Origin of the sequence: Cellulomonas sp. KRMCY2 (assembly GCF_000526515.1) — a bacterium.
Taxonomy (GTDB): Bacteria; Actinomycetota; Actinomycetes; order Actinomycetales; family Cellulomonadaceae; genus Actinotalea.
The window spans coordinates 4415514-4471742 of record NZ_JAGF01000001.1 but is presented as its reverse complement, the minus strand read 5'-3'; the positions used below and the strand labels follow the sequence as shown (position 1 = coordinate 4471742).

The 56229-nt window shown below is 71.5% G+C and carries 59 protein-coding genes, 2 tRNA genes, 1 other RNA gene, 1 pseudogene and 1 riboswitch (2 of these 64 running past the window's edge); of the genes and pseudogenes, 33 read left to right on the top strand and 30 right to left on the bottom strand.

Translation table 11 applies throughout. The annotated features are described in order from the left end of the window. Positions 1 to 392, top strand: the 3' end of a protein-coding gene (locus K415_RS0121070; protein ID WP_024288998.1) for a hypothetical protein. The gene continues 1018 nt to the left of window position 1, outside the view; only the last 392 of its 1410 coding nucleotides appear in the window; its start codon lies beyond the left edge, outside the window; the stop codon is at positions 390 to 392. 11 nt (positions 393 to 403) lie between these two features. Beyond that, entirely contained in the window at positions 404 to 1321 is a 918-nt protein-coding gene (locus tag K415_RS0121065) for a nuclease-related domain-containing protein (RefSeq protein WP_231494950.1), read from the top strand. Between the two features lie 23 nt (positions 1322 to 1344). Here the strand turns inward: K415_RS0121065 and K415_RS0121060 are convergent, their stop codons facing one another. From K415_RS0121060 to prfB, 12 genes are all read right to left on the bottom strand, one after another. Continuing rightward, positions 1345 to 1779: a hypothetical protein gene (locus K415_RS0121060; RefSeq protein ID WP_024288996.1), complete on the bottom strand. Its 435-nt coding sequence runs from the start codon at positions 1777 to 1779 to the stop codon at positions 1345 to 1347. Positions 1780 to 1839: 60 nt separating this feature from the next. Then, the gene (locus K415_RS0121055; RefSeq protein ID WP_024288995.1) at positions 1840 to 2571 is read right to left on the bottom strand and encodes a nucleotidyl transferase AbiEii/AbiGii toxin family protein; all 732 of its coding nucleotides are present in this window, start codon (positions 2569 to 2571) and stop codon (positions 1840 to 1842) included. Beyond that, positions 2568 to 3239 carry a helix-turn-helix domain-containing protein gene (locus K415_RS0121050; RefSeq protein WP_024288994.1) on the bottom strand — a complete coding sequence of 224 codons (672 nt, stop codon included), beginning with the start codon at positions 3237 to 3239 and terminating at the stop codon, positions 2568 to 2570. The genes K415_RS0121055 and K415_RS0121050 overlap by 4 nt, the downstream gene beginning before the upstream one ends. Before the next feature lie 39 nt (positions 3240 to 3278). Next, the gene (locus K415_RS0121045; protein ID WP_024288993.1) at positions 3279 to 3980 is read right to left on the bottom strand and encodes a hypothetical protein; all 702 of its coding nucleotides are present in this window, start codon (positions 3978 to 3980) and stop codon (positions 3279 to 3281) included. Between the two features lie 32 nt (positions 3981 to 4012). After that, positions 4013 to 5206 (bottom strand): site-specific integrase, encoded by a 1194-nt coding sequence (locus K415_RS0121040; protein ID WP_024288992.1) that lies wholly within the window; start codon positions 5204 to 5206, stop codon positions 4013 to 4015. A gap of 77 nt (positions 5207 to 5283) precedes the next feature. Further along, positions 5284 to 5651, bottom strand: a transfer-messenger RNA (tmRNA) gene (ssrA, locus tag K415_RS23685). Between the two features lie 192 nt (positions 5652 to 5843). Further along, a complete protein-coding gene (locus K415_RS0121035; protein ID WP_081785135.1) occupies positions 5844 to 7733 on the bottom strand; it encodes a DUF2207 domain-containing protein in 1890 nt (629 codons plus the stop codon). Positions 7734 to 7742: 9 nt separating this feature from the next. Continuing rightward, entirely contained in the window at positions 7743 to 8222 is a 480-nt protein-coding gene (smpB, locus tag K415_RS0121030; protein ID WP_024288990.1) for an SsrA-binding protein SmpB, read from the bottom strand. A 52-nt stretch (positions 8223 to 8274) separates the two neighbouring features. Next, on the bottom strand, positions 8275 to 9597 hold the full coding sequence (locus K415_RS0121025; protein ID WP_024288989.1) for a M23 family metallopeptidase: 1323 nt from the start codon (positions 9595 to 9597) through the stop codon (positions 8275 to 8277). A 5-nt stretch (positions 9598 to 9602) separates the two neighbouring features. Then, the gene (ftsX, locus tag K415_RS0121020; RefSeq protein ID WP_024288988.1) at positions 9603 to 10517 is read right to left on the bottom strand and encodes a permease-like cell division protein FtsX; all 915 of its coding nucleotides are present in this window, start codon (positions 10515 to 10517) and stop codon (positions 9603 to 9605) included. Positions 10518 to 10529: 12 nt separating this feature from the next. After that, positions 10530 to 11219 carry a cell division ATP-binding protein FtsE gene (gene ftsE, locus K415_RS0121015; protein WP_024288987.1) on the bottom strand — a complete coding sequence of 230 codons (690 nt, stop codon included), beginning with the start codon at positions 11217 to 11219 and terminating at the stop codon, positions 10530 to 10532. Between the two features lie 254 nt (positions 11220 to 11473). Then, positions 11474 to 12583: a peptide chain release factor 2 gene (gene prfB / locus K415_RS0121010; RefSeq protein ID WP_024288986.1), complete on the bottom strand. Its 1110-nt coding sequence runs from the start codon at positions 12581 to 12583 to the stop codon at positions 11474 to 11476. Between the two features lie 108 nt (positions 12584 to 12691). Between prfB and K415_RS0121005 the strand changes: the two genes are divergently transcribed. The 4 genes from K415_RS0121005 to K415_RS0120990 all read left to right on the top strand — a co-directional run bounded on the left by K415_RS0121005 (position 12692) and on the right by K415_RS0120990 (position 19093). Then, positions 12692 to 15265, top strand: coding sequence for a glycoside hydrolase family 2 protein (locus K415_RS0121005; RefSeq protein WP_024288985.1), 2574 nt, complete (start codon positions 12692 to 12694; stop codon positions 15263 to 15265). Between the two features lie 374 nt (positions 15266 to 15639). After that, the gene (locus K415_RS0121000) at positions 15640 to 16965 is read left to right on the top strand and encodes an ABC transporter substrate-binding protein (RefSeq protein WP_024288984.1); all 1326 of its coding nucleotides are present in this window, start codon (positions 15640 to 15642) and stop codon (positions 16963 to 16965) included. Between the two features lie 152 nt (positions 16966 to 17117). Then, positions 17118 to 18155: a carbohydrate ABC transporter permease gene (locus K415_RS0120995; protein WP_024288983.1), complete on the top strand. Its 1038-nt coding sequence runs from the start codon at positions 17118 to 17120 to the stop codon at positions 18153 to 18155. After that, on the top strand, positions 18152 to 19093 hold the full coding sequence (locus tag K415_RS0120990) for a carbohydrate ABC transporter permease (RefSeq protein WP_024288982.1): 942 nt from the start codon (positions 18152 to 18154) through the stop codon (positions 19091 to 19093). Before K415_RS0120995 ends, K415_RS0120990 begins: the two co-directional genes overlap by 4 nt. Positions 19094 to 19211: 118 nt before the next feature. Here K415_RS0120990 and K415_RS0120985 read toward each other — a convergent pair whose 3' ends face one another. The 8 genes from K415_RS0120985 to K415_RS0120950 form a co-directional block, all read right to left on the bottom strand. After that, a complete protein-coding gene (locus tag K415_RS0120985) occupies positions 19212 to 19673 on the bottom strand; it encodes a pilus assembly protein TadG-related protein (protein WP_024288981.1) in 462 nt (153 codons plus the stop codon). After that, on the bottom strand, positions 19673 to 20179 hold the full coding sequence (locus K415_RS0120980; protein WP_024288980.1) for a TadE/TadG family type IV pilus assembly protein: 507 nt from the start codon (positions 20177 to 20179) through the stop codon (positions 19673 to 19675). The genes K415_RS0120985 and K415_RS0120980 overlap by 1 nt, the downstream gene beginning before the upstream one ends. Next, complete coding sequence (locus K415_RS0120975; RefSeq protein WP_024288979.1) at positions 20176 to 20568, bottom strand: TadE family protein; 393 nt, start codon at positions 20566 to 20568, stop codon at positions 20176 to 20178. The genes K415_RS0120980 and K415_RS0120975 overlap by 4 nt, the downstream gene beginning before the upstream one ends. Next, entirely contained in the window at positions 20546 to 20737 is a 192-nt protein-coding gene (locus K415_RS0120970; protein ID WP_024288978.1) for a hypothetical protein, read from the bottom strand. Before K415_RS0120970 ends, K415_RS0120975 begins: the two co-directional genes overlap by 23 nt. 122 nt (positions 20738 to 20859) lie before the next feature. Continuing rightward, on the bottom strand, positions 20860 to 21804 hold the full coding sequence (locus K415_RS0120965; protein ID WP_231494949.1) for a type II secretion system F family protein: 945 nt from the start codon (positions 21802 to 21804) through the stop codon (positions 20860 to 20862). After that, positions 21801 to 22658, bottom strand: coding sequence for a type II secretion system F family protein (locus K415_RS0120960; RefSeq protein WP_024288976.1), 858 nt, complete (start codon positions 22656 to 22658; stop codon positions 21801 to 21803). Before K415_RS0120960 ends, K415_RS0120965 begins: the two co-directional genes overlap by 4 nt. 3 nt (positions 22659 to 22661) lie before the next feature. Further along, positions 22662 to 23900 (bottom strand): CpaF family protein, encoded by a 1239-nt coding sequence (locus tag K415_RS0120955; RefSeq protein WP_024288975.1) that lies wholly within the window; start codon positions 23898 to 23900, stop codon positions 22662 to 22664. A 168-nt stretch (positions 23901 to 24068) separates the two neighbouring features. Beyond that, on the bottom strand, positions 24069 to 25208 hold the full coding sequence (locus K415_RS0120950; RefSeq protein WP_024288974.1) for a DUF4349 domain-containing protein: 1140 nt from the start codon (positions 25206 to 25208) through the stop codon (positions 24069 to 24071). Between the two features lie 123 nt (positions 25209 to 25331). On the opposite strand from K415_RS0120950, the gene K415_RS23145 reads away from it, so the two are divergent. From K415_RS23145 to K415_RS24390, 6 genes are all read left to right on the top strand, one after another. Next, positions 25332 to 26300: a CAP domain-containing protein gene (locus K415_RS23145; protein WP_155859544.1), complete on the top strand. Its 969-nt coding sequence runs from the start codon at positions 25332 to 25334 to the stop codon at positions 26298 to 26300. A gap of 9 nt (positions 26301 to 26309) precedes the next feature. Further along, positions 26310 to 27098: an ABC transporter ATP-binding protein gene (locus K415_RS0120940; RefSeq protein ID WP_024288972.1), complete on the top strand. Its 789-nt coding sequence runs from the start codon at positions 26310 to 26312 to the stop codon at positions 27096 to 27098. Next, the gene (locus K415_RS22295) at positions 27074 to 28714 is read left to right on the top strand and encodes a hypothetical protein (protein WP_024288971.1); all 1641 of its coding nucleotides are present in this window, start codon (positions 27074 to 27076) and stop codon (positions 28712 to 28714) included. The genes K415_RS0120940 and K415_RS22295 overlap by 25 nt, the downstream gene beginning before the upstream one ends. A 100-nt stretch (positions 28715 to 28814) precedes the next feature. Next, a complete protein-coding gene (locus K415_RS0120930; protein WP_024288970.1) occupies positions 28815 to 29162 on the top strand; it encodes a DUF3039 domain-containing protein in 348 nt (115 codons plus the stop codon). Between the two features lie 89 nt (positions 29163 to 29251). Continuing rightward, entirely contained in the window at positions 29252 to 31009 is a 1758-nt protein-coding gene (locus K415_RS0120925; RefSeq protein WP_051481070.1) for a DEAD/DEAH box helicase, read from the top strand. 187 nt (positions 31010 to 31196) lie between these two features. Further along, positions 31197 to 31349: a hypothetical protein gene (locus K415_RS24390; protein ID WP_197024765.1), complete on the top strand. Its 153-nt coding sequence runs from the start codon at positions 31197 to 31199 to the stop codon at positions 31347 to 31349. A 117-nt stretch (positions 31350 to 31466) separates the two neighbouring features. On the opposite strand, the gene K415_RS0120915 is transcribed toward K415_RS24390, so the two are convergent. Next, on the bottom strand, positions 31467 to 32813 hold the full coding sequence (locus tag K415_RS0120915) for a nicotinate phosphoribosyltransferase (protein ID WP_024288968.1): 1347 nt from the start codon (positions 32811 to 32813) through the stop codon (positions 31467 to 31469). 98 nt (positions 32814 to 32911) lie between these two features. Between K415_RS0120915 and clpS the strand changes: the two genes are divergently transcribed. The 7 genes from clpS to K415_RS0120880 are packed head-to-tail and all read left to right on the top strand — an operon-like array spanning position 32912 to position 38799. Then, positions 32912 to 33217, top strand: coding sequence for an ATP-dependent Clp protease adapter ClpS (gene clpS / locus K415_RS0120910; RefSeq protein ID WP_029664301.1), 306 nt, complete (start codon positions 32912 to 32914; stop codon positions 33215 to 33217). Between the two features lie 4 nt (positions 33218 to 33221). Next, positions 33222 to 33989 (top strand): DUF2017 family protein, encoded by a 768-nt coding sequence (locus K415_RS22290; RefSeq protein WP_024288966.1) that lies wholly within the window; start codon positions 33222 to 33224, stop codon positions 33987 to 33989. A gap of 39 nt (positions 33990 to 34028) precedes the next feature. Then, positions 34029 to 34844: a glutamate racemase gene (murI, locus tag K415_RS0120900; protein WP_024288965.1), complete on the top strand. Its 816-nt coding sequence runs from the start codon at positions 34029 to 34031 to the stop codon at positions 34842 to 34844. 7 nt (positions 34845 to 34851) lie between these two features. Next, entirely contained in the window at positions 34852 to 35655 is an 804-nt protein-coding gene (locus tag K415_RS0120895; protein WP_024288964.1) for an MBL fold metallo-hydrolase, read from the top strand. 20 nt (positions 35656 to 35675) lie between these two features. Beyond that, on the top strand, positions 35676 to 36431 hold the full coding sequence (gene rph / locus K415_RS0120890) for a ribonuclease PH (RefSeq protein ID WP_024288963.1): 756 nt from the start codon (positions 35676 to 35678) through the stop codon (positions 36429 to 36431). Continuing rightward, positions 36428 to 37069, top strand: coding sequence for an RdgB/HAM1 family non-canonical purine NTP pyrophosphatase (rdgB, locus tag K415_RS0120885; RefSeq protein WP_024288962.1), 642 nt, complete (start codon positions 36428 to 36430; stop codon positions 37067 to 37069). Before rph ends, rdgB begins: the two co-directional genes overlap by 4 nt. 56 nt (positions 37070 to 37125) lie before the next feature. Then, the gene (locus K415_RS0120880; protein WP_024288961.1) at positions 37126 to 38799 is read left to right on the top strand and encodes an ABC-F family ATP-binding cassette domain-containing protein; all 1674 of its coding nucleotides are present in this window, start codon (positions 37126 to 37128) and stop codon (positions 38797 to 38799) included. Positions 38800 to 38852: 53 nt separating this feature from the next. Here K415_RS0120880 and K415_RS0120875 read toward each other — a convergent pair whose 3' ends face one another. Further along, positions 38853 to 39395, bottom strand: a complete 543-nt coding sequence (locus K415_RS0120875; protein ID WP_024288960.1) for an NUDIX hydrolase family protein — start codon at positions 39393 to 39395, stop codon at positions 38853 to 38855. A gap of 96 nt (positions 39396 to 39491) precedes the next feature. On the opposite strand from K415_RS0120875, the gene trxA reads away from it, so the two are divergent. The 3 genes from trxA (at position 39492) to K415_RS0120860 (ending at position 44100) form a co-directional block, all read left to right on the top strand. Beyond that, positions 39492 to 39944 carry a thioredoxin gene (gene trxA / locus K415_RS0120870; protein WP_024288959.1) on the top strand — a complete coding sequence of 151 codons (453 nt, stop codon included), beginning with the start codon at positions 39492 to 39494 and terminating at the stop codon, positions 39942 to 39944. A 99-nt stretch (positions 39945 to 40043) separates the two neighbouring features. After that, positions 40044 to 40249, top strand: a riboswitch (cobalamin riboswitch). Positions 40250 to 40507: 258 nt separating this feature from the next. Then, complete coding sequence (locus K415_RS0120865; protein WP_051481068.1) at positions 40508 to 43036, top strand: ribonucleoside-diphosphate reductase subunit alpha; 2529 nt, start codon at positions 40508 to 40510, stop codon at positions 43034 to 43036. 62 nt (positions 43037 to 43098) lie between these two features. After that, positions 43099 to 44100, top strand: a complete 1002-nt coding sequence (locus K415_RS0120860; protein WP_029664297.1) for a ribonucleotide-diphosphate reductase subunit beta — start codon at positions 43099 to 43101, stop codon at positions 44098 to 44100. 52 nt (positions 44101 to 44152) lie between these two features. Here the strand turns inward: K415_RS0120860 and K415_RS0120855 are convergent, their stop codons facing one another. From K415_RS0120855 to K415_RS0120845, 3 genes are all read right to left on the bottom strand, one after another. After that, on the bottom strand, positions 44153 to 45946 hold the full coding sequence (locus tag K415_RS0120855; RefSeq protein WP_024288956.1) for an ABC transporter ATP-binding protein: 1794 nt from the start codon (positions 45944 to 45946) through the stop codon (positions 44153 to 44155). A gap of 174 nt (positions 45947 to 46120) precedes the next feature. After that, a tRNA-Leu gene (locus K415_RS0120850) sits at positions 46121 to 46203 on the bottom strand. A 20-nt stretch (positions 46204 to 46223) separates the two neighbouring features. Continuing rightward, the gene (locus tag K415_RS0120845) at positions 46224 to 46691 is read right to left on the bottom strand and encodes a peroxiredoxin (protein ID WP_024288955.1); all 468 of its coding nucleotides are present in this window, start codon (positions 46689 to 46691) and stop codon (positions 46224 to 46226) included. A gap of 163 nt (positions 46692 to 46854) precedes the next feature. Between K415_RS0120845 and K415_RS0120840 the strand changes: the two genes are divergently transcribed. The 3 genes from K415_RS0120840 to K415_RS0120830 all read left to right on the top strand — a co-directional run bounded on the left by K415_RS0120840 (position 46855) and on the right by K415_RS0120830 (position 47764). Then, positions 46855 to 47151 (top strand): co-chaperone GroES, encoded by a 297-nt coding sequence (locus tag K415_RS0120840; RefSeq protein WP_029664296.1) that lies wholly within the window; start codon positions 46855 to 46857, stop codon positions 47149 to 47151. A gap of 162 nt (positions 47152 to 47313) precedes the next feature. Further along, a complete protein-coding gene (locus tag K415_RS0120835) occupies positions 47314 to 47595 on the top strand; it encodes a hypothetical protein (protein WP_024288953.1) in 282 nt (93 codons plus the stop codon). Between the two features lie 96 nt (positions 47596 to 47691). Next, positions 47692 to 47764 (top strand) — tRNA-Lys (locus tag K415_RS0120830). A 138-nt stretch (positions 47765 to 47902) separates the two neighbouring features. Here the strand turns inward: K415_RS0120830 and K415_RS0120825 are convergent. Both K415_RS0120825 and K415_RS0120820 read right to left on the bottom strand, forming a co-directional pair. Then, positions 47903 to 48145, bottom strand: a complete 243-nt coding sequence (locus K415_RS0120825) for a toxin (protein ID WP_024288952.1) — start codon at positions 48143 to 48145, stop codon at positions 47903 to 47905. Continuing rightward, positions 48142 to 48375: a ribbon-helix-helix protein, CopG family gene (locus tag K415_RS0120820; protein ID WP_024288951.1), complete on the bottom strand. Its 234-nt coding sequence runs from the start codon at positions 48373 to 48375 to the stop codon at positions 48142 to 48144. Before K415_RS0120820 ends, K415_RS0120825 begins: the two co-directional genes overlap by 4 nt. Before the next feature lie 373 nt (positions 48376 to 48748). Between K415_RS0120820 and K415_RS0120815 the strand changes: the two genes are divergently transcribed. The 3 genes from K415_RS0120815 (at position 48749) to K415_RS0120805 (ending at position 51430) form a co-directional block, all read left to right on the top strand. Then, complete coding sequence (locus K415_RS0120815; RefSeq protein ID WP_024288950.1) at positions 48749 to 49978, top strand: IS110 family transposase; 1230 nt, start codon at positions 48749 to 48751, stop codon at positions 49976 to 49978. Positions 49979 to 50123: 145 nt separating this feature from the next. Then, a complete protein-coding gene (locus K415_RS0120810) occupies positions 50124 to 51011 on the top strand; it encodes an alpha/beta fold hydrolase (RefSeq protein ID WP_024288949.1) in 888 nt (295 codons plus the stop codon). A 140-nt stretch (positions 51012 to 51151) separates the two neighbouring features. Then, positions 51152 to 51430 carry a hypothetical protein gene (locus tag K415_RS0120805; RefSeq protein WP_024288948.1) on the top strand — a complete coding sequence of 93 codons (279 nt, stop codon included), beginning with the start codon at positions 51152 to 51154 and terminating at the stop codon, positions 51428 to 51430. A 40-nt stretch (positions 51431 to 51470) separates the two neighbouring features. On the opposite strand, the gene K415_RS0120800 is transcribed toward K415_RS0120805, so the two are convergent. From K415_RS0120800 to K415_RS0120790, 3 genes are all read right to left on the bottom strand, one after another. After that, positions 51471 to 51932, bottom strand: coding sequence for a hypothetical protein (locus K415_RS0120800; protein WP_024288947.1), 462 nt, complete (start codon positions 51930 to 51932; stop codon positions 51471 to 51473). A 122-nt stretch (positions 51933 to 52054) separates the two neighbouring features. Continuing rightward, positions 52055 to 52663 (bottom strand): shikimate kinase, encoded by a 609-nt coding sequence (locus K415_RS0120795; RefSeq protein ID WP_024288946.1) that lies wholly within the window; start codon positions 52661 to 52663, stop codon positions 52055 to 52057. Between the two features lie 107 nt (positions 52664 to 52770). Next, on the bottom strand, positions 52771 to 53520 hold the full coding sequence (locus tag K415_RS0120790; RefSeq protein WP_024288945.1) for a hypothetical protein: 750 nt from the start codon (positions 53518 to 53520) through the stop codon (positions 52771 to 52773). A 93-nt stretch (positions 53521 to 53613) separates the two neighbouring features. On the opposite strand from K415_RS0120790, the gene K415_RS0120785 reads away from it, so the two are divergent. From K415_RS0120785 to K415_RS0120760, 5 genes and pseudogenes are all read left to right on the top strand, one after another. After that, positions 53614 to 53802, top strand: coding sequence for a hypothetical protein (locus K415_RS0120785; protein ID WP_155859543.1), 189 nt, complete (start codon positions 53614 to 53616; stop codon positions 53800 to 53802). After that, positions 53793 to 54705: pseudogene (locus K415_RS23680) on the top strand (IS5 family transposase); the annotation flags it as partial. The gene K415_RS0120785 and the pseudogene K415_RS23680, both read left to right, overlap by 10 nt. 125 nt (positions 54706 to 54830) lie before the next feature. Beyond that, the gene (locus K415_RS0120770; protein ID WP_024285613.1) at positions 54831 to 55802 is read left to right on the top strand and encodes an IS481 family transposase; all 972 of its coding nucleotides are present in this window, start codon (positions 54831 to 54833) and stop codon (positions 55800 to 55802) included. A gap of 56 nt (positions 55803 to 55858) precedes the next feature. Next, positions 55859 to 56020: a hypothetical protein gene (locus tag K415_RS24130; protein ID WP_155859542.1), complete on the top strand. Its 162-nt coding sequence runs from the start codon at positions 55859 to 55861 to the stop codon at positions 56018 to 56020. An 89-nt stretch (positions 56021 to 56109) separates the two neighbouring features. Then, positions 56110 to 56229, top strand: the 5' portion of a protein-coding gene (locus K415_RS0120760; RefSeq protein WP_029664291.1) for a hypothetical protein. Its footprint extends 222 nt past the window's final position; 120 of the gene's 342 nt are visible here — the first part of the coding sequence; it begins with the start codon at positions 56110 to 56112; its stop codon lies beyond the right edge, outside the window.

Here is a 56229-nt window from a genome sequence, read left to right as displayed (position 1 = left end):
AGCGCGGTGCTGGTGCGGCCGAGCTGCTCAAGAAGGTGCGGGAGAACCCGGCGCTGCTGATCGCCGACCCGGCCAAGGAGATCCGTTCGTTCCGCGTTGCGATGACCGTGCCGATGGGCACGAAGCGGGGCCGCGGCCGTGGCTCGTTCATCGACTCCGTCCTGTCCGCGATCGACACCTTCTACGCGGAGGTGGTCCAGCAGCTGAAGGCATGGGCGGCCGCGCCTCCGCGGCTTCGGTCCGAGGCCGACGCCCTGGCGACGGAGGAAGCGCAGGTCGCGCCGGCGCTCGTCTCGACCGCCCTGTCGTCACAGGACGATCCGACGCCCGACGGCGGTGGTGACGCGCCGACGGCGGCGGAAGAGGTCGGCGTCATCGCACCGACCGAGTAGCGGGTGCGTTGGTGAGCGAGACCGGAGAGGCGCCGTCCGCCGCCGTGAAGCGCATGCGGCTGCGGTACGCCGGAACCTGCCGCGAGTGCGGCGCCGCCTTGCCTGCCGGCGAGACGGCGGTGTACGAGCGCGAATCGAAGACCGTCGTCTGCCTCGCCTGCGGGGACGCGCCCGCGCCTGCTCCACAAGGAGCGACGGCTGCGGCTGAGCAGGGTGCGGGGCAGGCCGGGACAGGGGCCCAGGGGATCGGCCCGACCGAGCTGGAGCGCGTCGTTGCTGGCTCCGCCGGTGCATCCGCGCAGCGCGAGTACGAGCGCCGCAGGGCCAAGCGGGAGGACCGCGTCCGGACAGCGCACCCGAGAATCGGCGGGTTCCTCCTCGCGATCTCCGACGAGCCACAGAGCACCAACTCGTGGGCAACGGGCGCTCGTGGCGAGGCATTGCTCGGCAAGGGTCTCGACGGCCTGGCCGGACGGGGGGTGCGCGTTCTGCACGACCGGCGCATCCCGCGAACCAAGGCCAACATCGACCACATCGCCGTGTCCGCCGCGGGTGTCTTCGTCATCGACGCCAAGCGCTACAAGGGCCGGCCGCACCTTCGCGTGGTGGGCGGGCTGTTCCGTCCCCGCGTCGAGATGCTCGTGGTCGGGACGAGGGATCAGACCAAGCTCGTCCAAGGCGTGCACAAGCAGGTTGACCTCGTGCACGGCGCGCTGGAAGCAGCCGGGCTGGCGGACGTGCCTGTGCGTGGGGTGCTCTGCTTCGTCGAGGCCGACTGGCCGCTGTTCGGCGGGTCGTTCGTCATCGACGGCGTCGGAGTCCTCTGGCCGAAGAAGCTCGCGGAGCAGCTGGCGACGCCAGGAGCGCTCGATGACGCGATGACGGAGCGTGTGCACCGCGCCTTGGCGATAGCCTTCCCGCTCGCGTAGCGCAGGCCCGCGTCCGGGTCAGTTCAGGAGTCTTCGCTGCGAGCCAGGACGTCCCGGGCTATGGCCTCCGCCCGTTCCTCGGTCAAGCGCTCGCCTCGAACCGTGACGGTGGTCGTGTCGAGGTCCACCTCCTCGACCTCGACCTCAGGCCCGAAGGTCGCTGGGAACCGGCTCTTGGCGATCAGGCGCTTGAGAGCGGCGACGGGTACGACGCGGGTGTCGTCGGCCTGCTCGGCGACGCGCTCCTCGATCCATTCGCGCAGGAGCGCCGTGACTCTCAGGCCCCTCTCGCTCGCGAGCACGCGTGCGGCGTCGAGGGTCGCGGCCGAGAGGCGAATTGTGATCCCGGCCATCGGTTCGGCGACGGCCGTGGTGTCGAGCTCGGCGCGCTCGAGCTCCGCGGACGTGTCTGCGCCGTCGTAGTGACTACGCAGGTCCCCAGCGGTCGCGTCGTCCATCGGCGCATCCTTCGACTCGCGCGGCAGGCTATGTAACGCGAATCGTAACGCCCGGGGGGACTATGTGGAGAGGATGCGCAGCGTGTCCTGGCCGCGCCGGCGCGCGTCATCGGGCAGCAGGAGCCACGCGTCATTGAGCGGGTCGCCCAGGGCGTCGGTGAGATGACGTAGGCGCTTGCGATCCGAGCCCCGTAGGCGTCCGAGCTCGCTTCGGTGATCAATGATCAGGGATGCGAGGAGCGCGGCGTCCCTGAGGTGCCGCTCTCGGTCGCGCCGGTCCGTCATGTGCGCGGCTGCCTTGAGCACGAGAGCACCGAGTAGGTCCGGCACGGTCAGCTCGACGGTGCCACCGTCGTGCTCAATGACGGCCTGCTGAGTGCGGGCGAGCGCCTGGGCGCCGCCGTCGACCGCCATGACGGGATGGCGGCGCAGGCGGGGCTGGGCGTGCCTCGGCAGGTGGTCCGCGACGAGGACGTCGATGACGTCGTCATCGCGCCGCAGGCGGTGCGCCGGAGACTCTGGCCAGCCGGGCTCGACGACGGCGAAGCCGATGGCGGTGAGCGCTGCGGTGATCCTGGCCATGCTGACGCCAACGGCCATAACGTCGACGAGTGCGTCGACGTCATGTGTCGGGCGGACCTCTTCGACGCCGGCTGCTCGTGCGTGCAACTGCACCATGAGCCCGCCGACGAGCACCCACGACTTTGGTGGCAGCACGGAGGCGATCTCGATGACGACGGGCCACGGTGGTGCCCATCCGCCAGGCGGTGCGGTGACGCGCAGTGTCGTCATCGCAGCAAGTCCCCGAGGACGCGCAGACCGGCCGACCGCTCTCGGACTTCGAGCGACTCGGCGAGGTCGGCCGCGATGACGGCGACGGGCATCACGTCGCGGCCCTCAAGGATCGCGCTCGGTGCGGCGGCTACCCGCAGGGTGGCATTCCCTCGCGGGTCTTCAGCGAGGTGGAAGTCGCGCGCCAGCCGGGTCGCTACCTCGCTCGTGCAGTAGCCGTCGACGCGCCCGAGGTCCCGTTCCATGCCGAACCGCGACGGCTCCATCGCACGTGCGCCGGTGCGGATGACGAGCCCGTCGAGGTCAGCGAGGAACGACTCGCTCGCTCGATAGCGACGGATGACGGCGCGGCGTCGCGTCGCGTGCACGAGCTCCTCGGCGTCGATGGACGCAAGCCGGTCGTCTAGGCGCCTGGTCGTGCGCCGGTCGAGCCAGTCGACCTCGAGCCCGGAGGCGCGCCACAGCGCCGCCCACGCAGTAGGGGGGGACCAGGGCCGGCCCCGTGCGGGGCGCGTGCGGGCCATGGCGTTGACGGCGAGGGCGTCGACGACCCACGCATCGCCCGCTGTGCGCGTCGCGGGTAGCTCGCGGGCGTCAATGAGGCGCTGCACCTGGCGCTGGGAGACACCTAGCCGCTCAGCCGCAACGGCCGTCGTCATCTGCGTCATCCACATATAGTCGCCTATGCGACCTAATGTGTCCACCGCCTATCGCTTCCCAGACCTCACTGCCTCCGCAAACAGGCGCTCAAGGCCAGCGAGCTCGTCGGTCCACGGAGCCCCGACGAGGAAGTTGTTGAAGCCGTCGGAAGCGAGTAGCAGGAGCAATGTGATCTGGTCACTGCCCGACTCGGCCGCCTCACCCATGGCCAAGCCCTTCGCCTCCTCACCAGGCCAGGTCGAGACGTACCGGCTGGCGCTGCTCAGGGTGGCGTGGCACGTCGCCGTCTCGTGGAGCCAGGCGACCAGCACGTTTGGTTGCCCGAGCCGTTGGGTGAGGTGCTTGATGTGGAGATTCGTGTTCTCCGGCGAGCCTGTAGCTGGGGGGTCGAGGAGGTCGTCGATCAGCCCAGGTGGAACCGACCAACCGCCGCCTTCCATGGCCTCGTCGAGCTTCTTCAGGTGCTCCTGCTCTGCCATGCGGAGGGAAGCGAGGACGTCCTCGTGGGCGTCCGCGAGCCACGCCAGGGCGAGGGCATGCTCGATCATGCTCCGGCGCAAGGGAGCGGCACTGCGGGCCAAACCGGCTTTCTCCATCAGGAGGGCGCCGCGAGCCCAATCGCGGGTTGCCGAGTACCAACCGTGGGCGATGAATGCGGCGCCGCCGAGGTCCTCGCGGTGCCTCACCTTCGCAGGGTCCTCATAGAGCGAGAGCGTGTCGTTGACGATCTCGTCCATCGTCGGCCTCACGGTTCTTCTCCTTCAGCAGCGGGCGGCGTCGGTCAGGTTGCTCGTGGGGCGGCCGACGGCGATCCCAGAACGCCGGCGAGCGCCCGGCCCGCCGCGTCGGCCGCGGCGCGCTGCTGGTCGGGGAGCAGGTGGGCGTACGTCTCCGTCGTGGTGGTGATCGACTCGTGGCCGAGCCGGCGCTGGAGGACGAACAGGTCCGTCCCGGCGGCGATCATCCAGGACGCGTGCGTGTGGCGGAGGTCGTGCACGCGTGGGCGCTGGGTCAGCCGCGGCGCGTCGGGATCGCGGGAGCCGTCGGCCCGGCGTGGGTTGCACGCGGCGTCGAGCGCCGGCGTCCACGTCGTCGTCCAGAAGCGCGACGACGAGAGCTGCGAGCCGACGGTGTTCGTGAACAGCAGTTCGTCGGGCGCCTTGCCGGCCACGAGCGGTAGCAGCACGTCGACCAGGTCGTCGGGCAGCGACACCGTCCGCCGCGCGCGCTTCGTCTTGGGCGGACCGACGTACCAGTGCCGGTCCGCGTCGCGCTTCCACGCCTTCGTCACCCGCACCGTCGCGGGCTGCGCAGAGAGGTCCACGTCCCCGGCGGTCAGCGCCGTCGCCTCGCCCCACCTCAGCCCGGTCGCCACCAACGTCAGCACCAGCGGCTGGTAGTGCGCCGACACCTTCGACAGCAGCAGCCCGAACTCGTCGCGCGTCAGCACCGTCATCTCGTCGCGCGTCGCGACCGACTTCGGCAGCTCAACACCCACGCAGGGGTTGTCGGCCCGGTACCCGAGCCGAACCGCAGTCGTCATCGCCGCGGACAGAAGCCCGTGCACGTTGGCGATCGTCTTGGGGGACAGGCCCTTCTCCGTCATCGTGCGCACCCACCCGGCCACGTGCCGGTAGGTCACCGCCGACACGGGCAGCGCACCAAGGAGCGGAGCGATGTGCGCCCTCAGCTGCCCGCGGTAGTGCGACCTCGTATCCGCCCCAACACCGGTGAGCAGGTCGATGTGCTCCGTGATCGCCGCCTCAACAGTCGGCCCCGGCTTCCGCACCGCCTCGGCGATCCGCGCGGCCTCGTCTGCCCGCCCGCCGGCCGCCTCGATCAGCTCGCGCGCCACGCGAGCATCCCGCTCGTCGTCGTACGTCAGCGACGTCTGCCGCCCGGTGTCCGGGTCGCGCCACAAGACTGCGAACGAGCGCGTCCCATCGGCCCGCCGACGCTCCCGGATGCTCGCCACAACACAAGAAGGTAGCCCTCCGTGTCAACGGATGACTACCTTCCTGTCAACATGACTTGCGTTTCCGCAGGTCAGAGGGGTGGAGGTGGCGGGAATCGAACCCGCGTCCGACGGCAGTGAACCAGGACTTCTCCGGGCGCAGCCTGCTACGAGTTTCTCGGCCCCAGCAATCTCACAGGCAAGTCGCTGACGGGCTCAGTCACCTAAGTGTTCCCGTTGCCCCGGTGAACGTGGGCTACGAGCAGTGGCTCTCTAGATGACGCCAGGAACCGGAGCGAGAGCATCCCCGGGCTGACGGACTTCAGGACTCGCTCAGGCGGCGAGTGCGAAGTCGGTGCGCTTGGAATCGGCACCTATTAGTTTGCAGGGAGCGTTGACGAGATAACCCTGCATCCTCGGCCCGCTTCTCCTGGATCGACAACCATCGTCGAAACCGATCACCCCCTGTGCAGTTGTCAAGCACCCGACCGAGCGGGGCGGACCCCGAACCGGCCGTGCAGGTCAATCGTAGTCGACAACGGCCGCAGCCCTGCCGGTATTCCGCCTGGCGGCCCCGGCGGTGCCCGGGACACCTGCCCGGCAGCGCCCCGCGACACCACGCCCTTCGACCTGGTAGGCGGACGTCGAGGCCCCCCACCTACCAGCTGCCGCCGCCGCCCCCGCTGACGCCCCCGCCGGAGAACCCGCCACTGAACCCGGAGGCACCCGAGGAGCCGGGCGTCGGGGCCGAGATCGTCGCCTCGGCGATGTGCGTGAAGCTCGTCAGGTCGTGGGCGAGCGTCCCGGCACCGGCCCAGAACGCCATCTGGCCGTAGGTCGACCCCACGTACCAGGTGGGCTCGGGGAGCACGCGGCCCTGGGCGGCAAGCTCCGCGAAGAGCTTCGCCCACCGTTCGGTCAGCCCGAAGGCCACCGCGAACGGCAGATACCGGCTGAACAGGTCCTCGTCCTCCTCGAACCGCAGCTGGTTGGCCTCCGCCGTCGCCAGGTAGTGCTGGAAGCCGAGCGCCTGGGCGAGCACCGCCGTGCCGTCCGCGGTGCGCGCAGGTGCCGCCTTGGAGACCGCGGCCAGCAGGATGCCCGCGACCGCCAACGGGACGCCGAGGAGTGCGAGGGACGTCCAGACGGCCAGGCCGGCCGTCACGACGACGCCGAGAACGGCCAGCGCCAGGCCGGCACCCAGCCAGGCCGTGCGCACCTGCTTCGGGTTGCCTCGGAACCAGCCGCGCGTCGTCACGTCCTCGTACAGGGCGTCCTGGACCTTCGACATCGACACCGCGAACGTCGTGCGGAGGTCGGTCAGGTTGACGGCGTCGCGCCCGGCGAAGATCTCCTGCATGAGGAGCCGCTCGAAGGGCAGCAGGTACCGGTCCTGCATCGCCGGGACGCGCGCGAGTCGCCAGGCGCCACCGCTGCCGCGCTCGTCGGGGCTCTCGGTCTGCTCGATCACCAGGTAGCCGCGCACCGCGAGATCGATGATCGTCGCCGTCACGTCGTGCGGGTCGGCGACCTCGTCGACCAGGGTCCCGAGCTGTCCGGCCCGGAAGCCCTCCGGCGGGGTGAACTGGACGGTCACGGGGCCCCGGCGCCGACCGCCGACGGTCGCCACCTGGCCGTCGGCCGGCGTGAGGCCGGGCGTGAGCCCGAGGTACTGCTCGTCGCGGCCGCGCCGGCGGGCTGTCACCGTGACAGCGCCGACCCCGCCGATCAGGCCGAGCGCCGCGAGCGCGCCGGTCACCGGTGTCACCTCGAACGCACGGTCCACGGCCCACCGCTCCTGCAGGACGGGCTCGACGCCGCGGAAGGTGCCGGCGGGGAAGCCGACGGCCACGGTGAGCTCCTGCCCGGGCTCGAGGGCCTCCTGCGTGAACGATGCCGTCAGCCCGTCGTGCGACGAGCTGGTGCACGGCGTCCGGCTGGCCTGGCCGGTCAGGCACAGCGCGTCGCTGACCTGCTCGGGTCCGTTGACCGTCACGCGAGCCTCGCTGATCGGGATCTCCCACCGGTCGCCGATGACGTTGAGGTACAGCTCGTCGTGCTCCTCGCCGAAGGCCTCGGCGGAGTTGACCCAGCCCTCGACCTGGTAGGTGACGTGGTACGAGTGGACGCCGACGACGTCCTCGCGGTTCTCGTCGCCGATCCGGATCTCGAGCCAGCCGCTGTCCTCCTCGACAGCGACCTCGGCGGCAGCGGTCTGACTCTCGGCGCGCACGTCGGTGATCCGGTAGACGCGGTCCTGGGCCTCGTCGAAGCGCTGCTTGACGATGTAGGTCAGGAACGGACCGTGGTTGGGCTCGGTGCCGAAGTCGACGTCCAGGTCGAGCGTGACGTGGGCGCCACCGTCGGAGTCGAGGTCGACGGTCATGTCGTAGAGCAGGACCGTGTCCTCGCCGTCCGTGGCCGACGTGGTGGCCGACGCGGTGGCCGACGGGAGGACCGCCATCAGGAGCGTGATGCCTGCCAGGCCGAGCGCACGTCCGAGGAGGTCGCGGGCACGGCGCGGCACGGGCTTCACAGGCAAGGGCATGCCTGAAGCCTAGGGTGCTCCGTGCTGCCTTCGCAGGCTCATCGCCGCCTGGGCTTCGCGGTTCTCCTGCTTCTCGCGCAGGGTGTTGCGCTTGTCGTACTCCTTCTTGCCACGCGCGAGAGCGATCTCGACCTTGGCGCGACCGTCGACGAAGTACAGGGCCAGCGGGACGATCGTGCATCCCTTGGCCTGGGTCTCGTGCTGGAGCTCCTCGATCTCACGGCGGTGCAGCAGCAGCTTGCGCTTGCGGCGCGGTGCGTGGTTGGTCCAGGTGCCCTCGGTGTACTCGGGGATGTGGACGCCCTCGAGCCATGCCTCGCCCCGGTCGACGACCGCGTAGCCGTCGACGAGCGAGGCCCGGCCGGCGCGCAGCGCCTTGACCTCGGTGCCGGTCAGGACGAGGCCGGCCTCGAAGGTGTCGTCGATGTGGAAGTCGTGCCGCGCCTTCTTGTTGCTCGCGACGAGCTTCCGCCCACTCTCCTTGGCCATGGTCCAAGGTTACGGGGTCGCCCGTCGGACGGTCGCCGGGATACTCCTGGCGCTAGGCGTTGATCATCGGTCGCGGGTCGACCGTCGAGCCGTTGACGTAGACCTCGAAGTGCAGGTGGCACGCGGCGGAGGTGCCGGTGTTGCCCGAGTACCCGATGAGCTCACCCTGCGAGACCGACGCGCCGCCGCGCGTCGCGAAGCTGCTCAGGTGGTTGTAGCTCGACATCAGCGCCGAGCCCTTCCAGTAGCCGTGGTTGATCAGCACCTGGTTCCCGAAGCCGGCGCGGGCCGTCGCCCACTCGACGGTGCCGCTCGCGGCGGCGTAGATCGGGGTGCCGCAGTACGTCCGCAGGTCTGTCCCCGCGTGCAGCCGGACGTATCCCAGGATCGGGTGGAGCCGCATGCCGTAGCTGGAGGTGACGACCATCGGGTTGACCGAGGTCGGGTTGATGAAGGGGCGGTCGGCTGTCGAGCCGGTCGTCGGACCCGCACCCTGCCCTGCCTTGGCGGCTTCGGCCTCCTGCCGTCGACGCTCCTCCTGCAGCCGGATGATCTCGTTCAGCTCGGCGGTGAGCGCTGCCTGCTGCGCCTCGAGCTCCTGCTGCTTCGCCAGCTGGTCGGCCTTCTGCCGCTCGATCAGGGCCGTCTTGGCCTGGGCCTCGGCCTGCAGCCCGTCCAGCTCGACGGTGCGGGCCTCGGCAGCGGCGCGGGCGGCGTCGGCCTCGACGACCTTGGCGTCGGCCTCGGCCTTGAGTCCGGTGATCTGCTCACGCACAGCAGCCAGCCGAGCCTCACGGTTGCGGTTGACGCCGTTGATCTGGTCGACGTCCCGCAGCGCCTGGGTCTGGGTGCGCAGCGCGGTCTCGGCGAGCGCCGACTGCTGGACGAACTCGTCGGTGCTGTCCGCGTCGAGCACGGCGGACAACGACGATGCCGCCATGTCGCCCTTGTAGGCGTCCCGCGCCATCTGCCCGATGGCGATCCGGATCTGGTCGGCACGCTCGGTGTCGGCAGTGATCTGCGCGGTGATCGAGGCCTCCTCGGCCTTGGCCACCTCGAGGCGCTCGGCGATGATCGCGGCCTCGCGCTGCAGCTGGGCGAGCAGCGCCTCGGCGGCGGTGAGCTGCTCCTGGGCCACCACGATCTGCGCCTCGATGCCCTGGAGCTCGGCGTAGGCCGCGACCAGTGCCGCGTCGGTGTCCTCGAGCTCGGACTGGAGGTCGGTGATGGCCTGGTCGACGGCGTTCTGCCGTGCCTCGGCCTGGGCCCGCTGGTCGTCGTACTCGTCGGCCGAGGCCGGCAGCCCGACGACCAGGACGGCGACCGCGAGGAGGGTCGCCAGTGCGGCGCGGAGGCGGCTCGATCGTTGCGACATGGTCCTCACACCTTCGTGTAGCGGCTCAAGGTCACGACGGAGGAGATCGCCGCGAGCACGATCGCGACAGCCATCAGCACGGGCGCGACCGTCCAGACGGCGCTCGCGTCGATGTACGGGATGAACCGGACGGACTGGGCGAGCCAGTCCTCGATGAGGTAGCGCACGCCGAACCACAGGCCGGCGACGGACATCGCCGCCCCGATCGTCGCGGCGATCGCGCCCTCGAGCATGAACGGGAGCTGGATGAACAGGTTCGAGGCGCCGACCAGGCGCATGATGCCCGTCTCACGGCGTCGGCTCATCGCCGACAGCCGGATCGTCGTGGTGATCAGCAGGACGGCGGCCAGCAGCATGACGGCGGCGAGACCGGCCGCGACGAGGCTCGTCCGGTTGAGCACGAGGATCAGCGGTTCGATGACCTCGCTCTGGTCGCGCACCTCCTCGACGCCCTGCTGGCCGGTGAACACGTCCGAGACGACCTGGTAGTCCTGCGGGTCGATCAGGGCCACCCGGAACGAGGCCTGCAGCTGCTCGGCGGTGATGCCCTGCGCCCACCACTCGTCGGGGTAGAGCTTCTGGAACGCGACGAAGGCGTCGTCCTTGCTCTCGAAGTAGACCTGCTCGACGTAGGGCGCGAGGGTCTCGGACTCGAGCTGGGCGCGCAGGGCGTCCATCTGCTCCTGGGTCGCCTCACCGCCGGCGCAGGTCGGGGCGTCCGAGTCCTGCGGGCACAGGTAGATGGACACCTCGACGCGGTCGTACCAGTCGTCCTTCATCTGGTCGATCTGCAGCTGGAGCAGGCCGGCTGCGCCGACGAACGTCAGGGACACGAAGGTCACCAGGATGACCGAGATCGTCATCGACAGGTTGCGGCGCAGGCCGAGGCCGATCTCGGAGAGGATGAACTGGAGTCTCATCTGGTCATCCCCTCAGCGCGTCGATCCGTAGACGCCGCGCGACTGGTCGCGCACCATCTGGCCGGAGTCGAGCTCGATGACGCGCTTGCGCATCTGGTCGACGATCTCGTCGTCGTGCGTCGCCATGACGACCGTCGTGCCGGTGCGGTTGATCCGGTCGAGCAGGCGCATGATCCCGACCGAGGTCGTGGGGTCGAGGTTCCCGGTCGGCTCGTCCGCGAGCAGGATCGACGGCCGGTTGACGAACGCGCGGGCGATGGCCACGCGCTGCTGCTCGCCACCGGACAGCTCGTGCGGGCGGCGCTTCTCCTTGCCGCCGAGGCCGACGAGCTCGAGGGTGTCGGGCACCGTCGTCATGATGTGGTGCCGCGGCTTGCCGATGACCTGCAGCGCGAAGGCGACGTTCTCGAAGACCGTCTTGTTGGGCAGCAGCCGGAAGTCCTGGAAGACGGCGCCCATCTGGCGGCGCAGGTGCGGCACCCGCCAGGTCGAGAGGGTCGACAGGTCCCGGCCCGCGACGAAGATCCGGCCCGCCGACGGGCGCTCCTCCCGGAGCACGAGCCGCAGGAAGGTCGACTTGCCCGAGCCCGACGCGCCGACGAGGAAGACGAACTCGCCGCGCTCGATCTCGAGGTCGACGGCGTCGAGCGCCGGACGGGCGCCGCGGGCGTAGACCTTGGTGACGTTCTCGAGTCGGATCACAGGTTCGGAGCCAGTCGTCGGGGGCAGCGGGCGGGCTTGAGGCATGGACGAACACATCCACGGCGCTCACGCCGTTTCGAGGGTATGCAGGCCCGACGGCGGAGCCGGACCGGACACGCCGCACGGGCGGCTGTGGGTGTGTGCCGCCGTCGACCCCGACCGGCGTGATCCGGTCAAACCGGTCGATCCCGGGTCACCGGTGCCATGGCGCCCGGTGCGACGCGGTTCGGCGCCCAGGGGGGTGCGGGCGTCCGTCAGGCGCGGTCGAGCGAACGGCGCCAGCGGATGCCGGCCTCGATGAAGTCGTCGATGTCGCCGTCGAACACGGCCTGGGGGTTGCCGACCTCGTGCTCGGTGCGCAGGTCCTTGACCATCTGGTACGGCTGAAGCACGTAGGAGCGCATCTGGTCGCCCCAGCTCGCCTTGACGTCGCCGGCCATCGCCTTCTTCGCGGCGCTCTCCTCGGCCTGGCGCTGCAGGAGCAGCCGCGACTGGAGCACCCGCAGGGCCGCTGCCCGGTTCTGGATCTGGCTCTTCTCGTTCTGCATCGAGACGACGATCCCGGTCGGGATGTGGGTCAGCCGCACCGCGGAGTCGGTCGTGTTGACGGACTGCCCGCCCGGGCCCGACGAGCGGAAGACGTCGACCTTGATCTCGTTGTCGGGGATGTCGACGTGATCGGTCTGCTCGATGAGCGGGATGACCTCGACGGCCGCGAACGACGTCTGGCGACGGCCCTGGTTGTCGAACGGCGAGATCCGCACGAGGCGGTGCGTGCCGGCCTCGACGGACAGGTTCCCGAAGGCGTAGGGCACCTTGACCTCGAACGTCGCGGACTTCAGGCCCGCCTCCTCGGCGTACGAGGTGTCCAGGACCTGGGTGGGGAAGCCGTGCCGCTCGGCCCAGCGCAGGTACATCCGCAGCAGCATCTCGGCGAAGTCGGCAGCGTCGACCCCGCCGGCGCCGGCGCGGATCGTCACGACGGCCTCGCGCTGGTCGTACTCGCCGGCGAGCAGGGTCCGGACCTCGAGGAGGCCGAGGTCCTTGCGGAGTGTGACCAGCTCGGCCTCCGCGTCGGCGAGGGTGTCCTCGTCGTCCTCCTCGACAGCCATCTGGACCAGCGTCTCGAGGTCGTCGATGCGCTGGGTGAACCCGTCGAGGCGCTCGAGCTCGGACTGGGCGTGGGACAGCGCCGAGGTGACCTTCTGGGCGGCGTCCGTGTCGTCCCACAGGTCCGGGGCCGACGCCTTGTCCGAGAGCTCGGCGATCTGGGCCCGCAGGGCATCGGGGTCGCTGACCGCCCGGATCGTGCCCAGGGTCGTCCGGAGGGCGCTGATCTCGTTCGCGAAGTCGGTGGCTGCCACGACCGTCCAGGCTACCTGTTGTTCTGCGGGGCGATCCGCGCCGGAGCCGTAGGATCCCTTGCCGGGCCGACACCGACCCGTCCAGCCCCTGAGCCGAAGATGAGCCCGATGTCCGCCACCACGCACGTCCTCGCCGCCGCCCCGTCCCCGGCCGGGCCGGCGGTCCCCGCCACCGAGCACCTGCACGACGGGTGGTCGCTGCGCGCCGTCGCCGGACCCGTCCCCGCCGAGATCGCCGGCCGGACCGTCCCCGCGACCGTCCCGGGCAGCACGCACACGGACCTGCTCGACGCCGGTCTGATCCCCGATCCGTACCTCGACCTGAACGAGAAGACCCTGGTGTGGATGCACCGGACGCACTGGCGCTACCACACGTCGTTCGCTGCGCGGCCGGCCGCGCCGGACGAGCGGGTCGACCTGGTGTTCGAGGGGCTCGACACCGTCGCGACGGTCGAGCTCAACGGGGACGTCGTCGCGCGGACGGCCAACCAGCACCGTTCCTACCGGGTCGACGTGCGCGACCTGGTCGCGGGCCACAACGACCTGGCAGTGACCTTCGCCCCGGCCCTCGAGCACGCCGAGGCGCTCGAGGCCGAGCAGGGTCACCTGCCGCGGCCGTACCCGCACCCGTTCGCCTACGTGCGCAAGATGGCCTGCAGCTTCGGCTGGGACTGGGGGCCGGACCTCCAGACCGCCGGCATCGGCAAGCCGGTGCGGCTCGAGCGCTGGCGCACCGCACGCCTCGCACAGGTGCGCCCGCTCGTGACTGTCGATGCCGACGGCGCCGGGCGCGCCGAGGTGCACGTCGAGATCGAGCGCTCCGGCCTCGGCGCCGACGTCCCGCTGATCGTCACCGCATCGGTCGCCGGCCGGCAGGCGGAGGTCACGTCGGAGGTCACTGCCCAGGTCACGGTGCCTGCCGGCGCCACGACCGCCGTCGTGACCGTCGTGGTGCCCGACGTCGAGCGCTGGTGGCCGGTGGGCTACGGCCGGGCCACGCTGCACGACCTGACGGTCCGGCTCGCCGACGCCGACGGCGCGTCCGACCCCGACGCCGGCCTGGGAACCTGGCGGCGCCGCATCGGGTTCCGCTCCGTCGTCCTGGACCGCGGCGTCGACCAGTACGGGACGGCCTTCACGTTCGTGATCAACGACGTCCCGGTCTTCGTCAAGGGCGCCAACTGGATCCCGGACGACCACCTGCTCACGCGGATCGACCGCGCCCGGCTGGACCGGCGCATGCGTCAGGCGCTCGGGGCGAACCTCAACCTGCTGCGGGTCTGGGGCGGCGGGAGCTACGAGACCGAGGACTTCTACGACCTGGCCGACGAGCACGGCCTGCTGGTCTGGCAGGACTTCCTGTTCGCCTGCGCCGCCTACCCGGAGGTCGACCCGATCGCGGCCGAGATCGAGGCGGAGGCGCGGGAGAACGTCGCCAGGCTGACGCCGCACGCCTCGCTGGTGCTGTGGAACGGCGGCAACGAGACCCTCTGGGGTGCCGCCGACTGGGGCTGGTCCGAGCATCTCCAGGGCCGCGCCTGGGGTCTGAGGTACTACACCGAGGTGCTCCCGGACATCGTCGCCGAGCTGGACCCGACGCGCCCGTACTCGGACAACAGCCCGTACTCGCACGGGTTCACCGCCGGGGAGAAGCACCCGAACGACCCCGACCACGGCACCCACCACGAGTGGCAGTGCTGGAACACCCGCGACTACGCGCACTACCGCGACGACATCCCCCGGTTCTGCTCCGAGTTCGGCTGGCAGGCCCCGGCGACCTGGGCGACCCTGACCCGAGCGGTCCCGGTGGCGGCGCTGGACAAGGAGTCGGAGTCCTTCCTGCTGCACCAGAAGGCGGAGGACGGCAACGGCAAGCTCGACCGCGGCCTCGCTCCGCACCTTCCCGTGCCGGCGGACTTCGAGGACTGGCACTGGGCCACGTCGCTCAACCAGGCACGCGCCGTCGCGTTCGCGATCGAGCACTACCGGTCGTGGTGGCCGCGCACCGCCGGCAGCATCGTGTGGCAGCTCAACGACTGCTGGCCGGTCACGTCCTGGGCCGCGATCGACAGCGACGAGCGCAAGAAGCCGCTGTGGTACGCCCTCCGGGCCGCGAGCGCGAACCGGCTGGTCACGGTCCAGCCGCGGGGCGACGAGCTCGTCGCGGTCTTCGTCAACGACACCGACGTCGCCGGCCGCTCCGTGGTGGTCGCCCAGCGGACGGGCCTGGACGGCGTCGTGCTGGCCACCGTCGAGACGATCGTCCAGGTGCCCGCGCGCGGCACGGCGACGGTCCCGCTGCCGGTCGACCTCGTCACGCCCGACGACGCCACGCGCGAGCTCCTGGTGGTCACGGCGAGCGTGGGCGACGGCGTGGTCCGCGGCATCCACCTCTTCGCGCCGGACAAGGACGTCGCCTACGAGGCGGATCCCTTCACGACGGAGGTCGTGCAGGTCGCCGGTGGCTACCGGGTCGACGTGAGCGCCCGGTCGCTGGTCCGTGACCTGGCCCTGCTGGCGGACAAGGTCGCGCCGGACGCCGAGGTGGACGACCAGCTCGTCACCCTCCTGGCGGGCCAGTCGGTCTCGTTCACCGTCCGGACCGCGGCGCAGGTGGATCCGGCCGCCCTGACGTCGCCGAGGGTCCTGCGCAGCGCGAACGCGCTCGTCGTGGCCGGCTGACGGGCGCCCGGGCGGAGCCCGATCAGCGGTCACGACGGAGCCCGATCAGCGGTCACGACGGAACCCGATCAGCGGTCACGACGGAACCCGATCAGCGGTCACGACGGAACCCGATCGGCGGTCACGACGGAGCCTGATCAGCGGTCACGCGACCACGGACGGACGGCCGGGAGCCTGTGGGAGCCCTGTGGGAGAGCCCTCGCGCACCGCCGGTGGAAACGTGACCACGAATCGCGTGCTGAGACTTTGTTCGCCAGCCGAATCGTAATCAACTCGTGACCGCCAGCGCTGTTGGACTGATCGTGGCGCGGACTACATTGTGGGAACGCTCCAACGTGGGAGCGCACCCACAGCCACACCAAAGGGGATATGGCATGAAGTGGTCTCGATCCCGTCCCGCGACACTGCTCGCGGTCGGCGCAGCATCTGCCCTCCTGCTGACTGCGTGCAGCAGCACTCCTGACGACACGACCGATCCCGGCACCGAGGAGTCCGCCGCGACGGACGAGGCTCCTGCTGAGGACGTCAACCTCTCCATCGCCTTCTGGGGCGACTTCGGTCTCGGCCCGCTCGTCGACCAGTACGAGGCGGAGAACCCGGGCATCACCATCACCCTCAACGAGGGTGAGTACAACGCCCAGCACGAGGCGCTGCAGCAGCAGCTCATCGCGGGCTCCGGCGCCCCGGACATCGCGGCCATCGACGAGGGCTTCGTCGTCCAGTTCCGCTCGCAGGCCGACAAGTTCACCAACCTGCTGGACTTCGGCGCGGGTGACTACGAGGAGGCCTACCTCCCCTGGAAGTGGCAGTCGACCCTCGCGGACGACGGCGCTGTCCAGATCGGTCTCGGCACCGACGTCGGCGGTCTGGCCATGTGCTACCGCCACGACCTCTTCGCCGCAGCCGGCCTCCCGTCCGACCGCGCCGAGGTCTCGGCCCTGTGGGACACCGAGGGCTGGGACGGCTTCATCGAGGCCGGCAAGACCTACGTCGCCAACGCGGGTGGCAAGAAGTTCATCGACAACGCGACCAACGTCTTCAACCCGATCCTCGGCCAGCAGGAGGTGGGCTTCTTCACCTCTGACGAGGAGCTCGCCATGGACGGTGGCCCGAAGGTCGCCTTCGAGACCACCGAGGCCATCATCGACGCCGGCCTGTCGGCCAACATCGCCGCCTGGTCGGACGAGTGGAACGCCGGTTTCCAGAACGGTGACTTCGCCGCCCTCGCCTGCCCGGCGTGGATGACCGGTCACATCCGCAACACCGCGCCCGACACCACGGGTCTGTGGGACATCGCCGGGATCCCCGGCGGCGGCGGCAACTGGGGTGGCTCGTTCCTGACGATCCCGGCCCAGGGTGCCCACATCGAAGAGGCGTACGCCCTGCTCGAGTGGCTCATCCAGCCGGATCAGCAGATCGCCATCTTCAACACCGTCGGCAACCTGCCGTCGCAGCCGGCCCTGTACGAGGACCCGGCCATCCAGGAGAAGACCGACGAGTTCTTCAACAACGCTCCGACCGGCCAGATCTTCTCGGCCACGGCCGAGGGTCTGACCCCGCAGTACCTGGGCTTCAAGAACGGCCCGGTGCGCGTGGCAGTGGAGAACGTGCTCAACGACATCCAGGCGGGCAACATCGCCACGGGTGCCGAGGCGTGGGACCGCGCAGTCTCCGAGGCCGAGACGGCCGCTGCAGGCTGATCGCCACACCGCGTCGATGACGCGATAGCCCGCTGGGCGGGGGTGAGCCGAGTGCTCACCCCCGCCCAACGGCGCGCGGACCCGATGCGGTTCGCTACGTTCTTGTCCGCAGTGCCGGCCACCCGCCTTGCCCGGTCACCCCAGGAGGTCCCATGTCCGCCGCCAGTGGCGCAGGAGCGACGACTGTCGCACCACGCTCCAGGGGCGAGAGCACCAGCAGTCCGAGCCCGAAGGCACCGCCCAGCGCGTGGCAGTCCCGGCTCGGCAGGTTCGACCACAAGGTCGTGCCGTACCTGCTGATCTCGCCCTTCTTCATCCTGTTCGCCGTCTTCGGCCTGTTCCCGTTGATCTACAACGGTGTGGTGGCCTTCCGGAACTGGAGCATCCTCCAGCCGGACAAGGACGGTTGGGCCGGGTTCGCCAACTTCTCCAGGCTGCTGGAGGACGAGAGGTTCTGGAACGCGCTGGGCAACACGTTCGGCATCTTCCTTCTCTCGACGATCCCGCAGCTCTTCCTCGCCCTCGTGGTCGCCGCGCTGCTCAACCGCCGGCTGCGGGCCCAGAACTTCTTCCGGGTCGGGATCCTGCTGCCGTACGTCACACCGATCGTCGCCTCGACCCTCGTGTTCTCCTCCGTCTTCGCCCGTGACTACGGCCTGGCCAACTGGCTGCTGGGCATGCTCGGGGTGCACAGCGAGCTGGGACAGGGTCAGATCATCGACGGCTTCGACTGGCGCGGCTCCAAGGCGACGTCGTGGGCCGCCATCGCGTTCATGGTCAACTGGAAGTGGATCGGCTACAACGCGCTCCTCTACCTGTCCGCCATGCAGTCCATCCCGAAGGACGTCTACGAGGCCGCGGCCCTGGACGGCGCCAACGCGTGGAAGCAGCTGTGGAAGATCACCGTCCCGATGATCCGGCCCATGGTCCTGTTCACGGTGGTCCTGTCGACCATCGGCGGCCTGCAGCTGTTCGCCGAGCCGATGCTCTTCGAGCAGAACGCCCAGGCGGCCACGGGTGGTACCCGTGGTCAGTGGCAGACCGTTGCGCAGCTGATCTACAAGATCGGCTGGAAGGACCTCAACCTCGGCTACGCCGCAGCGATGTCCTGGGGACTGTTCCTCATCATCGTGGTCATCGCGGCCTTCAACGCCTTCATCACCAACCGCCTGGGAGGTGGCAAGCGATGAGCACCAGCCCGTCCCACGCACGCACGGTGACACCGGTCGCCGAACCGGTCACCCGGCGCAAGGCGGCCCTCCTCGGCCGCTCCCCTCAGGACACCGCCGCCAGCGGCTGGAACTACCTGCTGCTGGTGGTCGCGATCATCGCCGGCGCGTTCCCGATCTACTGGATGTTCGTCGTGGCGACCGGCACGGACGCCACGCTCGCGCAGCTGCCGCCCCAGGTCACGCCCGGCGGCAACTTCATGCACAACGTCGGCATCGTGCTCGGCAACATCACCGAGCAGGGCCGGTCCTACGACAACGCGCGGTTCGCCGACTCGTTCGTGAACAGCATCATCGTCACGACGATCGTCACCGCGTCGCTGCTCTTCTTCTGCTCGCTGGCCGGGTTCGCCTTCGCCAAGCTGCGGTTCAAGGGTCGCGACAAGCTGATGGTCATCGTGATCCTGACGTTGACCATCCCGAACCAGCTCGGCATCGTCGCGCTGTACATCATCATCTCGAAGTTCGGCTGGAACCAGCAGCTCATCGCGGTGATCGTGCCGGGACTCGTCTCGGCGTTCGGTGTGTTCTACATGCGCCAGTTCATCCAGGACTCGGTCCCGGACGAGCTCGTGGAGTCCGCCCGGGTCGACGGTGCCTCGACGTTCCGCGTGTACTGGAACATCGTCATCCCGATCATCCGGCCGGCACTCGGCGTGCTCGGCCTGCTCACGGCGGTCGGCACCTGGAACGAGTTCCAGTGGGCCCTGATCGCCCTGGGCGGTGGCGAGCACAAGACGATCGGTGTCGCGTTGAGCGACCTGGCGTCCGGCAACTACGTCAAGTACCGCATCGTCCTGGCCGGTTCGTTCCTGGCCACCATCCCGTTGATCCTGCTGCTGGCCGTCGCCGGCAAGCAGATCGTCCGCGGGATCATGGAGGGTGCGGTCAAGGCGTGAGCCGCCCGGCCTGGCAAGGCTGACGTGCATGGTGACGGCCGGTTCCCTCGGGGGCCGGCCGTCACTGCGTGAGCAGGTCGGGTGGGTGCCGCGTCAGCCGGCTCGGGTTGATGCGGGCTCAGCCGGCTCGGGCGCTGGCCGTCACCTGGAGCACGATGCCGTCCGACCATGGCGCCGTCGCCCAGCTCAGCAGGGCGGGGTGGGCCATGGCGCGCAACGTGACGCGGGCGGTCCGGCCGTCGGTCGTGGTGGCCTCGATCACTGTGACATCCGTCAGGCGCGTGCTCGACGGTGCGGTGGCCAGGTGGTCGTCCACGGCGGCGCGCACCGACGACGGCGTCAGCCGCACCAGCCCCGCACCCGCGTCGCGGGCTGTCGGTGAGTAGTACGACGGGTCGTCCATCGCGTCGGCCGCCGCGAGTGCCGAGAGGTCGGCGAGGGCGAGCAGGCGCTTGCGTTCGAGGTGGATCCCGGTGGCGGAGACCACAGCGGTGACGAGCAGCAGGGCGAGGACCCCGTAGGCGATGGACAGCAGCATCACCTGGCCGTCGTCTCCCCGCGGCCGCAGGCGCGAGGCCATCAGCCTGCTCCGGCGAAGGTGTCGACGGTGGCCGTCGCCGTGGCGCTGACCGGGACCGCGAGCGGGACGACACCCTGGAGCCAGCCGGGGACGCCCGGCAGTGGCACGTCGAGCGCGATCGTGGCCGTCACAGCAGTCCCGGGCGTCAGGCACGGGTCGGCCGAGCAGGCGACGACCACCGCGCCGGCCGCGGCCGCGGGGTCGAGCCCCTGGTCGTCGAAGGCGATGGCGGCGGCGGTCACGGCCCGGCCGGCCGCTGCCGACGGCTCCTGTGCAGTGACGAAGGCGCGTGCTGCCTCCCGGGCCGCGCCGTCGACGGCGAACGCCGCGGACTGCATCCGGGCGAGCACCAGGACGAGGTAGACGACGGGCACGAGGAGCACCAGCGCGACACCGAGGAACTCGACGATCGCGCTGCCGCGGTCCGGTGCGTCGTGCAGGGCGGCGTGGGCCCGTGCCCTGACCGTGCGAGCGACCCGCAGGGTCACCGACCGGATGCGGCTCATGGCTCCTCCGCGAGGGCGTGGCCGTCGACGGCCAGGGTTCCAGCCGGGCCGAGCAGGCCGACGACCGGCAGCGGAGCCGTGACCTCGACGCGCACGACGTCCAGGCCGTCCACGACCGTCGACTCGGCGGTGACCTGCTGGGCGAAGCGTGGCGCGAGCGTCATCGCGATCAGGTCCCGGGTCCGCTGCGCGCCCTGCTCGACGGTGCGGTCGGCGAGCGCGCCGTACCGCGCCCCCTCGGCCGCGCAGTCGATCAGGGTCGACCTGACGTGCAGCGTGAGGGTGAGCTGCAGGACACCGGCGAACAGGACTGTCGTCAGCGCACCGATGAGCACGAAGTCGACGACCGCGGAGCCGCGGTCCCGCTCAGCCGCCGAAGGAGGTGACACGCGCGATCGCGGACTCGAAGACCCCGGCGAGCGCCGGGCCGGCGACGGCCCACAGTGCCAGCACCAGCCCCGCGGTCATGAGGGTGACGAGCACCCACCCGGGGACGTCGCCGCGCTCCGGGTCGTCGGCGGGTGCGGTACGCAGCTCGGGCTCGGTCGGACGTGCCACGGGTCCTCCAGGTGTCTCGGTCGGACGGCCCTGGTGGGTCGGCCTCGTTCGGTCCGGGTCGCGGTCGTGGCCCGGAGGCCGGCCTGGCGGCGGCAGGCCGAGCCGGTCGCACGTCGAGCCCGTCACAGGTCGAGCCGCAGCGTGGCCAGCCCGGGGAAGACGGCGAACACGACGGTCACCGGCAGGATCAGGAAGACCACCGGGACCATCATCACGACCTCCTTGCGGCCGCCGGTCTCCATCAGGCCGCGGCGGCTGGCCTCCCGGACGTCCTCCGCCTGGGCGCGCAGCACGTCGGCCAGCGGCGTGCCACGGTCGACCGCGACAGCGATGGCCTCCGCGAACCGGCTCAGAGCAACCAGGCCGGTCCGGTCGGCCAGTCGCTCCAGGGCAACGGTCAGCGGTGTGCCGGCACGGCAGTCCGCCACGACGCGCCGTACCTCCGTCGAGAGCTCGCCGCGCGTCGACCGTCCGACGCGTTCGAGGGCGCCGTGCGCCCCCTCGCCCGCTCCGACCGCGAGCGCCAGCAGCTCGGCGACCGTGGGCAGCTCGGCCAGCATGCGTTCCTCCCGCTGCCTGACCTGCCGGCTGAGCAGCTGGTCGCGGCTGACGAGCCCGGTCAGGGCGCAGGCAGCCACGACCACCGCGGCGGCCACCGGGTGGGTGCCGCGACCGGCGACCAGCGCCAGGGCCACGACCAGGCCCGCTGCGGTGCCGAGCGCTGCCGCGACGACCTGCTCGGCACGGAAGTCCTCGACGGTCTGGGGTCGCCCGGCGCGGTCGAGCCGACGCTGGAGATCCACGGTGGGGGAGCCGAGCCGCTCGACCAGGCGGACCGCGTCGTGCATGACCGGTGCGACCAGACGCTCGACCGTCGGGAACGGTGAGTGCACCGCAGGTACCCGCAGCAGGGCCGAGGCGCCGCCGGGCAGGCGGAGGTACGGCGCCAGGCGCGCATCCAGGCGGGGCCGCCGGGCGTTGAGCCGCAGGATGACGATCCACAGCCCGATCCCGCCGACGGCGCCGACAGCGGCGCCGACGCCGGCGGGCGACAACCCGGCGATCACCGCAGCACCCGGACGTCCTCGGGCAGTCGCCCGATGCGCGCCATGAGGTGGTAGGCGACCAACGAGCTCCCGGCCCCGGCAGCCAGGACGGCGACGCCCGCGGAGGTGTTGTAGGCGGCGGCGGCCTCGGGCCGCGAGGAGAGCATCGCGAGCACCAGCCAGGGCGCCGCCACCGCGAGCCGTGCGCCGTTGACCGTCCAGCTCTGACGGGCCTCGAGCTCGCCGCGGGTCCGGGCGTCCTCGCGCAGGAACGCCGAGAGGGTCCGGAGCAGCCGACCGAGGTCGGTGCCGCCGACGTCGCGGGTCAGCCGGAGCACCTCGACGATCCGGTCCGCCACCGGGTCCGCGAGCCGGGCCTTGAGGGCGTCGAGGCAGTCACCGAAGCGACCACTGGCGCGGTGGTCCTCGGCGAAGGCACGGAAGGCAGGGCGGAGCTCGACCGGCCCGCGATCACCCAGCTGACCGAGGGCCTCCGGCAACGACAGGCCCGCGCGGATGCCCGATGCGAGGTGGTCGACGACCTCGGGCCACACCCCGCGCAGCGCGGCGCGGCGACTGCGGGCGCGGGTGCGGACCAGCCCCACCGGTGCGTACGCGGCCATCAGGGCGAAGCAGGTCGCGATCGCCGGGGACCGGGTCAGACCGACCGCGACGACCCAGGTCATCATGCCGGTGACCGCGCAGGTGCCGATCAGCGCCGCCGGCGAGACGCCCGGCGCCCCGGCCTGGACCAGGAGGTCGGTGATCGACTCCGACCACCGGCCACGCTCCCGTCGGTGCGGGACCGGCGAGGTCACCGACCACAGGAGGAGGCACAGCCCGGCGCCGAGGAGCAGTCCGCTCACGACGCCCACGGCTCAGCCCACCTCCGACGTGCGTGGACGCAGCAGAGCGGCGACGTCCACACCGATGCGGGAGTAGCGCTCGGGGTGTGGCGGGAAGCCGTCCGCGCGCACCAGGACGTCGTCGCGCTGGTGGAAGACGTCTGCCGTCTCGACGACTCCGTTCTCGACGCGTCCCGGCACGGCGACGATCTCCGCGGTGCGCCGCCGACCGCGCGCGTCGATGTCGAGGTGCACGACGAGGTCGATCGCGGAGGCCACCGTCGGTACGACGAACGCCGCGGAGACGTTCTCGCCGGCGAGCAGCGGCAGCGTGCAGATCTTGGTCAGGGCCTCGCGCGCGCTGTTCGCGTGAACGGTGCACATGCCGGGCACGCCGGCGTTGAGGGCGATGAGCATGTCGAGGCTCTCCGCCTCCCGGACCTCGCCGATCACGATCCGGCTCGGCCGCATCCGCAGCGCCTCCTTGACCAGGCGCCGCAGCGTGATCGCCCCGGTCCCCTCGAGGCTGGGCTGACGGCACTGCATCGCCACCACGTCGCGGTGCGGGATCCGCAGCTCGAAGACCTCCTCGGCGGTGATGATCCGCTCGCGCGGTGGGATGGACCCGCCGAGAGCGTTCAGCATCGTCGTCTTGCCCGCCTGGGTCGGGCCGGACACCAGGATGTTGAGGCCGGCCGCCACGGACGCGGCAAGGAACCGCGCAGCGGCCGGGGTCAGCGAGCCGAGCGCGACCAGGTCGTCGAGGTGCGTGGCCCGCACGAGGTACTTGCGGATGTTGATCGCCCACGCCGTGCGGGTGACGTCGGGGATCACCACGTGCAGCCGTTCCCCGCCGGGCAGCGCCGCGTCGACGAACGGGCTGGACAGGTCGAGGCGACGACCGGAGACGCGGAGCATCTGCTCGACGAGCTCACGCACCTGGACCTCGGTCAGGATCGTCGTCGTCAGCTCGGGCTCACCGCGCCGGGCGACGAAGACCTCGGCGGGCGAGTTGATCCAGATCTCCTCGACCTCGTCGTCGTCCATGTACTGCTGGAGCGGGCCGAGGCCGGCGACGGCGTCGACGACGGCCTTGGTCGCCGCCCCGGCATCGACCAGGGGTGGCAGGTGACCGCGCAGGGAGCGTTCGTCGTAGTCGGCGACGACGTCGCGCACCAGGTCCGCAAGTGACTCGCGGTCACGCAGCGGGTCGACCCCGCGCCGTCGGATGAGCTCGCGCACCTCGTGCTCGAGCAGTGCGACACCGTCCACGAGACCCCCTGCGCCCCCGTGCGGTCGGGTCCGCACGGGACGAGCATAGGGGAGCAGAACAGTCCAAACCGCCCGTTGTGGACAACAGGATCGGTCGGTGGGCGCCGACCCGAAGCTCCGCTCGGCGAGGTCGGTCCGCCCCGGGCCGTCGCGGCGTCGGCGGCGGGCTCACCCGGGAGGCGTCGGTGATCTCTTGGTGCGTCTCGCGACGGCGCCCGGCGCGGTGGGCGCCGGTTCGGTCGGTGCCGGTTCGGTCGGGGCCGGCGGAGCCGGGGCGGGCTCCGGCGCTGCGGGTGCGGCCGGCGGCTGGGGTACCGGCCGGGCGTCCATCGGCCCCTGGCCCGCGTAGCCGCTCGGGTAGGCCGGTCGGGCCGCCCCCCGACGCGCGTCCCACGGGAGGGACGTCGTCGGGCCGGAAGGCGCGGCAGACGGCGCCTTTGCCGCCTGCCGCCGTCCGAGCCACCGGCCGACGTAGATGATCACGGCCGTCAGGAGCGCCCCGGCGGCGAGCCACGGGAGCAGGACGCCGACGACGTGCAGCACGTCGCGCGTGGTGCCGACCAGGGCGTTCCAGCCGCTGACGAGGCCGCCCCAGAACCCGGGTTCCGGCTCCGGCTCGGGTGCCGTCGCCTCGGTCCACAGCTCGAGCCGGATGGTGGACATCGCGATCTGTTCGGCCAGGGCCGTCTTCTGCGCCTGGACGGACTCGAGCTCGACCTGGCGGTCCGTCAGGACCTGTTCGGCGTTGACGATCTCGGTGATCGACCCGGCGCGCCCGAGCAGGTCCTCGAGGCGGGCGATCGAGATCTCCAGTGCCCGGATGCGGGCGTCGAGGTCCCGCGCCTGGGCCGTGACCTCGGTGGTGACCAGCGACAGGTCCTGCACGGTGCCGAGCTCCTCGAGGTCGGCCAGCGTGACGGTGACCTGGTCGGACGGGATCCGCACGACGAGGTAGACGCTGGTCGCCTCGGCCTCGGCGGAGACCTGCTCGTTGCGCTCCTGGACCTTGCCGCCCACGCGCTCGACCAGCAGGGCTGCCTGCTCGGCGACGGCGTGCGGGTCCTCGACGGTCATCGACAGCGAGCCGGAGACCACGAACTCCTGGTTCGACAGGTTCACGTCGGTGCCGGTCCCGGCGTCGACGCCGCGGTCCTCGGCCGGGGCCGCCGCCTCGTCTGCGGCGGACTCCTGGCTCTCGACACCTCCGACGTCCGAGGCGGGCTCCGAGGTGCTCGCGTCCCCGCCGGCCGAGCACCCGGCAAGGAGCAGGACGGCGACGACGGCGATCGACCTCGGGAGGCTGCGCATGCGCCTCAGGCTAGGTGTCTGCACCCTGGCGCGTGGACGCTTCGACCGTATCGTGATCGATTCGACACGCTCCTGTGTCCGGCGTCGTACCGTGGCACGTCACCCACCCATCCGAGGAGCAGCGTGCGGACACGACCCGATGGACACGACGGCCGAGCAGACGCCCGGGTCGTGCCGTCGCGGTCCCGTCGCCTGCGCTCTCGGCTCGCGGCAGCCGCCACGACCCTGCTCGTCGGCGTCGGCGGCGTCGTCGGGCTCGTCGGCGGGCTCGCCACCCCGGCGCACGCCGACGCCGGCGAGGACCTCCTGGTGATGATCAACGCCGAGCGTGCCGCCGCCGGGGTCGGCCCGCTCCGGCTGAACAGCTCGATGTCGGGTGTCGCGGCTGCCTGGAGCCAGCGCATGGCCGACGCCGGGCAGCTGAGCCACAACCCCGACTACGCGACCCAGATCCCCGGCGGGTGGTCCGCTGCGGCGGAGAACGTCGCCTGGAACTCACCGGCCGACGTGGCCGGCCTGCACAGGTCATGGATGGAGTCGCAGGGCCACCGCGAGAACATCCTCGGCGGCGCGTACACGGATGTCGGCATCGCCGTCGTGATCCAGGACGGGAAGGCCTGGGGCACGGAGGTGTTCGGCGCGTACGGGTCCGCGCCGATGCCCGCACCCGCTGAGCCCGCACCGGCACCGGCACCCGCTCCAGCACCCGCACCAGCACCAGCACCAGCACCAGCGCCCGCGCCTGCTCCTGACCCGGAGCCGGCACCACCGGTCGAGCCTGCGGTGAGCCCGGCGCCGGTCGCGGCCGCTGAGCCGGTGCCCGGGACGACGCCGGTCGCAGGGACGACAGCGCCCCCCAGCCGGACGCCTGCGCCGACCGCCCGGGCGTCGGAGCGCGACACCGCCGAGGCGGCGCCGGCCGGGAGCGTGCTCGCCCAGACCGCCACCGGGACGGCCGGCGCCCGCGTCGCGGTCCTCGGTGGCCTGCTCGTCGTGCTCGCCGCAGGCGCCGCGGTGTGGCGAGTGCGCACCCGTCGCGGTGCTCCTGGATTCACCCGGCCGCCGGGCGGGGGTCCCGACCCCGCACCGTAGGGTGGGCCGGTGAGCCGACCGGCGCCCGACGACGTGCAGCCGCCGGCCCTTGCCCTGCGCGGGCTGGTCAAGCGGTTCGGCACGACGCTTGCCGTCGCGGGGCTCGACCTCGAGATCCCGGCGGGCTCCTTCTACGGCGTCGTCGGACCCAACGGCGCGGGCAAGACGACGACGCTCTCGATGGCCACCGGGCTGCTCCTGCCCGACCACGGCAGCGTCCACGTGCACGGGGTGGACCTCTGGGCCCGTCCGGCCGCCGCGGCGCCGCTGCTCGGGGTGCTGCCCGACGGCATGCGGCTGTTCGACCGTCTCACCGGTGCGGAGCTGATCAGCTATGCCGGACTGCTGCGCGGCCTCGACCGCGACGTCATCGCAGCCCGGCGCGACGACCTGCTCGTCGCGCTGGACCTGAACGTCGCCGGCAGGACGCTGGTCGCCGACTACTCCGCAGGGATGACCAAGAAGATCGCCCTCGCCTGCGCCCTCGTCCACGCACCCCGCCTGCTCGTGCTCGACGAGCCGTTCGAGGCCGTCGACCCCGTCTCGGCCGGCGCGATCCGGGCGATCCTGCACCAGTTCGTCGCGGCCGGCGGGACGGTCGTGCTCTCGAGCCACGTCATGGCGCTCGTCGAGCGGGTCTGCGACCACGTCGCCGTCGTGGCAGCCGGTCGGGTCCTCGCCGCCGGGTCGCTCGAGGCGGTGCGTGCAGGCCAGAGCCTCGAGGAGAGGTTCGTCGGGCTGCTGGGCGGGGGACCGGCAGAGCCGGAGCTGACGTGGCTGCGACCGTCCTCCGCCTGAAGCTGCGGATCCTCGGCCACACGCTGCGCAGCGAGGGCTGGCGCGTGGTGGTCATGATCCTCGGCGGGCTCTGGGCGCTGAGCGCACTGCCCTCCGTCATCGGCGGCATGGTCTGGCTCTCGGGGCAGTCGGTCGAGGTGAGCCACGACGTCCTCGTGGTCGCCGGGACCGTCCTGGTCATCGGTTGGGCCGTCGTCCCGGTGCTCATACCCGGCATGGACGACTCGCTCGAGATCACCCGCTTCGCCACCTTCGGCGTGCCGGTCCGTCGGCTGGTCCCCGGTCTCCTGCTCGCGTCCCTGCTGGGCGTCCCGACGGTCTTCGCGGCAGTGGTCTGCCTCGCACCGGCGATCGCGTGGGGACGGTCGGGAGCCGGCCCGTGGGAGGGCGGCGCGGCGCTGGCCGTCGCTGTCGCCGCAGCCCCGCTCGCGCTGGCGACCTGCGTGCTCGCCGCCCGGCTGAGCACTGGTCTGGCGGCCCGGCTGCTCGGCACCCGCCGGTCGAAGGAGGTCGGCGCGCTGCTGGGGCTGCTCGTCGTCGGGTTGGCCGTCCCGGGTGTCGTCGCGATCGGTGCGGTGGGGGTCGAGGGCGCGCTCGAACGGGTCCCCGCCGTCGCGCAGGTGCTCGGCTGGACGCCGCTCGGCCTGGTCTGGGCAGCGCCGGCCGCGATGGCCGCCGGTGACGTCGCCGGCGCGCTGACCCGGGTGGCGCTGGCGGCGGCATGGGTTGCGGTCGGCATCGTCGGCTGGTCCGCGCTGCTGCGTGCGGCGCTCGTCCGCCCGCCGTCGCGCGGTGGCCAGGTGCGCAGGCGTCGGGACGGCATGCTCCCGGCCCGACGGCGGGGTGGCGCCGCGGCCGGTGGTCCGATCGGCGCGATCCGCCGCCGACCGGGTGTCGGTGCGGCGGCCGCGGTGACCCGCCGGAGCCTGCGCTACTGGTCCGCCGACCCGCGCTACTCCAGCGCGCTGCTCGGGGCCGTCGTGGCCCCGGTCGTCATCGTGCTGCTCGTCGCCACCGTCGTCGACGCCCCCGCGGCCGTCGCGCTGAGCATGGGGCCGCTGATGGCGGGCACGATCGGCTGGGGCCGGCACAACGACGTCGCCTTCGACGGCTCGGCGTTCTGGATGCACGTCTCGGCACGGGTCCCGGGCTGGGCGGACCGCCTGGGCCGCGCGGCGGCCACACTCGTCTGGGCGGCCCCGGTGACCGTGGCCGTCGGCCTGGTCGGGGTCGCCGTGGCCGATCGACGCGACCTGGCCCTGGCCGCCCTCGGTGCGTCCCTCGGCGTCCTGTGCGCGGGCCTGGCGGTCTCCGCGGTGTTCAGCACGCTGCTGCCCTACCCGGTGCCGGAACCGGGAGCGAACCCGTACGCCGCGCAGATGGGCGCGGTGGGGGCCAGTCTGCTCGCCCAGGTGGTCACCTCCGCGGCGACGATCGTGCTCTGCCTGCCGGTGCTGGGCCTGTACGCGGCCTCGATGTGGTGGGGTCCCGCGGCGACGCTGCCGACCTTCCTGGTCGGTGTCGTGGGCGGCGTGGGAGTCCTGGTGACCGGCATCGTGCTCGGTGGACGGGTCTACGACGCGCGGGCCTCGCGCATCCTGGCCCGACTCGCGTGAGCCCTGTGAGCCCCGTGAGCCCTGTGAGCCCTGCGGTCCGGTGGGCCGGATCGCGGTCGGGTGCCGGGGCTGTCGGCACCTCGCCGTAAGATTCATCTCCATGAGCCAGCCGACTCCTCCCGCCACCGGACCGGACGACCCGCACGGCGAACCCGGCGGCGGCTCGGGCACCTCCACGAGCGTGCTGGAGCGCTCGGAGACCCGTGAGGAGGTCGAGCCGGGAGACCACGAACGGTTCGCCCACTACGTGCGCAAGGAGAAGATCCTCTCCTCGGCACTGTCCGGCAGCCCCGTGATCGCGCTGTGCGGCAAGGTCTGGGTGCCGGGCCGCGACCCCAACAAGTTCCCGGTCTGCCCGATCTGCAAGGAGATCTACGACGGCCTGCGCTCCCCGCAGGACGGCGACAAGCCCGGCGGCGGTTCCGACGGATCCTCCGGCGGACGGTGAGCCCGCAGCACAGCGCCGCACGGCGGGGCCCGACCTCGGACACGACGCCGCCCGCAGGGCAGCACGGGGCCGTCTCGGCTCCGTCGGCCGTGGCGGCCTCGCACCTGTCGCCGGCCTTCCCGGCCCGCGCGCCCTGGGGCACCGCCGACAAGCTTCGCGCGTGGCAGACCGCTGCGCTGGCGGCGTACGAGGCCCGGGACCCGCGTGACTTCCTCGCCGTCGCGACGCCCGGCGCCGGCAAGACGACGTTCGCGCTGCGGGTGGCCACGGACCTGCTCGCGCGCGGCGTGGTCCGCCGGGTCACCGTGGTCGCCCCGACCGAGCACCTCAAGCGGCAGTGGGCCGACGCGGCGGCGCGCGTCGGCGTGCGCCTCGACCCGACCTTCCGGAACAGCCAGGGGCGGCACGGTGCCGAGTACGACGGTGTCGCGGTCACCTATGCGCAGGTCGCGAGCAAGCCCGCGCTGCACGCCGCGCGTACCGCCGCGGCACCGACCCTGGTCATCCTCGACGAGGTGCACCACGGCGGGGACGCGTTGTCCTGGGGCGATGCGGTCCGCGAGGCCTTCGAGGGAGCGACCCGGCGGCTGGCCCTGACCGGTACGCCGTTCCGCTCGGACACGGCTGCCATCCCGTTCGTGACCTACGCGCCTGACGCCGACGGCATCCGACGGTCGGTCGCCGACTACATCTACGGCTACGGCGACGGCCTGCGCGACGGCGTGGTGCGGCCGGTGATCTTCCTGTCGTACAGCGGGCAGATGCGCTGGCGGACCCGCACCGGGGACGAGGTCAGTGCCCGCCTCGGCGAGGACATGACCAAGGACATGACCGCACAGGCCTGGCGGACCGCGCTGGCCCCCGACGGGCAGTGGATCCCCGCCGTGCTGGCAGCGGCGGACAAGCGGCTCTCCGAGGTCCGCCGGGCCGTGCCGGACGCCGGGGGACTGGTGATCGCGACCGATCAGGCCGATGCCCGCGCCTACGCCTCGCACCTGCGCCGGATCACCGGGGAACCGGCGACCGTCGTGCTCTCGGACGACGACGGCGCGTCCGAGCGGATCGAGGCCTACGCCACCAGCACGACGCGGTGGATGGTCGCCGTGCGGATGGTCTCCGAGGGGGTCGACGTGCCCCGGCTGGCCGTCGGCGTCTACGCCACGTCCACGGCCACGCCGCTCTTCTTCGCCCAGGCAGTCGGTCGCTTCGTCCGGGTCCGGCGGCGAGGGGAGACGGCCTCGGTCTTCCTGCCGAGCGTCCCGCAGCTCCTCGCGCTCGCCGCAACCCTCGAGCTCGAGCGCGACCACGCCCTGGACCGTCCGATCCAGGACGAGGGTGAGCTGAACCTCGAGGACGGCCTGCTCGCCCAGGCGAACCTGAACGCCGACGGACCGGATGCCGTGGGGGCCGACGGCATCGCCGGCTCGTTCAAGGCGCTCGACGCCCAGGCGACCTTCGACCGGGTGCTCTTCGACGGCGGCGAGTTCGGCACCGGGGCCGACGTCGGCTCCCAGGAGGAGCTCGACTTCCTCGGGCTGCCCGGGCTCCTCGACGCCGATCAGGTCACCACGCTGCTGCGGCAACGCCAGGCCGACCAGGTCACCGGACGCCGGGCCCGGGGCGGGCAGGCCGCCGCGTCGGTGGTCGACCACCGCCGCCTGACCGAGCTGCGCAAGGAGCTCAACACCCTGGTCGGAGCCTGGGCGCGGCGCAGCGGTCAGCCGCACGGCTCGGTGCACACCGAGCTGCGCCGACAGCGCGGCGGCCCGGAGGTCGCACTCGCGAGTGCCGAGCAGATCGAGGCCAGGATGGCGCTCGTCCGGGACTGGTTCGTCTCCCGGCGCTGACGCGTTCTCCGCTCGGCCGCCTCGCAGCACCGCAGGTCAGCGAACGTGCGTGGGGTCTGATACCAGGGTTCTGCGAGGTCCGCCACCGGAGCCCTCTCGGGATGCGGGACTGAACAACTTCTGCAACGGTCGATCCCAAGAGATGCCGTCCTGACCCCCTCGACGGCCGACCGAAAGGTGACCGAGCATGCCTACCTGGCTGATCATCCTGCTCGTCGGAGTTGTCCTGATCATCGTCGGCTTTGGTGGTGTTGGACAGACCCTGGTCTACATCGGAATCGCCGTCTTGGTGCTGAGCCTCATCCTCGGCCTCGTCGGGCGCGGTCGGGCGCGCGTCTAGCGACACCAAGCACACGCACACCGCACGCCGCCCACAGCACGCCACGGACGTCCGGGCGCCCAGGGGAGACCCTCGGTACCCGGACGTCCGTCCGTCCGGACCCCGGTGGTCCCGACGTCAGCGCTCGAGCCGGAGCGTGACAGTCGGCAGCGCGGGGTCGCCGGCGGACAGCCGACGGGCGCCACGGGGCAGCTCGCCCCGTGAGGCGCGATGCCGCTCGACGGCGAGCTGGACACCGCTGGTCCCGGTCCACCGGGTGTCGATCGCGCCGCCCGCCACGAGCGGGACATGCAGCGGCCGCAGCTCGGTGTGCTCCGGCGCCCAGGTCGCCACGGCCTGGTCCGGTCCGGTGACGAGGACCTCCTCCAGGGCGCGGCCGGCCTGATCCACCCGCCGTCCGGCGTTCTTGCGGCCACCCGTGCTCGTCTTCCGGGTCGAGGCCTTGGCCACCGGCGCGAGTACGCCGTCGCGCCCTTCGCGGGCGACGAGCTTGTAGACCATCCCGCAGGTCGGTGCACCGGAGCCGGTCACGACCGACGTGCCGACGCCGTAGGAGTCGACGGGCGCGACGGCCAGCGCGGCGATCGAGTACTCGTCGAGGTCCGAGCTGACGACGATCTGGGTCCCGGTCGCGCCGAGCTCGTCGAGCTGGGCGCGGACCTCGATCGCGAGCGAGGTCAGGTCGCCCGAGTCGATCCGGACCGCGCCGAGCCCGGTCCCGGCCGCCGCCACGGCGTTGATGACTCCCTGCGGGACGTCGTACGTGTCGACCAGCAGCGTCGTGCCGACACCCTGGGTCGCGACCTGGGCCGCGAAGGCGGTCGCCTCGTCGTCGTGCAGCAGGATGTAGGAGTGCGCGGCGGTGCCGATCGTCGCCAGCCCGTATCGGCGTCCGGCCTCGAGGTTGGACGTCCCGGCGAACCCTGCGACGACCGCGGCGCGGGCCGCTGCGACGGCGGCCTGCTCGTGCGCGCGCCGGCTGCCCATCTCCAGGCACGGGCGCCCGACGGCCGCACCGGTCATCCGGGAGGCCGCCGAGGCGACGGCCGAGTCGTAGTTGAGGATGGACAGGATCACCGTCTCCAGGATCACGGCTTCGGCGAACGTGCCCTCGACGACCATCACGGGGGAGTGCGGGAAGAAGGTCTCACCCTCGGCGTAGCCCGTGATGGACCCGGTGAACCGGAACGCCGCGAGGTGGTCGATCGTCGCCCGGTCCACGACGCCGTTGCGGGACAGGAAGGCCAGCTCGTCGTCACCGAAGCGGAACTCGGCCAGGGCCTCGAGCACGCGCCCCGTCCCGGCCAGCACCCCGTAGCGGCGGCCGGGCGGCAGCCGGCGGGTGAAGACCTCGAACAGGCAGTGCCGGTTCGCGGTCCCGTCGGCCAGGGCCGTCTCGAGCATGGTCAGCTCGTAGCGGTCGGTCATCAGGGCGGTCGAGGTCGAGGGCAGCTCTGCGCTCATGGGGACACGGTAGGGGTGTCGGGTGACTGCGCGCGTGCGCGCACCGGTGGCTGGACCGCCGCGCGCCCGGTCCTGCCTACAGTGGTGGGGTGCGAACGATGGTGGGTCCGGTCGTCGTCTCGACCGTTCCGCTGGAGGATGTCGGGACGCTGGAGCATCTCGGCACGGCCGACACCTGGGTCACGATCGTCTGGAACGATCCGGTGAACCTGATGAGCTACGTGACGTACGTCTTCCGGAGCTACTTCGGCTATCCGCAGGATCGTGCCGAGCGGCTGATGCTCCAGGTGCACAACGAGGGACGGGCGACCGTCTCGCACGGGTCCCGCGAGCGGATGGAGACCGACGTGCAGGCCATGCACGGCTTCGGCCTGTGGGCCACCGTGCACGCGTCGGGCCGGTGAGCCGGTGAACGGGACCTTCGAGCCGGCCGGGTCCGGCGCCGGGTACGTCACGCGGCTGGACGCCGCCGAGCGGGCCGTGCTGCTCGACCTGGTCGACGACGTCGTCGTGCTCCTCGGCGGCAGCGCGGTCGTCGACGCCGACCCGGCCGGTGAGCGCAACCCGCTCGACGTCGTCCGGCTCGGGGCACCGCTCCGCACGCCGCCGCAGGACCCGGCTGTGCGCCGACTCCTGCCGGACGCGTCGCGGGAGGACCCGGAGGTCGCTGCCGAGTTCCGCCGGCTCACCGAGGCCGACCTGCGCACGACCAAGGTGGGCAACCTGCTGCGCCTTCGGGCGGCCGTCGACGCGGCGCAGCCCGACCTGCTGGTCGTGGCGAGCGAGGGTGCCCAGGTCGCTGCGGCACTGAACGACCTCCGGCTGGTGCTCTCCGAGCGTCTCGGGGTCCGCAGCGACGTCGACTCGGACGCGCTCTACCGGCTCGCCACCCTGGAGCGGCCGGAGACCGTCGAGGTCCTGGACGAGGACCAGCAGGGTGCCTCGGCACGTGCCCAGGACCGCTCGGGCGTGGTCAGCGACCTCGACGCCCGGCGGTTCCTCGCCACCGTCTACGTGGTCCTGAGCATCCTCCAGGAGTCGCTCGTCGAACTGATGCTCGAAGCCTTGCCGGACGTGCCGCCGGACGCGCGGTCGGACGCGCGGTCGGACGCGCGGTCGGACGCGCCGCCGGACGCGCCGCCGGACGCACCGCCGGACGCACCGCCGGACGTGTGAGGGTCTGCGCACGGTCTGCGCGCCGTTAGGCTCAGGGCCGTGAACGACGCACCGATCGGCATCTTCGACTCCGGTGTGGGTGGTCTGACGGTTGCCCGGGCCGTCCTCGACCAGCTCCCGAACGAGTCCGTCCTGTACATCGGTGACACGGCCAACGGCCCCTACGGGCCCAAACCCCTCGCCGCCGTCCGCGCCCACGCCCTCGAGGTCATGGACGACCTCGTCGACGCCGGGGTCAAGATGCTCGTGATCGCCTGCAACACGGCCTCCGCCGCCGTGCTCCGCGACGCGCGGGAGCGGTACACCCAACGTCGCGGCCTGCCGGTGGTCGAGGTCATCCTGCCGGCTGCGCGGCGCGCCGCAGCGGCGACCCGGACGGGGCGGGTCGGCGTGATCGGGACCAAGGCCACGATCGAGTCCAGGGCCTACGACGACGCGTTCGCGGTCGCGGCGGGTCTGACGATCACCTCCCATGCCTGCCCGCAGTTCGTCGAGCTGGTCGAGGCGGGGCGGACGTCCGGTCCCGAGGTGCTCGAGATCGCCCGCACGTCCCTCGCGCCGATCCGCGCGGCCCGCGTCGACACCCTGGTCCTGGGCTGCACCCACTACCCGTTGCTCACCGGCGTCATCTCCTACGTGATGGGCGAGGACGTCACGCTCGTCTCGAGCGCCGAGGAGACCGCCAAGGACGTCTTCCGCACGCTCGTGGCGCACGATCTGGAACGCGACCCGCTCGCCGGGCCGCCGGTGCACCGCTTCGTCGCCACCGGTGACGCGACGTCGTTCGCGACCCTCGCCCGCCGGTTCCTGGGTCCCGAGGTGCTCTCGGTCGAGGCTGCCGCGAGCCTGCGGTGAGCGACCGATGAAGCTGACAGTCGTGGGCTGCGCCGGGTCGTTCCCGGGGCCGGACTCCGCCGCGTCCTGCTACCTCGTGCAGGCCGACGACGCCGCCGGACGCACCTGGAACGTGGTGCTGGACCTCGGCAGTGGTGCGTTCGGCCCGCTCCAGCGGCTGTGCGACCCGAGCGACATCGACGCGATCGGCCTGACCCACCTGCACCCTGACCACGTCGCCGACGTGTGCGGCCTGTACGTCTACCTCAAGTACCGGCCGAGCGACCCGTGCCGACCCGCGCGCCGCACCCCGATGCCGGTGCACGGACCGTTCGGGACGGCCTCGAGGCTCGGCGACATGTACGGCCTCGAGCCGGGTGAGTCGCTGACCGAGCACCTCGCGGTGCACCCGTGGCAGCCGGGTCGCCCGGTGCGGGTCGGTCCGATGACCCTCGTCCCGGTCGCCGTCGAGCACCCTGTCCCGGCGTACGGCGTGCGCGTGCACGGCCCGTCGCACGACGATCCGGCACGGACGGTCACCATCGCCTACAGCGGGGACACCGACGCCTGCGTCGGGCTCGACGAGCTCGCGACCGGCGCGGACCTGCTGGTCGCCGAGGCGGCCTTCGTCGAGGGTCGGGACGACGCGGTGCGCGGCATCCACCTGACCGGACGTCGCGCCGGGCAGGCGGCAGCGACCGGTGGTGCCCGGCGGCTCGTGCTCACGCACATCCCCGCCTGGAACGAGCGCGACGTGGCGCGGGCCGAGGCGCGCGAGGTCTACTCCGGCCCGATCGACAGCGCGCGGCCCGGTCTCGTCGTGGTGCTCTGACGTCGCCTAGGGTCGTGGGCATGACCTCTGCGATCCCCCCCACCGTGCTGCGCGCCGACGGCCGCCGCCCCGACGAGCTGCGGCCCGTCACCATCACGCGCAACTGGCTCGACGCCGCCGAGGGCAGCGTGCTGATCGAGTTCGGCCGTACCCGGGTGCTGTGCGCAGCCTCGTTCACCGACAGCGTCCCGCGCTGGAAGAAGGGTTCGGGCGCCGGGTGGGTCACCGCCGAGTACGCGATGCTGCCGCGCTCGACCAGCACCCGCAGCGACCGGGAGTCCGTCAAGGGCCGCATCGGTGGCCGCACGCACGAGATCTCGCGTCTGATCGGTCGCTCGCTGCGCGCGGTGATCGACGTCAAGGCCCTGGGTGAGAACACGATCGTGCTGGACTGCGACGTCCTGCAGGCCGATGGCGGGACCCGCACGGCAGCGATCACCGGCGCCTATGTCGCGCTCGCCGACGCGGTCGCGTGGGGCCGGCGCCACGGCAAGATCGGCGGTACCCGGCCGGTGCTGACCGACTCGGTCGCTGCGGTGAGCGTCGGGATCATCGACGGCATCCCGATGCTCGACCTGCCGTATGTCGAGGATGTCCGGGCCGAGACCGACATGAACGTCGTGGTGACCGGCAACGGCCTGTTCGTCGAGGTCCAGGGCACCGCCGAGAAGGCGCCGTTCGACCGGCGTGAGCTCGACGTGCTGCTCGACCTGGCCGTCGGCGGCACAGCCGAGCTGACCCGGCTCCAGGTGCAGGCGCTGGCCGAGGGCTCGTGAGCACGGCACGGCCGCGCCTGGTGCTGGCGACGCACAACCGGCACAAGGTCGCCGAGCTGCGCGCCATCCTCGCCCCGACGACCCCGGGGCTCGACCCGGACGCGATCGTGGGCGCCGCGGACGTCGGTGCCCCGGAGCCGCACGAGGACGGGGTGACCTTCGCCGAGAACGCCCTGATCAAGGCGCGTGCGCTCGCGGCGTTCACGGGGCTGCCGGCGGTCGCCGACGACTCCGGGCTGTGCGTCGACGTGCTCGGTGGGGCGCCGGGGATCTTCTCGGCCCGGTGGTCCGGCCGGCACGGCGACGACGACGCCAACCTCGCCCTGCTCCTGGCCCAGCTCGCCGACGTGCAGCCGGCCCACCGTGGGGCGCAGTTCACCTGCGCCGCGGCGCTGGTCACGCCGGACGGCTTCGAGCACGTCGAGACCGGCGTCCTGCGCGGCATCCTGGCGACCGCTCCGCGCGGGGCCGCCGGCTTCGGCTACGACCCGGTGCTGGTGCCCGACCTCCAGCCGGCCCGTGCCGCCGGTCAGGTGCTGACCTGCGCGGAGCTGACCCCGGACGAGAAGAACGCGATCTCGCACCGGGGCCGGGCATTCCGCGCGCTCGCCCCGGTGATCGTCGCGAGGCTGACCTGACCGGCGTGCCCGTCGACGGCGGGCCGCACGGCCAGGGCCCGGTCGGCCCGCCGTCGGTGCACCTGGTGGTCCGGGACCTCGCCGTCGGCTACCCGGGGCGGCCGGTGCTGTCCGGGGTGACCTTCACCGCGGCCGCCGGCTCACGCGTGGGCCTCGTCGGCGAGAACGGCACGGGCAAGACGACGTTGTTGCGGGTCCTGGCCGGTGAGCTCGTCCCGACGTCGGGCGAGGTGCGGGTCGCCGGGTCCGTGGCGACAGTCGCCCAGGAGCTGCCGGTCGCCCCGGGAGTGACCGTCGGTGACATGGTCGCGCAGGCGCTGCGCGACTCGCACGCGGCGGCCGCGGAGCTCGAGCGCGCGACGGCTGCGGTGGACCGGCTCGGCGCCGCGCACGACGCGCACGTCGGTGGTGAACTCGACGCAGCGCAGGACCGGCTCGTGAGAGCGCTGGCCCGGGCCGAGCGGCTGGCCCTCTGGGACGCCGACCGGCGGGCCGACGAGGCGCTCACCCGGTTCGGTGCGCCGAGGGACCTGGGGCGCGAGCTCGCGTCCCTGTCGGTCGGCGAGCGCTACCGCGTCCGGCTGGCCTGCCGGATCGCCCAGCGGTGCGACGTCCTGCTGCTCGACGAGCCGACCAACCACCTGGACGTCGCCGGCATCGACTTCCTCACCGACCAGCTGCGGGCGTGGCGCGGTGTCGTGGTGATCGTCACGCACGACCGTCGGCTGCTCGACGACGTGATGACGGCCATCCTCGACCTGGACCCGTCGGTCGACGGTCGGCCGACCCTCTACGGGGAGTCCAGCTACGCGGCCTACCGCTTCCAGCGCACCGCGGCGCTGCGCCGGTGGCGGGCCCGGTACGCAGCCGAGCGCAAGCGCGCCGCAGCCCTTGCCGAGCGGCTCGACGACGCGTACGAGGGCCTGTCCGACGAGTGGCGCCCACCCAGGGGCAGCCGCCCGCACCGCCGGGCCACCCACGCCCGGGTCCACGTCAAGGCGGCCGACCGGCTGATCGAGCGGCTCGAGGCGCAGGCCGTCGAGATCCCCGTCCCGCCGCTCGAGCTCGCCTTCCCCGACCTGCCCGCACTGCCGCCCACCGCAGATCCGGCGCACCCGCTGCTCGAGGTGCGTGGCGTCCAGGTCCCTGGCCGGCTCGACCTGCCGGGTGTGCGGATCGACCTGCCGGCCTGCGGCCGGCTGCTGGTCACCGGGCCGAACGGATCGGGCAAGTCGACCCTGCTCGCGGTGCTCGCGGGTCTGCTGGTGCCGGCCCGGGGCGTGCGGACGGTGGCCGACGGGGTCCGGTTCGGTCTCGTCGCCCAGGACGACGGCGTACCGGACGCCGCGCAGCGCGCACCGCGCGAGCGCCGGGACATCTCAGGCTTCGAGGCCTACGCGACGCACGCCCTCGACCTGCTCGCCGCCGGTCGGCTGGACCCGGATCGGCTGGTCCCGGTCGCGGCGCTGGGCCTCCTCACCGAGGAGGACCTCGAGCGGCCGCTAGGCGAGCTCTCGGCCGGGCAGCGCCGACGGTTCGAGCTGGCGTGCGCGCTGCTCGCGGCCCCGCACGTGCTGCTCCTGGACGAGCCGACGAACCACCTGTCGGTCGCCCTGGTCGACGAGCTCACGACCGCCCTGGTGGCCACGAGCGCCGCCGTCGTGGTCGCGACGCACGATCGGGCGCTGCGCCGCGACCTGGCGCACTGGCCCGAGCTCGCGCTCGGCTGACGGACGGGCCCGGGTGCTCGGGGAGCACCACGGGGTTCGCGACGCCGTGCCGGTCAGGCCATCCGGCCGACGTGTGCCATCGCCTGCCGCAGCAGGTAGCCGTGGCCACCGGTCATCTCCGTCTGCACGCGCTCGCCGCAGACCTCCTCCGGCGTCAGCCACGCCAGGTCGAGGGCATCCTGCTGCGGCTCGCAGTCGCCGGCCACCGGGACCACGAAGGCGAGCGACACGGCGTGCTGACGAGGGTCGTGGTAGGGCGTGATGCCCGGGGTGGGGAAGTACTCGGCGACCGTGAACGGCTGGGGCGACGTGGGGATCTGCGGCAGCGCCACCGGCCCGAGGTCCTTCTCGATGTGGCGCAGCAGGGCGTCGCGGACGCGCTCGTGGTACATCACGCGACCGGAGATCAGGGCACGCGTCATGATCCCGGCCCCGTTGACCCGGAGCAGCAGACCGACGGCCACGACGTCGCCGCTCTCGTCGACCCGTACCGGCACGGCGTCGACGTAGAGCAGCGGGAGGTGGGACCGAGCCACGCGGAGCTGGGCGTCGGTCAGCCAGCCGTCGGGGGTCGGGTAGTCAGCGGTCTCGGTCATGAAGGCGAGCCTACGGTCGGCGACATGGGGGGAATACCTCCGGGCTCGTGGCGTTGACGACGGAGAACCAGCCTGGATCGTCGAGAGGATGTTGCCATGCCCACCGTCGCGCTCACCGAGGCGGCCTTCGAGGAGACCGTGACGAGCAACGACATCGTGCTCGTGGACTTCTGGGCCGCGTGGTGCGGTCCGTGCCGCCAGTTCGGTCCGGTCTTCGAGGCGTCGTCCGAGATCCACCCCGACGTGGTGCACGGGAAGGTCGACACGGAGGCGGAGCAGGGCCTCGCCGCAGCGGCGAACATCACCTCGATCCCGACCCTGATGGCGTTCCGCGAGGGCATCCTGGTCTTCAGCCAGCCCGGCGCGCTGCCCCAGGCCGCGCTCGAGCAGGTCATCACGGCGGTCAAGGCGCTCGACATGGACGACATCCGCACCCAGCTCGAGGCGCAGCGCGCCGCGGCGTCCTCCGGGGCCGACGGCAACGCGCACGCCGGCCACGACCACGGGCACGAGGGTCACGACCACGGGCACGAGGGTCATCAGCACTGACGTACCGGGCTGAGCCGTCGTACCGTGCGGGCGGGTCACATCTGGTAGGACAAGGCGCGCCGGGCTACTACATCTTGTGTCCGATGGGGTGCATGGGGGTAGTCTGATGACGCCAACGGTTCATCCGCCCTCCGGGTCGGGTGAGGCAACAGGGAACCCGGTGCGAGTCCGGGACTGCCCCGCAGCGGTGAGTGGGAACGACAGCCGTCAATGAAGCACTGGGTGTGAGCCCGGGAAGCGACGGCCGGTAGGAGCGAGCAGGACGCCCACGAGTCCGAAGACCTGCCGTCGGTACGCGCGCCGCCGGCGTGCGTCGGTTCCGGCGCCTCTCGGGCGGGCTCGTCGGACGTGCGCCTCGTGCGTCGCGTCGTCGTTCCCCTGGGCTCCGGCACCACCGCCGGTACCTCCGGGAGACCACGTTGACCCTCGCCGACCCCCGCACCGCCACCCCGAGCACCGCCGTCCCCAGCGCAACGGCCCCGAGCACCGCGGCCCCGCCGACGCCCGCCGGCGTCCACGTCACCAAGCGGGACGGGAGTCGCGAGCCGTACGACGCCGACCGCATCAACCGGGCGATCGAGCGCGCCGCCGTCGGCCTGCCGGACCGGATCGCCAAGGTCACCCAGGTCGCCAGTGAGCTCGCGATCACCCTGTTCGACGGGATCACCACCGAGCAGCTTGACGAGGCTGCGGTCGCCGTCGCCGTGCAGAACATCAAGGACGACCCCGACTTCGACACCATCGCTGTGCGCCTCCTGCTCAAGGTGGTCCACAAGCGCGTCCTGGGGGACTTCGACACCGACGTCGAGCTGGCGTTGCTGCACCAGGCGCGGTTCCCGGGCTACATCCGCGACGCCGTCGAACAGGGGCTGCTCGACCAGCGCCTGGCCACGACCTTCGACCTCGACGCCCTCGCGGCCGTGATCGACCACCGCCACGACGAGGCGCTCCGGTACATCGGCACGGTCACGATGCGCAACCGCTACATGCTCACCGGCCGGGACGGCGTGCCCCTGGAGGTGCCGCAGTACTTCTGGATGCGGGTGGCCATGGGCCTGTCGCTCAACGAGCCGAGCCCCACCCGGACGGCGACGGACCTCTACCGGGCGATCGCGGCCCTGGACTACCTCCCGGCGGGCTCCACCCTGGTGAACGCCGGGACGCCCACGCCGCAGCTGTCCAACTGCTTCGTCGTGCAGGTCGACGACGACATCGAGCACATCGCCGGCTCGGTCCGCAATGTCATGTGGCTGACGAAGGGGACCGGTGGGATCGGTCTGTCGATGTCCAAGCTGCGCTCGGAGGGGTCGCCGATCCGCTCGAACAACACGACATCGACGGGCCCGATCCCCTTCATGCACACCATCGACTCGACGCTGCGGGCGATCTCGCGAGGCGGCAAGAAGTTCGGCGCGCTGTGCTTCTACCTGGAGAACTGGCACCTGGACTTCGCCCAGTACCTGGACCTGCGGCAGAGCTCCGGCGACCCCTACCGGCGTGCCCGCACCGCGAACACCGCCGTGTGGATCTCCGACGAGTTCATGAAGCGCGTGGCCGCGGACGCGGACTGGTACCTCTTCGACCCGGCGGAGACCCCCGACCTGGTCGAGCTGACCGGCGACGCGTTCTCCCGGCGCTACGAGGCCTACGTCGCCGACGCCCAGGCCGGCCGGATCCGCCGCTTCCGCCGGATGAGGGCCCGCGAGCAGTACACCGCGATCCTCATCTCCCTGCAGACCACCTCGCACCCGTGGCTGACCTGGAAGGACACCATCAACTCGCGGGCGCTGAACACCAACACCGGGACCATCCACCTGTCCAACCTGTGCACCGAGATCTGCCTGCCGCAGGACCGCGACACCATCGCCGTGTGCAACCTGGCGTCGGTCAACCTCGCCGCGCACCTGGCCGGCGGCGAGATCGACTGGGACCGGCTGCGGGCCACGACACGTCTGGCCGTGCGCCAGCTCGACAACCTCGTGGACATCACGCTCTCGTCGGTCCCGGAGGCCGAGCGAGCCAACCGCACCAACCGCGCCGTCGGGCTGGGCGTCATGGGCTTCACCGACCTCACCGAGCGCCTCGGGTACGCCTACGAGTCCACCGAGGCCTACGAGCTGGTCGACCAGCTGCTGGAGTTCATCAGCTACCACGCGATCGACGCCAGCGCTGATCTGGCCCGCGAGCGGGGCCCCTACGAGACGTTCGCCGGGTCGGGCTGGTCACAGGGCCTGGTCCCGTACGACACGATCGCCCGGCTCGAGGCCGACCGCGGGGTGCCCGTGCAGGTCGACCGCACCACCCGGCTCGACTGGGACACCCTGCGGGCCAAGGTCGCCGGTGGGATGCGCAACTCGACCCTGATGGCCGTCGCGCCGACGGCGACCATCGGCCTGGTCGCCGGCACCACACCGGGCCTGGACCCGCAGTTCTCCCAGATCTTCGCCCGGACCACCAGCTCCGGGAAGTTCCTCGAGATCAACCGCAACCTGGTCCGGGACCTGCAGGCCCTGGGCATGTGGGAGCGGGTTCGCGACGACCTGCTCGCCGCACAGGGCGACCTCTCGGCGATCCCCGGCATCCCCGCGCGCCTGCTCGCGGTCTACCGCACGTCCTTCCAGCTCTCCCCGTACGCCTTCGTCGAGGTCGCGGCCCGGGCCCAGAAGTGGGTCGACCAGGCGATCAGCCGCAACATCTACCTCGCGTCGCGGGACGTCGGGGAGATGGCCGCGCTGTACCAGGCGGCCTGGGAGCGGGGGGTCAAGACGACGTACTACCTGCACGTCAAGCCGCGGCACACGGCCGAGCAGTCGACGGTCCGGGTCAACAAGGCCCACGCCCGCACGGCCGCAGGCAACGGCGCGCTCGCAGGGTCCGCCGCGCCGACCGGCGCGCCAGGGACGACGCGACCGCCGCAGGCGGGGTTCGGCTTCGGCCGTCGGGCGACGGTGGCGCCCGCGCCCGACGTCGTGCTGGACGCGATCGCGGCGGCGACGGCGGCTCCGGCGCTCGCGGACGCGACGGACGCCGTCGACGGCGTGACCTGCCCGGTGGACCCGATGGAGCGCCTGCAGTGCGACTCCTGCCAGTAGCCCCGTCTCGACCCGCCGCCAATCCCGCCCTGAGCACCGCACTCACGACAAGGAGCACGACCATGACCGCACACCGCATCCTCGGCACCGGGATCTCGGAGGGCCTGCTGCTCAAGCCGGTCCGCTACCCGTGGGCGATGGACCTGTACGACCAGGCCGTCGCCAACACCTGGTTCCCCAACGAGATCCAGCTCGGTGAGGACCTGAGCGACTTCGCCCGGATGACCGAGGAGGAGAAGCACGCCGTGACGTTCCTCATGTCCTACTTCAACCCCAACGAGCTGCTGGTCAACAAGGCCCTGGCCTTCGGCGTGTACCCGTACCTCAACGCGCCCGAGGCGCACCTGTACCTGGCCAAGCAGATGTGGGAGGAGGCCAACCACTGCATGTCGTTCGAGTACGTCCTGGAGACCTTCCCGATCGACCGCGTCCAGGCCTACGAGTCGCATGTCACGGTGCCGTCGATGGCGGCGAAGGAGGCGTTCGGCGTGCACTACATCACCCGGATGACCGAGCAGACCCTGGACATCACGACGACCGAGGGCAAGCGGGACTTCGTGCGCAACCTCGTCGCCTACAACGTCGTGCTCGAGGGGATCTGGTTCTACAGCGGGTTCATGGTCGCCCTGAGCTTCCGGCAGCGGAACCTGCTGCGGAACTTCGGCTCGTTGATCGACTGGGTGGTCCGCGACGAGTCGCTGCACCTGAAGTTCGGGATCAACCTCATCCTCACGGTGCTGGAGGAGAACGAGGACCTGCAGACCCCGGAGTTCGCCGACGAGATCCGGCAGATGGTGCTCGACGCCGTCGCGCTGGAGGAGCAGTACAACCACGACCTGCTGCCGCACGGGATCCTCGGGCTCAACGCCGACTACGTCAACCAGTACGTCAAGTACCTCGCCGACCGGCGCCTGGAGGAGCTCGGCTTCGAGCCGCACTACAACGTGCCGAACCCGGCCAAGTGGATGGCTGCGGCCAACGACACCCTGCAGCTGGTCAACTTCTTCGAGGCGACGAACACGTCGTACGAGGTCAACGCGAGTGCGTCGACCGCCCGGGGCTGACGACCCCGTGACCTCGTCGCGGCAGGTCTCGAGCCGCCCTGGCAGCGCGCGGCTACGGGCGGATGTCGAACTCCTGGAGGCGTCTGCGGTCCCGCTTGGTCGCTGACGCCTGCAGAGCCAGCAGCTCGGCGTAGATGCCGCCGGTCGTGGCGAGGTGCTCGGGGGTGCCGATCTCGTCGACGCGGCCGTCCTTGAGGGTGATGATCCGGTCGACGGACGAGATCGTCGACAGCCGGTGAGCGATGATCAAGGTGGTCCGGTCGGCCATCAGGTGCTCGAGGCCCTCGTGGACGAGTCGTTCGGACTTGGAGTCCAGGGAGCTGGTCGCCTCGTCGAGGATCAGGATCGGCGCGTCCTTGAGGATCGCCCGGGCGACGGCGATGCGCTGCTTCTGCCCGCCGGAGAGCTTGATGCCCCGTTCGCCGATCTGGGCGTCGTAGCCGTCGGCGAACCGCTCGATGAACTCGTGGGCGTTCGCGGACCGTGCCGCGGCGACGATCTCGTCCGGGCCGGCGTCCGGGGTGGCGTAGGCGATGTTCTCCTTGATGGTCCCGGAGAACAGGGCCGGGTCCTGGAAGACGACCCCGATGTCGGCCCGCAGCTCGGCCAGGGCCAGGTCCGCGGCATCGGTGCTGGCGATCCGGATCACGCCGGACGAGGGCGTGTACAGCCGAAGGAGCAGGCTGATCAGGGTCGACTTGCCGCCGCCGCTCTCGCCGACGACCGCGACGTGCTCACCCGCGCGGATCGAGAAGGTGACCTCGCTCAGGACGTCCTGCCCGCCCGGGTAGCCGAACGAGACCGACTCGAAGTCGATCCCGGCGGGCACCCGACCGTCGTCGGACGTCCTGACCGTCACCGCGGCCAGCGCGTCGACCTCGACCGGCTCGTCCATGACAGTGAAGTAGTCGCGGCTCCCGGCGATGGCGCGCTGGGAGGAGTCGACCAGGAAGCTCATCGAGAACACCGGTTGGCGCGCCATCGTCACCAGCTGGATGAGCAGGACCATGACGCCGATCGTGAAGACTCCGCGGGCGGTCTGGACGAACAGGATCGCGAAGATCGCGAAGAAGATGACGTTCAGCGCGGCCCGGCGGGAGGCATCCATCCGGTGCCAGTAGCGCGACTGCTCCTGGGTGGTCCGGACCGTCCGATCGTAGCGGCCGGCGAAGGTCGCCAGCTCGCGACGTTCCTGGACGAAGCTCTTGACCACGCGGATCTGACCGACGACCTCGGCGAACCGCCCGCCGGCGATGTCGAACTCGCGGTTCTTCTCCGCCTCGAGCACCTGCCACTTCGAGCTGGTGATCGTTGTGAGCCACAGGAAGATCGGGTAGATCACGGCCAGCAGCACGGCCATCGGCCAGGAGTAGAACGCCGTGATCGCCAGGACGGCGGCCACGGTCAGCACCATCTGGAAGAACGAGTTCGCGAACATGTTCAGGAAGCTCGTGGTCTCGGTGATGGACCGTGAGAGCCGGTTGATCACGGTTCCGGTCAGCTCGTCGTCGAAGTACCGCTGGGGGAGCGCCAGGAGCTTGGCGAAGTACTTGCCCGAGAGGGTCGCGCGCAGCTTCGCGGCCATCGTGTCGCCCAGGTACCCGCCGACGTTGCTCAGCAGGGTGTTCGCGAGCTCCGCGGCGAGCAGGGCGGCCGCGAGCCAGACCACCCTCGAGAGGCCGATCGTCTGACCCTGGTTCGCCGCGACCACGTAGTCGGTCGCCGACTTGATGATGAACGGGGTCAGGAGCCCGGTCGCGGCCAGGGCGAGCGAGATCGCGACGATGGCCGCGTAGTACGGCCACAGCTCCCGGGCCGTGCCGAGGATCCGGAGGATGCTACGCACGGATCACGCAGTCCTCCCGCGACGGCGTGCGGCCGTCAGACTGCGATGCACGGCGTCGTGAACGACCTGCGGATAGCTCCACCGATGACATGCACTCGCCCTCCGAGGTACGACAACCGACGCGACGCCGAGGCATCGACAGGGGCCACGACCGGGACGTCTGCCAGGTCTGGGTGCGCGAGGCGGGAATCGAACCCGCACGCCCGAAGGCACCAGGACCTAAACCTGGCGCGTCTGCCTGATTTCGCCACTCGCGCTCACGGCTGAGCCTAGGGCTTCACTCCAGGCCGAGGTCGCGACGCAGCTTGGCGACGTGACCGGTCGCCTTGACGTTGTACTGGGCGAGCTCTACGGTCCCGTCGGGTGCGACGACGACGGTCGACCGGATCACACCGGTGACCGTCTTGCCGTAGAGCATCTTCTCGCCGTAGGCGCCGTACTCGGTGAGCACGGCGCGGTCCTCGTCGGAGGCCAGCGGGTAGGTCAGGCCGGCCAACGTCCTGAACTCGGCGAGCCGGGCCACCGGGTCGGGGGAGATGCCCAGGACGCGGTAGCCCGCGGCCTCGAGCGTCCCCAGGGAGTCGCGGAAGTCGCACGCCTGCGTGGTGCAGCCCGGGGTCATCGCCGCCGGGAAGAAGAAGATCACGACGTGCTCACCACGCAGCGCGGACAGGGTCAGCGGCGAGCCGTCGTCGGTCGGCAGCGTGAAGTCGGGGGCCAGGTCGCCGACGGTGAGGCGGGTCATCGTTCTCCTTGGGACGGGGTCCTTCAGCCTACCCAGCCGACGGCCGCCGACCTGCCGCGCCGCTCGCGCCCGTCCGTGGCTGCCGGCACCCCGGTACCGTCGGAGAGTGACCCCGTCCGATGCCGCTCGCGCCGTCGCGCACCCGGAGCGCCCACCCATCCGCATGCTGCACGATCGTGTGCTCGTCCACGTCGACCCCGAGTCCGCCGAGCGGCTCTCGTCCTCGGGGATCGTCATCCCCGCGACGGCCAGCGTCGGCCGACGGTTGGCGTGGGGCGTGGTGGTCGCCACCGGTGAGCACGTCCGTCAGGTGGCCCTCGGGGACCGGGTGCTCTTCGACCCGGAGGACCGTGCGGAGGTCGAGCTCCAGGGCGTCGAGTACCTGCTGCTCCGGGAGCGCGACATCCACGGCGTCGGCGAGCCGGCCGGCTCGGGCGAAGGCACCGGCCTGTACCTGTGAGCGGGCCGTCCCGGTCCGTCCGGCGCTGCCCGCGGCACCGGCGGTCGGGCCGCGTGTGCGGCGGGTGGGCCTCCCGTTGCGCGGCCGGGTCAGAGGTGGTGCAGTGGGACCCGACACGTGGCGCATGCCACGGGTCCGTCGCTGGGCAAAGAGGTGCGAGAGGTGGACGTGGAGACCGGACCGCGTGAGGACGGCGAGGCCACGATGTCTCTCGTGCCGGAGAAGCCCGCGCTGGAGGCCGTGGAGGACGCCGAGACGGAGGCGTCCGTCGAGGTCATGAGCCTGCTCACCGAGGGCGTCCCGCTGGCTCTGCTGGCGGACCTGGCGAGCCCGGACGGCCCGCCGTCGCCGGCGATCCTCGAGGACGAGGGCCTGCCGGAGGTCGAGTGGTGGGTGCCGGACGAGCACGGCGAGGCGAGCGAGCAGGACAGCGTCGCGACGTAGCAGGTGCGGGGCGCGGCCGCCCGGCGGGTCGCCGCGGTGGGGCGTTCGAGCCCGTTTTCGCTGCACCCCGTGAGCGGTGGTAGCCTCGTGCACCGCGCGCCATTAGCTCAATTGGCAGAGCAGCTGACTCTTAATCAGCGGGTTCGGGGTTCGAGTCCCTGATGGCGCACAGTGGAAGGGCCCCTGACCAGCGGAAACGCCGGCGAGGGGCCCTTCGTGTTGGGGCTGAGGCGGGGTCAACCCAGCGGAAACCCAGCGGAATGGTTCGTCGGAGCCAGACGGGCGGCCCGGGTGCCGATCTCGGTCATTACGGCAGGAGGTCGAGGTACTTCTTGCGAGCCGGCATCGCGTGGATGACCATCTCGTCGCCGCTCTCGAGGACGAGTACCACCGTCTCCAGCAGGCGGGCTCCGGTGTCGAAGCCCAGGCGCAGTTCTCGGCGGGGAGCGCCGTCCTCGTCGAGGGGCTCGATCCACAGCGACCACTCTGCCGCCTGGATCGCGTCCTCCGGCGAGACGCCGTGCTTGAGCGCGCTCCGGTGGACCTTCACGCAGCGAAGTGGGCCAGCGCGGCCCGGATCGCCTCGGACCTGCTCATGTCGTTCTTGGCTGCCGCCGCGTCGAGAGCGTCGAGCTCCTCGGCGGTCAGCCGGACCGCCACGACCTGCATCGGTTCAGCCCCGCGACCAGGACGCCCACGGCCCCGACGCTTCAGCACATCGACGTCGTACCCCGCTTCGGCCTCGTCGGCCCACCGCTGGATCTGCTCCTCGCTCACCACCCGCGTATCGTATAACGAAAAAGAAGACGGTTCCAGAGATGGACCACGTCGGTCGAGTAGCCCGCGACGGCCTTCACCAGGATCACCCTCCCATCCGCGACGAGCGCGGACAGCGGCACGAGCGCGGACAGCGGCTGTTTGTTGCCTGGGACGGGCTGGCCGGTCAGTCTCGGGTAGGTGCCCGGGGCGGGTCGCTCTGATCGCGGCTGCCCACCGGTGGTTCGGTGTGGCTCTTTCATGGAGTGCGTCCGTCCCGGGCACCGCAGTGGGGACGTGGCTCACGAAGGGTCTGCTCTGCTCGAAACAGCGTTGCCCGTCCTCGCTCGCGCCGGCCGGCCCTGGCCGGTGCTGTCCAGGGAGGAGGGAGCACGTCATGCACGAGACACAACCCGAGGTCGGTGGCGGTGACGGGGTGGTCATCGGCGTCGATCCGCACAAGGCGTCGGTCACGCTCGAGGCCCGCGACACCCGAGAGATCCTGCGGGCCAGCGGCACGTTCCCGACCACGACAGCCGGGTACCGGGCGATGATCGGCGTCGCCCGGCAGTGGCCGCGGCGGATCTGGGCGGTCGAGGGCGCCCGGGGTGTGGGCCGCGCCCTGGTCGCCCGACTCCTCGCGGGCGGGGAGCAGGTGGTGGACGTCCCGGCGAAGCTGTCGGCCCGGTCGCGGGTGTTCGACACCGGTCAGGGCCGCAAGACCGACGCCCACGACGCGCACGCCATCGTGATGGTCGCCCTGCGCGATCACCGGCTGCGCGAGGTCGTGATCGATGAGGACCTGGAGGTCCTGCGGCTGCTCGTCGACCGCCGCGACGAGCTCGCCGCAGCCCGCACCCAGGCGCTCAACCGCGCACACAGGCTCTTCGCCGAGCTGGTGCCCGGTGGGGCGCCGACCAAGAAGTCGGTCATCCAGTACCAGGGGCTGCTGGCCGGGCTCCGTCCCCGCGACGGCGCCGGGCGGGTGCGCCGACGCATGCTCGCGGAGGAACTGACCGAGGCACGCCGCCTGGAGGTGCGGGTCAAGGAGATCACCGTCGAGATCAAGGCCGCCGTCCTGGCCCGGGGCTCGCACCTGATGGACCTGCCCGGCATCGGACCCGCCGGTGCGGGCCGGATCCTGGCCGACGTCGGCAACGTCGCCCGGTTCCCGTCCCGGCATCACTTCGCGTCCTGGACCGGGACCGCACCGATCGACGCCTCATCCGGCGCCCACCAACGCCACCGCCTGTCCCGGGCCGGCAACCGGCGCCTGAACCACGTCCTACACATCGCCGCGACAGTCCAGATGCGCCACCACGACACCGCCGGACGGGTCTACTACGACCGCAAGCGGGCCGCCGGCAAACGGCCGCTGGAAGCGATGCGGTGCCTCAAGCGGCGGCTGTCCGACGTCGTCTACCGCCAGCTCGTCACCGACGCCGTGGGCGTCCAGATGACCAAGATCGAGGCGGGTCCGGGAGGGCACAGCGGGGCGACTCTTCAATCCAGCGCGGCCGGCCTGCCCCCGCACACCGGCACTTCGGATCAGCCACTTCCCGGACCCGCGACCACCACGCTAGCCCGACCCGTCCCGGTCCGACAGGCCCTCATCGCGGCCCCTTGACAACCAGCCACAACAGAAGGGAGCCATGACCGTGCAGCCAGTCGCGATACCACGGTGGAAGTGGGAGCCGCTCACACATCCTCACGCCGAGCCACTGGAGGAAAAGGTGGCGCCGTCCGGCCGCGGGTGCGGCTACGGTCGGGCCGTGCCGACCTTCCTCGCCCCTGACGGAGCCTCGCTCCACTACGACGTGCTTGGCGACCAAGGCCTTGGCGAGTGCGTTGTCATCGTGTTGGCGGGTGGCGCGGCTCGCGATCCTGGGTATCTCGGAGACCTGGCCGGACTCGCCAGCTCCTACCCCCTGGTGGTACCGCACCTGCGGGGAGTGGGGCGCTCTGCGGCGCCCAGCCGAGTCGAGGATGGTTCCTACTGGCGCCAGGCCGACGACGTCGAGGCTCTGCGCGTGCACCTGGGCGCCGAACGCGTCGTGGTCATCGGCCACTCCGCCGGCACGAGGCTCGCGATCGCCTACGCGACCCAGTACCCGCGCGGGCTCACCGGGCTGGTACTGATCACACCACCCGCCGGGTACCTTGTTGACGAGGCGTCCGACGCCGGTGCGCTCATCGACGCGCGCCGCGGTGAGCCGGCCTTTGACGCCGCCGTCGCAGCCCTGGAGGGAGCCCCGGACCTGGCGGGTGGCGACGACGCCTTCAACGCCTGGCAACAGATGTCGGCTCCGGCAAGCTACGCGGCCTGGGGACCGGTGGAACAGGAGCATGCGGGTATCGGGCAGTGGTACCTCGACGCGGCGCGCGCGTTCTTCACCGTCGACCCCCCGCACGACCTCCCGGCGCGTGTTCGGGCCGTCAGCGCGCCGGTGCTCGTCGTGGCCGGAGCCCAAGACTGCATGACTGGTGTGGCGCCGGTCAGGGCGCTGGCGAGGCTCTTCCCGGCGGGCCAGATCGTTGTTCTCGAGCGCTGCGGCCACTACCCGTGGGTCGAGCAGCCAGGCGCCTTCCGTGTTGCTGTCGATCCCTTCCTCGCAGCCTGCGTCACCGGTCCAGCCCGAGCCGCTGCCGGACTCCGGTAGGCAGCGCTCAGTGGAGTCCGCTCAAGCTGCAGGGGCGGCGTAGCCGATGGAGTCGCCGGCCTTGACACCCGCAACGCGGGGTGGGCCGCCGCGCCCGCGCGGAGTGCCGCATGCGCGGACAGTAGGGCACGATCTCTGCCATGGATCGGTTCTCGTTCCGCATCGAGGCATGTGAAGCGTCCATCGAGGGATTCGACGGGGTGGTGCTCGCGGGACCCGTGCTCGACCGAGGGCTCAACTTCCATGGCGGAGACACCGTCGTCGTTCCTACCCACGCCGGTTCGGCGCGTACCGAGTGCCTCGCGTTCGTCTTCCCACGCTGGGGCGCGGGTCGAGAGAACTGGCTGAGCATCACCGTCGACGGAGTGGACCCGTCACTCGTTCTGACGGGCGGCGTGGCCTACGTCGAGCCGGACTAAGAGAGCGACCGGCCCGCGGCATGAGCGTGCGCTCGGCGAACTAGCGCAGAGACACGACCCGGCGGTCCAGATCTGTCATGTTGCCCAGCAGGAGCGTCGTGCTGGTCTGTGGGAGTCCGATCTCCGGCCATGCGACGGTGAGTGCGAGCGTTCGATCGTGAGGCAGTTCGTTGACCCAGTAGTCGGCTCGCATCACGAATTGGCCGTCCCCACCTTCGGCCCCCTGCCGCCAGTGGTCGACTGGGCCACGCTTGCCGTTTGCCTCAGCGAGCAGCCGGAACGTCGGCGCGCTGTCAGGGCCGGGGAAGGAAGCACGGTTCGCGAGGTCGGCGCCATGGCCGTTGGCGAGGAGAACCAACAGAAGGTGAAGGCCGGTCGGGTGCGCGAAGACGCAGCGCAGGCCCACCGCAACTCCATTCGCCCGGCCGAGGAGGACCGGTCCGAGGACGACGACGCCCAGATCCTCGGGCAGCGGGTCGTTCGACCAGACGTGCTCGATCATGACCCCAGTATCGCTGCGCTCGCCCGCGTGGCGCTCGTAGGAAGGGGCCGGTCGGTGAACGGCCAGCGGCAGATGCGGGCTCCCAGGGCCTGCGCGGGCGGTGACGGCCGGATGAGCGCCGGCTATGACTGTGGTGCGACGCGTTGGTCTGGCGGGATCTCCTTGCGTACATGATCGAGAAGTCGCCCAGCCGTCGCGCCATGAGCCTCCCCGTCAGTGATCACGACGAGTGTTGCCACCCGTCGGCTGGCCTTGTCGTCGAGCCACTCGGCAAGAAAGTCATGTCCAGAGGCGACCCAATCGGTACCTTTCGTCGCGAGCGATCGCCTGCGCAGCTCGACGAGTGCGTCGTCGCGATCCAGCGACGGCAAGATGAGCGCGACGTGCGGCACCGCTGAGAGCGCACGGCTGACCTTGCCCGCCATGCGGGGATCGGTGAAGCTCGTATGCCCAGCGCCGAGCGCGACCACTGCGCCCGGGTGGTCGTCGAGCACACGACACACCGCATGGGCTCGCGCGGGCTCCCACTCTCGCTCCGCGGCGGCGCGACCTACAGCCGTGGCCCGCTCCACGAGCCGGTCGATGCTCCATCCGACCTCGACGTAGTACTGGTCACCCAACTCGTCGACGTCGACGAAAGGAACCCCCAGGCGATCGGCGACCAGCGCCCCCAGAGTCGACTTACCGACCGCAGCCGGTCCGACCAGCACCAAGACAGGCACGCCATCCACGCCGCCATCGTCGCACGGAGGCACCTACGGCCGGCGAAGCCGTCGAGCAGCCAGCGGCTTCGACAGAGGGCTGGACCGTCCGCTCATCGGCACGAGCGGCGTTGTGTTCAGGTCCCGGAGGCCATGTAGGCGGCGAGGATGTAGTTCGGGTGTCGGTCGAGGGTGGTGCTGGCGGCGTGGCGGTCCATGCGGCGGCCCAGGGTGTTCAGGAGCAGTGGTCCGTCAACGCGGTTGGCGACGGCGCGGTCCACAGAGCGGGCGACGGCTGGCGGCAGCGGGACCAGGACGACCTTGTGGCCCTTGCCGACAACTCGCAGCACGCGGTGACCGTGCTCCTCGCCGAGGTCCGTGATGTCCGCCGCGCAGGCTTCGAAGATCCGCAGCCCAAGGAGCCCGAGCAGACACACCAAGGCGAAGTCGCACCTGTTGTCCGAAATGCGTGAAGCGGTCAGCCGGGCTTCGAGCTGGAGGTGGCTCAGCCCGAGGGTGGGTGACTCGGGTGGCACGTTGGGGCGGCGCACGTACTCGGCCGGTGAGTGCTCGAGGATCTCGTCAATTGCGCAGGTGCGATAGAAGCCCCCCACGATGGGCATCCGCCGCGAGACCGTCGACGCCGCGTAGCGGCGAGTCTCCTGCATCCAGCGGACGTACAGCTCGATGGGAGGCAGCCGGGCAGCCAGCGGGTCAAGTCCGCGCTCCTGGCACCAGGTCAGGAAGGCGCGCAGGTCCGACTCGGCATGGCGGCGCGTCTCGCCCCGGTACCGAGCGAGGTACCCCGCGACCGCCAGCCGCAGCGGATCGGCCCGCCACCGCTCGTCGATCGTGAGGATGGGTAGGGACTCCGGTGTGGGTGTCATGACCGAGCATCCACCCGCCAGGCCCAGATGTTCCACAGCACCCGGTCCGCGGCAGGCGGCGTGAGCGGGTGCTGCGCCGGGCAGACTGGCGTCATGAGTCTTGCCGCGGCCGAGTTCCTTGAACGGCTGAGAGCGCTCGTGCCGGAAGCCGAGTCGACTGTGCGTGAGCACCTCGGCGACAACGATGAGGAGTTGTTGCTGGACCTGCTCACTGCAGACCTCAGACGACTAGAGCGTGTCTCCCATATCTGGGGTGAGGCTTGCGGCAGTCTGTGCCGGTGACGTCGTCTTCTCGGTATCAGGTGTTCTCTGACGCGCAGTGGGCTCGGGTGGAGCCGTTGTTGCCGTCCAACGCGGGCCGGCGGGGTCATCCCTTCGCAGACAATCGGCGGGTGGTCGAGGCGATCGCCTACCGGTACCGGACCGGGATCCCGTGGCGCGACCTGCCGCGCGAGGCGTTCGGGCCGTGGCAGACGGCGTGGAAGCGCCACCGCCGGTATGCCGCGGACGGAACGTGGGACCGGGTGCTGGCGCGGTTGCTGGCCGAGGCCGACGCGGCCGGGAAGCTGGACTGGAAGGTCTCGGTGGACGCCACGATCGCTCGCGCGCACCAGCACGGCACGAACACGTCCCGCCCGGACCAGGACACGGGGGGCAGGGTCGAATCACAGGAATCTGCCGATCAGAGAGTGTGAACCTGCAGGTCACGGCATCGGACGCTCACGCGGTGGGCTGACCACCAAGATCCACGCCGCCGTCGACGGGAACGGACGCCCGCTCGCCGCCGTGGTCACCGGTGGGCACCGCAACGACGGCGCCCTGCTCGAAGCAGTCCTGGCCGACATCCGCGTCCCACGCCTGGGCCCTGGGCGTCCACGCACCCGGCCCGAGGCGGTGATCGCCGACAAGGCCTACTCCGCCGGGGTCTACCGCCACGCCCTGCACGCCCGAGGGATCACGGTCGTGATCCTCGAGAAGTCCGACCAGATCGCCGCCCGCAAACGCCGGGGGTCGCGCGGCGGGCGACCACCCGGGCTGGATACCGCCGCCTACCGCGGCCGCAACGTCGTCGAACGCCACTTCGCCCTGACCAAGCAATGGCGCGGCCTGGCCACCCGCTACGACAAGCTCGCCATCACCTACCGCGCCGCCATCATCCTGGCCGCCTGCCTCACCTGGACGCGCATATGGGAGACACGCCCTAGTTGTAGTTCCTCGGGACGTTGTGATCAGCGTGGCGTGAGCGGGGAGGCGAGGACCTCCGGTATCGAAGGGGTTACCAGACCGTCTTCGAACACCCGGAGGTCCTCGTGACTCACGCTAACGCCCCGTTGACCCCGACCGGCAGGTTGCGGTTGGCCAAGGTGATCGTCGAGGACGGGTGGGCGGTGCGCCGCGCAGCCGAACGGTTCCAGTGCTCCCCGGCAACAGCGAGCAAGTGGGCCAGGCGGTATCGAGCTGGGCAGCCGCTGACGGACCGGTCCTGCCGGCCGCGCCGGTCCCCGAGCCGGTGCCCGCGCCGCACGGAACGGCGGATCGTGGCGTTGCGGTTCACCCGCCGGTGGGGCCCGCACCGCATCGCCTACCACCTGCACGTCCCGCGCTCGACGGTCGGCAGGGTCCTGGCCCGCTACCAGATGCCCTTGCTGGCCCACCTGGACCAGGCCACCGGGCTCCCGGTGCGCAAGGCCGCCGCGGTCCGCTACGAGGCCAGCGCGCCCGGGGATCTGGTGCACGTGGACATCAAGAAGCTCGGCCGGATCCCCGACGGCGGCGGACACCGCGTGCTGGGCCGCCTGGCCGGCAAGAAGAACAGCCCGGGCCACGGCCGCGGTCCGGGCTATGCGTTTCTGCACCACGCCGTCGACGATCACTCCCGTCTGGCCTATTCCGAGATCCTGGCCGACGAACGCAAGGAGACCGCGGCGGGGTTCTGGAGCAGGGCCAACGCGTTCTTCGCCGGGATCGGGGTCACGGTGACCGCGGTGATGACCGACAACGGCTCCTGCTACCGGTCTCGAGCGTTCGCCGCGGCCCTCGGCGAGGGTGTCAAGCACCGGCGCACCCGCCCCTACCGGCCCCAGACCAACGGCAAGGTCGAGAGGTTCAACCGCACCCTGGCCACCGAGTGGGCCTACGCCGCCACCTACACCTCCGAGGCGGCCCGCGCCGCGACCTACGATGCCTGGCTGCACCACTACAACCACCACCGACCCCACACCGGCATCGGCGGCGCCGTCCCCTCAGACCGCGTTCACAACCTCACGGGGAACTACAACTAGCCATCGCCTGGTTCAATGCCGCGCAGGACGAGCCGCTTCTCCGACTCCTGGACGTCGTGGCCACGGGGCTGCGTCAGGGCGACGACCACGTGCGCGGCGCCATTGCGGTCTCCTTCGTTGAGGACACCGGTTGGTGGGAGCCCGAGATGCAGCCGTTCATCGCGACCTGGCCGGCCGAGCTCGTCAACGAGTTGGCGCGCCAGCGAGCTGGCGGGTGAGGAGCCCGCTTCCTGGCACGAGCGCCCCGGAAGCGGCATTTGCGGATGGGTCGGACCTGCTCACTGGCACGATGGTGACCATGGTGACCATGGCGACTGTGACGCTCTGGCGACCTACCGGGCCGCAGGAGTTGGCCCTGGTCGAGGCGTCCGGTTGGCGCGAATGGCCGCCGAGGTTGCCGGGCCAGCCGGTCTTCTACCCCGTGCTG

Coding starts and splice junctions, on each gene's coding strand:
- K415_RS0121060 (WP_024288996.1), bottom strand. CDS start 1,779: ATGGACGACGCGACCGCTGGGGACCTGCGTAGTCACTACGACGGCGCA.
- K415_RS0121055 (WP_024288995.1), bottom strand. CDS start 2,571: ATGACGACACTGCGCGTCACCGCACCGCCTGGCGGATGGGCACCACCG.
- K415_RS0121050 (WP_024288994.1), bottom strand. CDS start 3,239: ATGACGCAGATGACGACGGCCGTTGCGGCTGAGCGGCTAGGTGTCTCC.
- K415_RS0121035 (WP_081785135.1), bottom strand. CDS start 7,733: ATGCCCTTGCCTGTGAAGCCCGTGCCGCGCCGTGCCCGCGACCTCCTC.
- smpB (WP_024288990.1), bottom strand. CDS start 8,222: ATGGCCAAGGAGAGTGGGCGGAAGCTCGTCGCGAGCAACAAGAAGGCG.
- K415_RS0121025 (WP_024288989.1), bottom strand. CDS start 9,597: ATGTCGCAACGATCGAGCCGCCTCCGCGCCGCACTGGCGACCCTCCTC.
- ftsX (WP_024288988.1), bottom strand. CDS start 10,517: ATGAGACTCCAGTTCATCCTCTCCGAGATCGGCCTCGGCCTGCGCCGC.
- K415_RS0121005 (WP_024288985.1), top strand. CDS start 12,692: ATGTCCGCCACCACGCACGTCCTCGCCGCCGCCCCGTCCCCGGCCGGG.
- K415_RS0121000 (WP_024288984.1), top strand. CDS start 15,640: ATGAAGTGGTCTCGATCCCGTCCCGCGACACTGCTCGCGGTCGGCGCA.
- K415_RS0120995 (WP_024288983.1), top strand. CDS start 17,118: ATGTCCGCCGCCAGTGGCGCAGGAGCGACGACTGTCGCACCACGCTCC.
- K415_RS0120990 (WP_024288982.1), top strand. CDS start 18,152: ATGAGCACCAGCCCGTCCCACGCACGCACGGTGACACCGGTCGCCGAA.
- K415_RS0120985 (WP_024288981.1), bottom strand. CDS start 19,673: ATGGCCTCGCGCCTGCGGCCGCGGGGAGACGACGGCCAGGTGATGCTG.
- K415_RS0120980 (WP_024288980.1), bottom strand. CDS start 20,179: ATGAGCCGCATCCGGTCGGTGACCCTGCGGGTCGCTCGCACGGTCAGG.
- K415_RS0120950 (WP_024288974.1), bottom strand. CDS start 25,208: ATGCGCAGCCTCCCGAGGTCGATCGCCGTCGTCGCCGTCCTGCTCCTT.
- K415_RS0120930 (WP_024288970.1), top strand. CDS start 28,815: ATGAGCCAGCCGACTCCTCCCGCCACCGGACCGGACGACCCGCACGGC.
- K415_RS24390 (WP_197024765.1), top strand. CDS start 31,197: ATGCCTACCTGGCTGATCATCCTGCTCGTCGGAGTTGTCCTGATCATC.
- K415_RS0120915 (WP_024288968.1), bottom strand. CDS start 32,813: ATGAGCGCAGAGCTGCCCTCGACCTCGACCGCCCTGATGACCGACCGC.
- clpS (WP_029664301.1), top strand. CDS start 32,912: ATGGTGGGTCCGGTCGTCGTCTCGACCGTTCCGCTGGAGGATGTCGGG.
- K415_RS0120895 (WP_024288964.1), top strand. CDS start 34,852: ATGAAGCTGACAGTCGTGGGCTGCGCCGGGTCGTTCCCGGGGCCGGAC.
- rph (WP_024288963.1), top strand. CDS start 35,676: ATGACCTCTGCGATCCCCCCCACCGTGCTGCGCGCCGACGGCCGCCGC.
- K415_RS0120875 (WP_024288960.1), bottom strand. CDS start 39,395: ATGACCGAGACCGCTGACTACCCGACCCCCGACGGCTGGCTGACCGAC.
- trxA (WP_024288959.1), top strand. CDS start 39,492: ATGCCCACCGTCGCGCTCACCGAGGCGGCCTTCGAGGAGACCGTGACG.
- K415_RS0120860 (WP_029664297.1), top strand. CDS start 43,099: ATGACCGCACACCGCATCCTCGGCACCGGGATCTCGGAGGGCCTGCTG.
- K415_RS0120845 (WP_024288955.1), bottom strand. CDS start 46,691: ATGACCCGCCTCACCGTCGGCGACCTGGCCCCCGACTTCACGCTGCCG.
- K415_RS0120840 (WP_029664296.1), top strand. CDS start 46,855: ATGCTGCACGATCGTGTGCTCGTCCACGTCGACCCCGAGTCCGCCGAG.
- K415_RS0120815 (WP_024288950.1), top strand. CDS start 48,749: ATGCACGAGACACAACCCGAGGTCGGTGGCGGTGACGGGGTGGTCATC.
- K415_RS0120805 (WP_024288948.1), top strand. CDS start 51,152: ATGGATCGGTTCTCGTTCCGCATCGAGGCATGTGAAGCGTCCATCGAG.
- K415_RS0120800 (WP_024288947.1), bottom strand. CDS start 51,932: ATGATCGAGCACGTCTGGTCGAACGACCCGCTGCCCGAGGATCTGGGC.
- K415_RS0120790 (WP_024288945.1), bottom strand. CDS start 53,520: ATGACACCCACACCGGAGTCCCTACCCATCCTCACGATCGACGAGCGG.
- K415_RS0120785 (WP_155859543.1), top strand. CDS start 53,614: ATGAGTCTTGCCGCGGCCGAGTTCCTTGAACGGCTGAGAGCGCTCGTG.